General features: G+C 68.1%; 55 protein-coding genes (2 of these 55 running past the window's edge). 30 read left to right on the plus strand and 25 right to left on the minus strand.

Annotation, left to right across the window (positions count from 1 at the left end; genetic code table 11):
* The 8 genes in view from paaE to AC07PA_RS16105 are tightly spaced (at most 34 nt apart) and all read right to left on the minus strand, a layout consistent with a single transcriptional unit that may run on beyond the window.
* Nucleotides 1-370, minus strand: the 5' portion of a protein-coding gene (gene paaE, locus AC07PA_RS16070; RefSeq protein ID WP_145697153.1) for a 1,2-phenylacetyl-CoA epoxidase subunit PaaE. 716 nt of this gene lie to the left of the window's left edge; the window shows 370 of its 1086 coding nt (coding positions 1-370); the start codon lies at nucleotides 368-370; its stop codon lies off the left edge, out of view.
* Nucleotides 371-404: 34 nt separating this feature from the next.
* Complete coding sequence (gene paaD / locus AC07PA_RS16075) at nucleotides 405-959, minus strand: 1,2-phenylacetyl-CoA epoxidase subunit PaaD (protein WP_494606953.1); 555 nt, start codon at nucleotides 957-959, stop codon at nucleotides 405-407.
* Entirely contained in the window at nucleotides 959-1735 is a 777-nt protein-coding gene (gene paaC, locus AC07PA_RS16080) for a 1,2-phenylacetyl-CoA epoxidase subunit PaaC (RefSeq protein ID WP_494606951.1), read from the minus strand. The genes paaD and paaC overlap by 1 nt, the downstream gene beginning before the upstream one ends.
* A gap of 11 nt (nucleotides 1736-1746) precedes the next feature.
* Complete coding sequence (gene paaB, locus AC07PA_RS16085; protein ID WP_186457925.1) at nucleotides 1747-2076, minus strand: 1,2-phenylacetyl-CoA epoxidase subunit PaaB; 330 nt, start codon at nucleotides 2074-2076, stop codon at nucleotides 1747-1749.
* Nucleotides 2077-2101: 25 nt separating this feature from the next.
* Nucleotides 2102-3109, minus strand: coding sequence for a 1,2-phenylacetyl-CoA epoxidase subunit PaaA (gene paaA, locus AC07PA_RS16090; protein WP_494606949.1), 1008 nt, complete (start codon nucleotides 3107-3109; stop codon nucleotides 2102-2104).
* A 29-nt stretch (nucleotides 3110-3138) separates the two neighbouring features.
* Entirely contained in the window at nucleotides 3139-4446 is a 1308-nt protein-coding gene (paaK, locus tag AC07PA_RS16095; protein WP_494606947.1) for a phenylacetate--CoA ligase PaaK, read from the minus strand.
* Between the two features lie 30 nt (nucleotides 4447-4476).
* The gene (gene paaI / locus AC07PA_RS16100) at nucleotides 4477-4941 is read right to left on the minus strand and encodes a hydroxyphenylacetyl-CoA thioesterase PaaI (RefSeq protein ID WP_494606945.1); all 465 of its coding nucleotides are present in this window, start codon (nucleotides 4939-4941) and stop codon (nucleotides 4477-4479) included.
* 12 nt (nucleotides 4942-4953) lie between these two features.
* The gene (locus tag AC07PA_RS16105; protein WP_494606943.1) at nucleotides 4954-5757 is read right to left on the minus strand and encodes an enoyl-CoA hydratase-related protein; all 804 of its coding nucleotides are present in this window, start codon (nucleotides 5755-5757) and stop codon (nucleotides 4954-4956) included.
* 143 nt (nucleotides 5758-5900) lie between these two features.
* Here AC07PA_RS16105 and paaN point away from each other — a divergent pair, with 143 nt between their 5' ends.
* The gene (gene paaN / locus AC07PA_RS16110; RefSeq protein WP_494606941.1) at nucleotides 5901-7571 is read left to right on the plus strand and encodes a phenylacetic acid degradation protein PaaN; all 1671 of its coding nucleotides are present in this window, start codon (nucleotides 5901-5903) and stop codon (nucleotides 7569-7571) included.
* A gap of 9 nt (nucleotides 7572-7580) precedes the next feature.
* On the opposite strand, the gene AC07PA_RS16115 is transcribed toward paaN, so the two are convergent.
* Together AC07PA_RS16115 and AC07PA_RS16120 are read right to left on the minus strand one after the other, a co-directional pair.
* Nucleotides 7581-8912 (minus strand): sulfatase family protein, encoded by a 1332-nt coding sequence (locus AC07PA_RS16115; RefSeq protein WP_494606939.1) that lies wholly within the window; start codon nucleotides 8910-8912, stop codon nucleotides 7581-7583.
* A gap of 9 nt (nucleotides 8913-8921) precedes the next feature.
* Nucleotides 8922-9875, minus strand: a complete 954-nt coding sequence (locus AC07PA_RS16120; protein WP_494606937.1) for a Bug family tripartite tricarboxylate transporter substrate binding protein — start codon at nucleotides 9873-9875, stop codon at nucleotides 8922-8924.
* Nucleotides 9876-9953: 78 nt separating this feature from the next.
* On the opposite strand from AC07PA_RS16120, the gene AC07PA_RS16125 reads away from it, so the two are divergent.
* The 15 genes from AC07PA_RS16125 to gspD all read left to right on the plus strand — a co-directional run bounded on the left by AC07PA_RS16125 (nucleotide 9954) and on the right by gspD (nucleotide 27919).
* The gene (locus AC07PA_RS16125; protein ID WP_007852061.1) at nucleotides 9954-10499 is read left to right on the plus strand and encodes a MarR family winged helix-turn-helix transcriptional regulator; all 546 of its coding nucleotides are present in this window, start codon (nucleotides 9954-9956) and stop codon (nucleotides 10497-10499) included.
* A gap of 164 nt (nucleotides 10500-10663) precedes the next feature.
* A complete protein-coding gene (locus tag AC07PA_RS16130; RefSeq protein WP_007852057.1) occupies nucleotides 10664-12244 on the plus strand; it encodes an MFS transporter in 1581 nt (526 codons plus the stop codon).
* Between the two features lie 208 nt (nucleotides 12245-12452).
* Nucleotides 12453-13568, plus strand: a complete 1116-nt coding sequence (hemE, locus tag AC07PA_RS16135) for a uroporphyrinogen decarboxylase (protein ID WP_494606934.1) — start codon at nucleotides 12453-12455, stop codon at nucleotides 13566-13568.
* A gap of 447 nt (nucleotides 13569-14015) precedes the next feature.
* Nucleotides 14016-14504, plus strand: coding sequence for a hypothetical protein (locus AC07PA_RS16140; RefSeq protein ID WP_494606932.1), 489 nt, complete (start codon nucleotides 14016-14018; stop codon nucleotides 14502-14504).
* Nucleotides 14505-14989: 485 nt separating this feature from the next.
* The gene (priA, locus tag AC07PA_RS16145; protein ID WP_494606930.1) at nucleotides 14990-17119 is read left to right on the plus strand and encodes a replication restart helicase PriA; all 2130 of its coding nucleotides are present in this window, start codon (nucleotides 14990-14992) and stop codon (nucleotides 17117-17119) included.
* Nucleotides 17120-17359: 240 nt separating this feature from the next.
* Nucleotides 17360-18958: a GspE/PulE family protein gene (locus AC07PA_RS16150; RefSeq protein ID WP_052024349.1), complete on the plus strand. Its 1599-nt coding sequence runs from the start codon at nucleotides 17360-17362 to the stop codon at nucleotides 18956-18958.
* Nucleotides 18959-19023: 65 nt separating this feature from the next.
* Nucleotides 19024-20157, plus strand: coding sequence for a type II secretion system F family protein (locus AC07PA_RS16155; protein ID WP_494606928.1), 1134 nt, complete (start codon nucleotides 19024-19026; stop codon nucleotides 20155-20157).
* Between the two features lie 44 nt (nucleotides 20158-20201).
* Nucleotides 20202-20654: a type II secretion system major pseudopilin GspG gene (gspG, locus tag AC07PA_RS16160; protein WP_494606926.1), complete on the plus strand. Its 453-nt coding sequence runs from the start codon at nucleotides 20202-20204 to the stop codon at nucleotides 20652-20654.
* Nucleotides 20655-20681: 27 nt separating this feature from the next.
* Nucleotides 20682-21161: a prepilin-type N-terminal cleavage/methylation domain-containing protein gene (locus tag AC07PA_RS16165; protein WP_494606924.1), complete on the plus strand. Its 480-nt coding sequence runs from the start codon at nucleotides 20682-20684 to the stop codon at nucleotides 21159-21161.
* Between the two features lie 4 nt (nucleotides 21162-21165).
* Nucleotides 21166-21675, plus strand: coding sequence for a type IV pilus modification PilV family protein (locus AC07PA_RS16170; protein WP_494606922.1), 510 nt, complete (start codon nucleotides 21166-21168; stop codon nucleotides 21673-21675).
* Entirely contained in the window at nucleotides 21672-22316 is a 645-nt protein-coding gene (locus AC07PA_RS16175; protein WP_007852035.1) for a PulJ/GspJ family protein, read from the plus strand. Before AC07PA_RS16170 ends, AC07PA_RS16175 begins: the two co-directional genes overlap by 4 nt.
* Complete coding sequence (locus tag AC07PA_RS16180) at nucleotides 22313-23359, plus strand: hypothetical protein (protein WP_494606920.1); 1047 nt, start codon at nucleotides 22313-22315, stop codon at nucleotides 23357-23359. Before AC07PA_RS16175 ends, AC07PA_RS16180 begins: the two co-directional genes overlap by 4 nt.
* Nucleotides 23360-23434: 75 nt before the next feature.
* Entirely contained in the window at nucleotides 23435-24781 is a 1347-nt protein-coding gene (locus tag AC07PA_RS16185) for a hypothetical protein (RefSeq protein WP_494606918.1), read from the plus strand.
* The gene (locus tag AC07PA_RS16190; protein ID WP_007849733.1) at nucleotides 24778-25395 is read left to right on the plus strand and encodes a hypothetical protein; all 618 of its coding nucleotides are present in this window, start codon (nucleotides 24778-24780) and stop codon (nucleotides 25393-25395) included. The genes AC07PA_RS16185 and AC07PA_RS16190 overlap by 4 nt, the downstream gene beginning before the upstream one ends.
* Before the next feature lie 40 nt (nucleotides 25396-25435).
* Nucleotides 25436-27919, plus strand: coding sequence for a type II secretion system secretin GspD (gene gspD, locus AC07PA_RS16195; RefSeq protein ID WP_494606915.1), 2484 nt, complete (start codon nucleotides 25436-25438; stop codon nucleotides 27917-27919).
* Between the two features lie 60 nt (nucleotides 27920-27979).
* On the opposite strand, the gene AC07PA_RS16200 is transcribed toward gspD, so the two are convergent.
* From AC07PA_RS16200 to AC07PA_RS16225, 6 genes are all read right to left on the minus strand, one after another.
* A complete protein-coding gene (locus AC07PA_RS16200) occupies nucleotides 27980-28933 on the minus strand; it encodes an AEC family transporter (protein WP_494606914.1) in 954 nt (317 codons plus the stop codon).
* A gap of 104 nt (nucleotides 28934-29037) precedes the next feature.
* On the minus strand, nucleotides 29038-30201 hold the full coding sequence (locus AC07PA_RS16205) for an ABC transporter substrate-binding protein (protein WP_145697218.1): 1164 nt from the start codon (nucleotides 30199-30201) through the stop codon (nucleotides 29038-29040).
* Nucleotides 30202-30405: 204 nt separating this feature from the next.
* Complete coding sequence (locus AC07PA_RS16210; RefSeq protein ID WP_145697131.1) at nucleotides 30406-30765, minus strand: hypothetical protein; 360 nt, start codon at nucleotides 30763-30765, stop codon at nucleotides 30406-30408.
* Nucleotides 30766-30868: 103 nt separating this feature from the next.
* Complete coding sequence (locus AC07PA_RS16215) at nucleotides 30869-31267, minus strand: roadblock/LC7 domain-containing protein (protein WP_145697130.1); 399 nt, start codon at nucleotides 31265-31267, stop codon at nucleotides 30869-30871.
* The gene (locus AC07PA_RS16220; RefSeq protein WP_494606911.1) at nucleotides 31264-31818 is read right to left on the minus strand and encodes a GTP-binding protein; all 555 of its coding nucleotides are present in this window, start codon (nucleotides 31816-31818) and stop codon (nucleotides 31264-31266) included. Before AC07PA_RS16220 ends, AC07PA_RS16215 begins: the two co-directional genes overlap by 4 nt.
* Nucleotides 31819-31829: 11 nt before the next feature.
* On the minus strand, nucleotides 31830-32636 hold the full coding sequence (locus tag AC07PA_RS16225) for a hypothetical protein (RefSeq protein ID WP_007849719.1): 807 nt from the start codon (nucleotides 32634-32636) through the stop codon (nucleotides 31830-31832).
* A 235-nt stretch (nucleotides 32637-32871) separates the two neighbouring features.
* On the opposite strand from AC07PA_RS16225, the gene AC07PA_RS16230 reads away from it, so the two are divergent.
* The 3 genes from AC07PA_RS16230 (at nucleotide 32872) to AC07PA_RS16240 (ending at nucleotide 37057) form a co-directional block, all read left to right on the plus strand.
* Entirely contained in the window at nucleotides 32872-34944 is a 2073-nt protein-coding gene (locus tag AC07PA_RS16230; RefSeq protein ID WP_494606909.1) for an ATP-dependent helicase, read from the plus strand.
* A 211-nt stretch (nucleotides 34945-35155) separates the two neighbouring features.
* On the plus strand, nucleotides 35156-36328 hold the full coding sequence (locus tag AC07PA_RS16235) for a phospholipase A (RefSeq protein ID WP_494607012.1): 1173 nt from the start codon (nucleotides 35156-35158) through the stop codon (nucleotides 36326-36328).
* Between the two features lie 336 nt (nucleotides 36329-36664).
* Nucleotides 36665-37057, plus strand: coding sequence for a hypothetical protein (locus tag AC07PA_RS16240; RefSeq protein ID WP_007849707.1), 393 nt, complete (start codon nucleotides 36665-36667; stop codon nucleotides 37055-37057).
* 81 nt (nucleotides 37058-37138) lie between these two features.
* On the opposite strand, the gene AC07PA_RS16245 is transcribed toward AC07PA_RS16240, so the two are convergent.
* Nucleotides 37139-37633, minus strand: coding sequence for a universal stress protein (locus AC07PA_RS16245; protein ID WP_007849704.1), 495 nt, complete (start codon nucleotides 37631-37633; stop codon nucleotides 37139-37141).
* Nucleotides 37634-37771: 138 nt separating this feature from the next.
* On the opposite strand from AC07PA_RS16245, the gene tgt reads away from it, so the two are divergent.
* From tgt to AC07PA_RS16265, 4 genes are all read left to right on the plus strand, one after another.
* Nucleotides 37772-38944, plus strand: coding sequence for a tRNA guanosine(34) transglycosylase Tgt (tgt, locus tag AC07PA_RS16250; RefSeq protein WP_007849702.1), 1173 nt, complete (start codon nucleotides 37772-37774; stop codon nucleotides 38942-38944).
* A gap of 25 nt (nucleotides 38945-38969) precedes the next feature.
* On the plus strand, nucleotides 38970-39488 hold the full coding sequence (locus AC07PA_RS16255) for a hypothetical protein (RefSeq protein ID WP_238541795.1): 519 nt from the start codon (nucleotides 38970-38972) through the stop codon (nucleotides 39486-39488).
* 112 nt (nucleotides 39489-39600) lie between these two features.
* On the plus strand, nucleotides 39601-40752 hold the full coding sequence (locus tag AC07PA_RS16260) for a GGDEF domain-containing protein (protein WP_007849697.1): 1152 nt from the start codon (nucleotides 39601-39603) through the stop codon (nucleotides 40750-40752).
* A 136-nt stretch (nucleotides 40753-40888) separates the two neighbouring features.
* On the plus strand, nucleotides 40889-42343 hold the full coding sequence (locus tag AC07PA_RS16265; RefSeq protein ID WP_494606905.1) for a GGDEF domain-containing protein: 1455 nt from the start codon (nucleotides 40889-40891) through the stop codon (nucleotides 42341-42343).
* 2 nt (nucleotides 42344-42345) lie between these two features.
* On the opposite strand, the gene AC07PA_RS16270 is transcribed toward AC07PA_RS16265, so the two are convergent.
* The 4 genes from AC07PA_RS16270 to AC07PA_RS16285 all read right to left on the minus strand — a co-directional run bounded on the left by AC07PA_RS16270 (nucleotide 42346) and on the right by AC07PA_RS16285 (nucleotide 45396).
* Entirely contained in the window at nucleotides 42346-43464 is a 1119-nt protein-coding gene (locus AC07PA_RS16270; RefSeq protein WP_494606903.1) for a serine endopeptidase, read from the minus strand.
* 59 nt (nucleotides 43465-43523) lie between these two features.
* Nucleotides 43524-44354: a DUF2145 domain-containing protein gene (locus AC07PA_RS16275; protein ID WP_007849690.1), complete on the minus strand. Its 831-nt coding sequence runs from the start codon at nucleotides 44352-44354 to the stop codon at nucleotides 43524-43526.
* A 14-nt stretch (nucleotides 44355-44368) separates the two neighbouring features.
* Nucleotides 44369-44836, minus strand: coding sequence for a hypothetical protein (locus AC07PA_RS16280; protein WP_494606901.1), 468 nt, complete (start codon nucleotides 44834-44836; stop codon nucleotides 44369-44371).
* Between the two features lie 77 nt (nucleotides 44837-44913).
* The gene (locus tag AC07PA_RS16285) at nucleotides 44914-45396 is read right to left on the minus strand and encodes a YiaA/YiaB family inner membrane protein (RefSeq protein WP_035202208.1); all 483 of its coding nucleotides are present in this window, start codon (nucleotides 45394-45396) and stop codon (nucleotides 44914-44916) included.
* A 438-nt stretch (nucleotides 45397-45834) separates the two neighbouring features.
* Between AC07PA_RS16285 and AC07PA_RS16290 the strand changes: the two genes are divergently transcribed.
* Nucleotides 45835-47010, plus strand: a complete 1176-nt coding sequence (locus AC07PA_RS16290) for a saccharopine dehydrogenase family protein (RefSeq protein ID WP_494606899.1) — start codon at nucleotides 45835-45837, stop codon at nucleotides 47008-47010.
* A gap of 15 nt (nucleotides 47011-47025) precedes the next feature.
* On the opposite strand, the gene AC07PA_RS16295 is transcribed toward AC07PA_RS16290, so the two are convergent.
* Entirely contained in the window at nucleotides 47026-47544 is a 519-nt protein-coding gene (locus AC07PA_RS16295; RefSeq protein WP_007849681.1) for an Lrp/AsnC family transcriptional regulator, read from the minus strand.
* A gap of 182 nt (nucleotides 47545-47726) precedes the next feature.
* On the opposite strand from AC07PA_RS16295, the gene AC07PA_RS16300 reads away from it, so the two are divergent.
* On the plus strand, nucleotides 47727-48743 hold the full coding sequence (locus AC07PA_RS16300) for a 1-aminocyclopropane-1-carboxylate deaminase (protein ID WP_007849678.1): 1017 nt from the start codon (nucleotides 47727-47729) through the stop codon (nucleotides 48741-48743).
* 65 nt (nucleotides 48744-48808) lie between these two features.
* On the opposite strand, the gene AC07PA_RS16305 is transcribed toward AC07PA_RS16300, so the two are convergent.
* From AC07PA_RS16305 to AC07PA_RS16315, 3 genes are all read right to left on the minus strand, one after another.
* Nucleotides 48809-49201 (minus strand): DUF1801 domain-containing protein, encoded by a 393-nt coding sequence (locus AC07PA_RS16305; protein ID WP_494606896.1) that lies wholly within the window; start codon nucleotides 49199-49201, stop codon nucleotides 48809-48811.
* 64 nt (nucleotides 49202-49265) lie between these two features.
* Complete coding sequence (locus tag AC07PA_RS16310; RefSeq protein WP_007849672.1) at nucleotides 49266-51236, minus strand: MFS transporter; 1971 nt, start codon at nucleotides 51234-51236, stop codon at nucleotides 49266-49268.
* Nucleotides 51237-51282: 46 nt separating this feature from the next.
* Nucleotides 51283-52158 (minus strand): hypothetical protein, encoded by an 876-nt coding sequence (locus AC07PA_RS16315; protein WP_494606894.1) that lies wholly within the window; start codon nucleotides 52156-52158, stop codon nucleotides 51283-51285.
* Between the two features lie 118 nt (nucleotides 52159-52276).
* On the opposite strand from AC07PA_RS16315, the gene AC07PA_RS16320 reads away from it, so the two are divergent.
* The 5 genes from AC07PA_RS16320 to AC07PA_RS16340 all read left to right on the plus strand — a co-directional run.
* On the plus strand, nucleotides 52277-53008 hold the full coding sequence (locus AC07PA_RS16320; RefSeq protein WP_007849667.1) for a helix-turn-helix domain-containing protein: 732 nt from the start codon (nucleotides 52277-52279) through the stop codon (nucleotides 53006-53008).
* A gap of 118 nt (nucleotides 53009-53126) precedes the next feature.
* Nucleotides 53127-53969 (plus strand): TetR/AcrR family transcriptional regulator, encoded by an 843-nt coding sequence (locus AC07PA_RS16325; RefSeq protein WP_494606892.1) that lies wholly within the window; start codon nucleotides 53127-53129, stop codon nucleotides 53967-53969.
* The gene (locus AC07PA_RS16330; protein ID WP_494606891.1) at nucleotides 53966-54526 is read left to right on the plus strand and encodes a DUF2867 domain-containing protein; all 561 of its coding nucleotides are present in this window, start codon (nucleotides 53966-53968) and stop codon (nucleotides 54524-54526) included. Before AC07PA_RS16325 ends, AC07PA_RS16330 begins: the two co-directional genes overlap by 4 nt.
* Nucleotides 54523-55854 carry an ABC1 kinase family protein gene (locus tag AC07PA_RS16335; RefSeq protein WP_494606889.1) on the plus strand — a complete coding sequence of 444 codons (1332 nt, stop codon included), beginning with the start codon at nucleotides 54523-54525 and terminating at the stop codon, nucleotides 55852-55854. Before AC07PA_RS16330 ends, AC07PA_RS16335 begins: the two co-directional genes overlap by 4 nt.
* A gap of 35 nt (nucleotides 55855-55889) precedes the next feature.
* Nucleotides 55890-56079, plus strand: partial view of a DUF6463 family protein gene (locus AC07PA_RS16340; protein ID WP_494606887.1) — the 5' portion only. Its footprint extends 191 nt past the window's final position; 190 of the gene's 381 nt are visible here — the first part of the coding sequence; its start codon is at nucleotides 55890-55892; its stop codon lies beyond the right edge, outside the window.

Consider the following 56079-nt stretch of genomic DNA (forward strand, 5'->3'; position numbering starts at 1 on the left):
CGCTGCCGCCCGCGATCCCCAGGTAGTGGCGCTGCGCGGCGGCCTGGATCGGCACGAAGAAGCGGCCTTGCGGCGCCATGACCTGCAGCGTGTCGCCCACCTGCAGCTGCGCGTTGATCCAGTTGGAGAACACGCCGCCGTTGACCTTGCGCACGCCCACGCGCAGCTCGGCGTCGTCCACGCCGGCGCAGATGGAGTACGAGCGGCGCAGGTCCTGGCCGCCGATGTCGGTGCGCAGCGTGAGGTACTGGCCCTGGGTGAAGCCGAAGACTTCGCGCAGCTCGGGCGGCACGTCGAAGGAGACGATGACGGCCTCGGCCGTGTCGGGCTCGATGGCGCGCACGCGCAGGGGATGGAAGATGACGCTCATGTCGGTGTCTTGGGTGGGGGCGAAGAAGGGTGCTTCACAAGGGCTTGAAGTGCTCGAAGGGCTCGCGGCAGGCCATGCAGCGGTACAGCGCCTTGCAGGCCGTGGAGCCGAAGGCCGAGAGCCGCTCGGTCTGCAGGCTGCCGCAGCGCGGGCAGGCCAGCGCCGGAGTAGCCGCATGGGTGCGCGGCATGAAGCGCAGCGGCACCTCGGTGCCCGGCGGCAGCGGGCCCGGCGGCGCGATGCCGTAGGCCAGCAGGCGCGCGCGGCCGCGCGCGGTGATCCAGTCGGTGGTCCAGGCCGGGGCGCGCTGCAGCGTGGCGTGGGCCGGGCCGAGGCCGGCCGCCACGATGGCGGCGAGCACGTCGTGCTCGATCACCTCGGTGGCCGGGCAGCCCGAATAGGTGGGGGTGAGCACGATCTCCAGGCCATCGCCCGCCAGGCGCACGTCGCGCACGATACCCAGGTCGCACACGGAGACCGCGGGCACCTCGGGATCGGGCACGCCGTCGAGCACCTCCCACGCGCGCGCGATGCGTGCGTCGGCGAAGGTGTCCGCTGCGTCCGGGCGGTCGATGGCTTCGGCCACCATCACCACACGCCCCCGGGAAAGCTGCGCTGCAGGTGCTGCATCTCGGTCAGGATGTAGCCCATGTGCTCGCTGTGCACGCCCTGCTTGCCGGTGCTGCGAAACGCCGACTCCTGGGGCGTGGCCAGGCTGGCAGCGGCCAGGATCTGTGCCATCTCGCCGGTCCAGGCGTCCTTGAGGTCGGCCCAGCGCGGGCCCAGACCCGTGGCGTGGGCGGATTCGTCCACCGCATCGACCACGAACAGCTCGGGCGTGTAGCGCCACAGGGCCTTGAGGGCCGCTTCGGTGCGGCGGCGCGATTCGGCCGTGCCGTCGCCCAGGCGCACGACCCAGTCGGCCGCATGCTGCTGGTGGTAGCGCGCCTCCTTGACGGCCTTGCCGGCAATGGCGGCCAGCTCCGTGTCGCTGGAGCTGGCCAGGCGCTCCCACAGCAGCTTGAAGAGGGTGGCCACCATGGCATTGCGCACCATGGTGAAGGCGAAGTCGCCGCGCGGCAGCTCCACCAGGGTCAGGTTGACATAGTCACGCTCGTCGCGCAGGAAGGCCAGTTGGTCCTCGTCGTGGCCGCGGCCTTCGATCTGGCCGGCCCGGGTGAGCACGGCGCGCGCCTGGCCCACGAGGTCGAGCGCCATGTTGGACAGGGCGATGTCCTCTTCGAGCACGGGGCCGTGGCCGCACCATTCGGACAGGCGCTGGGCCAGGACGAGGCAGGTATCGCCGATGCGCAGCAGGTACTGCACGCCCGGGTCCTGGCTGATGTGGATGCTGGTGGCTTGCATGGCAGTGGCGCTCACATGTGGTCCACGGACTCGGGCAGCACGTAGAAGGTGGGGTGGCGGTAGACCTTGTCCTGCGCCGGGTCGAAGTACATGGATTTCTCGCCGGGGTCGCTGGCCACGATCTGGTCGGAGCGCACGACCCAGACGCTGGTGCCTTCCTGGCGCCGGGTGTAGACGTCGCGCGCCAGCTGGATGGCCATGCGCGGGTCGGCCGCATGCAGGCTGCCGCAGTGCTTGTGGTCCAGGCCGGCCTTGCTGCGCACGAAGACTTCCCACAGCGGCCATTCGGTGGCCATCGCGGGATCGGCGGCGGGGGTGGAGGGAGAGGATGGGGTCGTCATGGGGAAATCTCGGATCTCGGTGGAATCAGGCGGCAGCGCGCACCGGGGCGTGCTTGGCGGCATGGGCCAGGGCGGCTTCGCGCACCCAGGCGCCGTCGTCCCAGGCCTTGACGCGCGCGCCCAGGCGTTCTTCGTTGCAGGGGCCGTCGCCGCCGATCACGCGCCAGAACTCGCTCCAGTCGATGGCACCGTAGTCGTGCGCCTGGCGTTCTTCGTTCCACTTCAGGTCGGGGTCGGGCAGGGCCACGCCGAGCACGCGGGCCTGCTCGACCGTGGCGTCGATGAACTTCTGGCGCAGCGTGTCGTTGGAGATGCGCTTGATGCCCCAGCGCATGGACTGCGCGGAGTTGGGCGACTGGTCGTCGGGCGGGCCAAACATCATGATGGAGGGCCACCACCAGCGGTTCACCGCGTCCTGCACCATGGCGCGCTGGGCGTCGGTGCCCTGCTGCATCATGGTGAGCAGCGCGTCGTAGCCCTGGCGCTGGTGGAAGCTCTCTTCCCGGCAGATGCGCACCATGGCCCGTGCATACGGCGCGTAGGAGCAGCGGCAGATCGGCACCTGGTTCATGATGGCCGCGCCATCGACCAGCCAGCCGATGGTGCCCATGTCGGCCCAGGTCAGCGTGGGGTAGTTGAAGATGGAGCTGTACTTGGCGCGCCCGGTGTGCAGGGCATCCAGCATCTGGTCGCGCGAGGTCCCCAGGGTCTCGGCCGCGGCGTACAGGTACAGGCCATGGCCGCCCTCGTCCTGCACCTTGGCCAGCAGGATGGCCTTGCGCTTGAGCGTGGGGGCGCGCGATATCCAGTTGCCCTCGGGCAGCATGCCGACGATCTCCGAGTGCGCATGCTGGCTGATCTGGCGCAGCAGGGTCTTGCGGTAGTGGTCGGGCATCCAGTCCTTGGCCTCGATGAATTCACCGGCGTCGATGCGCGCATCGAACGCTTCCTGGCGCTGCATCTCCTCGGCGCTGCGCAGGGCCTTGGCGTCGCCGCCTTCCTTGCCCATGGTGTCCATGGCCTGGGTGTACATGGTGGTGTCCTTTCGTTCGGGGGGCTGCTTCAGCGCGCGCGCTGGTCGATCACGCGGCGGGCCTTGCCCACCAGCGTGCGTTCGATGGAATCGGTGGCCAGCACCTCGACCTGGCAGGTGATGCCCACCAGGGTCTTGATGCGCTGCTGCACCCAACCGGTGAGGTCCGGGCGCTCGCCATCGGCCACGCCGGGCTGCAGCTCGCAGCGCACGGTCACCTGGTCGAGGTTGCCGTCGCGCGCCACGAGGATCTGGTACTGGCCCGAGAGTTTTTCGTTCTGCAGCACGATCTCTTCGATCTGCGTAGGGAACACGTTCACGCCGCGGATGATGAGCATGTCGTCCGAGCGGCCCACGATCTTGCCCATGCGGCGGAAGGCGCGCGAGGTGGGCGGCAAGAGGCGCGTGAGGTCGCGCGTGCGGTAGCGGATCATGGGCAGCGCCTCCTTGCTCAGCGAGGTGAAGACGAGTTCGCCCTCCTGGCCGTCGGGCAGCACCTCGCCCGTCTCGGGGTCGATGATCTCGGGGTAGAAGTGGTCTTCCCAGACCACGGGGCCGTCCTTGCTCTCGATGCACTCGCTGGCCACGCCCGGACCCATCACTTCGGACAGGCCGTAGATGTCCACCGCGTCGATGCCGGCCTTGGTCTCGATCTCGCGGCGCATGGCCTCGGTCCAGGGCTCGGCGCCGAAGATGCCGACCTTGAGCGAGCTCTCGCGCGGGTCCAGCCCCTGGCGCACGAACTCCTCGTTGATGACCTGCATGTACGAGGGCGTGACCATGATGATGCTGGGCCCGAAGTCGCGGATCAGCTGCACCTGCTTTTCGGTCTGGCCGCCCGACATGGGGATCACCGTGCAGCCCGCGCGCTCGGCGCCGTAGTGCGCGCCCAGGCCGCCCGTGAACAGGCCGTAGCCATAGGCGATGTGGATCAGGTCGCCCGCGCGCCCGCCGGCCGCGCGGATGGACCGTGCCACCAGGTCGGCCCAGGTATCGATGTCCTTCAAGGTGTAGCCCACCACCGTGGGCTTGCCCGTGGTGCCCGAGGAGGCGTGGATACGGGCCACCTTTTCGCGCGGCACGGCGAACATGCCGAAGGGGTAGTTGTCGCGCAGGTCTTTCTTGACCGTGAAGGGGAACTTGGAGAGGTCGGACAGCTGCTTGAGGTCCGACGGGTGCACGCCCTTGGCATCGAAGGCGCGTTGGTAGTGCGGCACGTTGTCGTAGGCGTGCTGCAGCGTCCAGCGCAGGCGCTGCAGCTGCAGGGCCTGGACCTCGTCGCGGCTGGCGATTTCGATGGGCTCCAGGTCGCCTGGGGCAGGTTGGCGCACGGCCATGGATGTCTCCTGTGGGTTCTGGGTAGGGGGTCAGCGGGCGGCAGCGTCCAGCGGCACGGTGGGCTTGCCCTTCATGCAGTACGAGCGGCCGCGGAACACGGCGATGGCCTCGCCGCGCTGGTTGTGCACGTTCACGTCGTACACGCCGGTGCGGCCGGCCAGCGAGACCTCGGTGGCCACGGCCGTGAGGCGGTCGCCCTCGCGTGCGGGTGCCAGGAAGTCGATGGACAGGCCCGAGGCCACGGTCATCTCGTTGCGCGCATTGCACGAGAAGGCGAACGCCGAGTCGGCCAGCGTGGTGATGAAGCCGCCGTGGCAGATGGCAAAACCGTTGAGCATGTCGGCACGCACGGTCATCTCGAGCGTGGCCTGCCCTGGTGCGATGGCGGTGATGGCGATGCCCAGGCCCTGCGTGGCGCGGTCGTTGGCGAGCATGCCGGCGCGCACATGCTCGGCGATGGCCTGGGGGTCCATGGCGGTGGCAGAGGAATCCATGGGGCTACTCGATCAGCGGTCTTTGAAGACGGGGGCGCGCTTGCCGATGAAGGCCTCGACGCCCTCGCGGTAGTCGGCCGAGGCGCCCAGCGTGCGCTGCACGGCCGCCTCGCGGGCCAGGGCCTGGCCGTAGTCCATCTGCGCAGCGGCATCGATCGCATTGCGCGTGGCGACCAGCGCCTTCACGGGCATGGCGGCCAGCCGCTGGGCCAGGGCCCGCGCTTCGTCCTGCAGCGCCGCATCGTCCACGCAGCGCCAGATCAGGCCCAGGCGCTCGGCATCGGCCGCTGGCAGCTTGTCGCCCAGCAGCGCCAGGCCCAGAGCCTGGGCGCGGCCAACCAGGCGCGGCAGCAGCCAGGTGCCGCCGGTGTCGGGGACCAGGCCGATCTTGGTGAAGGCCTGGATGAAGCTGGCCGAGCGCGCAGCCAGCACCAGGTCACAACCCAGCGCCAGGTTGGCGCCCGCGCCGGCGGCCACACCGTTGACGGCGGCCACCACGGGGATGGGCATGCTGCGGATGCGCAGGCACAGGGGGCCGTACAGCTTGTCGATCACCTCGCCCAGGTCCTTGGGTGCGGCGCCCGGCGTGAGGTCGGGCGCCACGGCCGGGTCGGCCAGGTCCTGCCCCGCGCAGAAGGCCCGGCCCGAGCCCGTGAGCACCACGCAACGCACCTCGGCATTGGCTGCGGCCGCCTCCAGCGCAGTCAGCAACTGGGCATGCAGCTCGGCCGTGAAGCTGTTGAGCGCGGCGGGCCGGTTGAGCGCCAGCGTTTGCACGGCGCCCGACTGCGTCACGAGGACCAGGGGTTCAGACATGGATGCTCCTGCCTATCAAGGTGGGGAAATCTGGTGTTGAGCGATCGCAAACATTATTGACCGACCGTTCGGTAGAGAATAAACTTTCCCGAATCCTGATGCAAGTCAAACCCATCAGGGCAAACCCTAGCGGAGACAATTTGATGCCCTTGTTCGATACCCACCGTGCCCTCCTGGAGGGAGCCCTTGAAGCCCTGGCCACGCGCGGCCACTGGACGCCCTTCCCCGAATCGCCCTCGCCCAAGGTCTATGGCGAGACCGGCCAGGCCGACGGCCAGGCGGCCGTGAATGCCCTGCTGGGCAAGGACTTTGCGCTGCAGCAGCCCGGCGAGCAAGGCCGCCTGGCCACCGAGCGCTCGCCCTACGGCGTGGCGTTGGACGTGCGCTACCCCGATTGCGACGTGCATGCCCTATTGGATGCGGCCCAGGCGGCTGAACCCGCCTGGCAGGCACTGGGCGCGCAGGGCCGCACGGGCGTGCTGCTGGAGGCGCTGGTGCGCATACACCGCCGCAGCCATGAGATCGCGCACGCCGTGATGCTGACCACCGGCCAGGGCCCGATGATGGCCTTCCAGGCCGGCGGCCCGCATGCGCAGGACCGTGCACTCGAAGCCATCGCCTACGCCTGGAAGGCCATGGCCGACGTGCCAGGCCAGGCGCTGTGGGACAAGCCCCAGGGCAAGAACCCGTCGCTGGTGATGCAAAAGCATTACGAGATCGTAGGCCGCGGCGTCGCGCTGGTGGTGGGCTGCGCCACCTTCCCCACCTGGAACACCTACCCCGGCCTGTTCGCCGCGCTGGCCACGGGCAACCCGGTCATCGTCAAGCCGCACCCCAATGCCGTGCTGCCGGCCGCGATCTCGGTGAACATCCTGCGCGAGGTGCTGGCCGAGCAGGGGCTGGACCCGAACACCGTGACCCTGGCACTGAGCCCCCGTGCCGAAGACACCCAGGCCCTGGCCACGCACAGCGCGGTGGCCAGCATCGACTTCACGGGCAGCAACCAGTTCGGCCGCTGGCTCATCGACAACGCCCGCCAGGCGCGCGTGTATGCCGAGATGGCCGGCGTGAACACGGTGATCATCGAATCCACCGACCAGTACGCGGCCCTGCTGCGCAACCTGGCGTTCACGCTGTCGCTGTACAGCGGCCAGATGTGCACGACCACGCAGAACCTCCTGGTGCCGCGTAGCGGCATCGCCACCGACGAAGGGCACAAGAGCTTCGAGCAGGTGGGTGCGGACCTGGCCGCCGCCGTGACCGAACTGGCCTCGAACCCGCGCGTGGCCACCTCGGTGCTGGGCGCCGTGGGCTCGCCCGAGACCGTGGCCCGCATGCAGCAGGCCAGCGGCCAGGGCCGCCTGGTGCTGGCCTCGCGTGCCCTGCCCCACCCCGAGTTCGCGAACGCGCAGATCCACACGCCGGTGATCGTGGCGCTGGAGCAGGCCGACAGCGCCATCTACGGCCAGGAATGCTTCGGCCCCGTGTCCTACCTGGTGGCCACCGACTCGGGCGCCGCCAGCCTGCAGGTGGCCGAGGCCACGCTGCGCGCGCATGGCGCGCTGACGCTGGGCGTGTACTCCACCGACCGCGCCTACATCGACGCCGCCATCGCCCTGGGCCGGCGCACGCGCGTGGCCCTGTCCATCAACCTCACGCAGGGTGTGTTCGTGAACCAATCGGCGTCGTTCTCGGACTACCACGCCACGGGCGGCAACCCGGCCGCCAACGCCAGCTACACCAACCTGGCCTTCGTGGCCGACCGCTTCGTGATCGTGCAGCGGCGCGAACATGTGGCTGCGCCAACTGTCTAGTAGAGAGAGCTACCGCTGCGGCATGTCCTTGACTGAGTAACCAAGGCTGACCGTGGCGTCCTCCGGGATGGCCGGCATGGTGGCGTTCCACGCCTCCCATGCCGCGCGCATCGCGGCCAGGCGCTCGGGATCGACTCCGGCGCGGTTGGCGCGCTCGCGCTCGTCGTCGGCCAGGTGGAACAGGTAGTCGTTGCCATCCACGCGCAGGTACTTCCACTCGCCCAGGCGCATGGCGCGCTGGCCGCGGTGGTTCATGCGCCAGAACAGCGGGCGCTCGCAGTCCCACCCGGCATCGCGCAGCAACGGCATGAGCGAGACGCCATCGAGCGGGTAGTCGGCATCGGCCGGCACGCCGGCCGCATCGAGCATCGTTGCGGACCAGTCCATGGTCATGCAGCTGTGCACGCTCTCGCCCCCCGGCGCGATCACGGCGGGCCAATGGGCGATCCAGGGCACGCGGATGCCGCCCTCGGTCAGGTCCATCTTGCCGCCCACCAGGGGCCAGTTGTCCGAGAAGCGCTCGCCGCCGTTGTCGCTGGTGAAGACTACCAGCGTGTCGCGATCGATGCCATGGCGGGCGAGGGCGGCCATGATGCGGCCGATGCCCTCGTCCATGTGGTGGATCATGCGGCGGTAGGTCTCGATGTTGCCGCCGTGCAGGTGGAACAAATTCTGGCGCACCTCCTCGGCCAGCGCCGCGTCGTCGCGCGTCTCCCAGGGCCAGTGCGGTGCCGTGTAGTGCAGGCTCAGGAAGAAGGGCGTGCCGGCCTGAGCACCGGGCGCCATGCGCTCCACGAAATCGAGCGCGTGGTCGGTGATCAGGTCGGTGAGGTAGCCGTCCTCCTGCTGCTCGGTCTCGCCCAGGTACAGGTCGTGCTGGCCAGCGGAGCTGCAGTGCGTGAAATAGTCCACCCCGCCCGACATGGGGCCGAAGAACTCCTCGTAGCCCGACTGCAGCGGCCCGAAGGCCGGCGGGTAGCCCAGGTGCCACTTGCCCATGAGCGCCGTGCGGTAGCCGCCGGCACGCAGCAGCGAGGGCAGCGTGGGGTGCGAAGGCGGCAGGCCCAGCGTGCTGCTGCCCCGGCTCTTGCTGTTGATGGGCTCCTCGGCCGCGCCGCGCAGGCGGTACTGGTAGCGCGCCGTCATCAGCCCGAAGCGCGTGGGCGAGCACACCGGCGAGTTCGAGTAGCCCTGGGTGAGCTTGAGGCCCTGCGCGGCCAGACCGTCGAGCACGGGCGAGACGGGGCCGAACGCGGCCTCGCGCCCGCCGTAGCAGCCCAGGTCGGCATAACCCAGGTCGTCGGCGACGATGAAGACGATGTTGGGACGTGTATGGCTCATGAAGGCACCTCAGGGCTTGAAGCCGGAGCGCTGCACCACGGGTGCCCACTGGGCGCGGTAGGCCTTGAGCATGGCCTCGGTCTGGGCCATGGTGCTGGCCACGGGCTCCATCTTGGCGGCCTCGAACTTGCGGCGCGTGTCGGGGTCCTTCATCACTTCGTGGATCAGGCCGGCCAGGCGCTCGGCCTGGGCCTTGGGCATGCTCATGGGCGCAAAGAAGGTGTTCCAGCCGGTGGCGGCCAGGTCCAGGCCGCCTTCCTTGAAGGTGGGGATCTTGGGATCGAGCGGGCTGCGTTTGGCGCTGGACACTGCCAGGATGCGGACCTTGCCCGCCTCGTGCTGGGGCAGCAGCGTGTCGAAGGTGTCGAAGGCCACGGGCACCTGGCCGCCGATCAAATCGTTGAGCAGCGGGGCCGAGCCGCGGTAGCCGACCACCTCGGCGCTGACCTTGGCGGCATCGCCCACCATGAGCCCGAAGAAGTGCGGCAGGCTGCCCGTGGCGGGCACGCCGAAGTTGGCCTTGTCGGGGTTGGCGCGCAACCAGGCGATCAGGTGCGGCAGCTCGCGCACGGGCACGGCGGCGGAGACGGCCACGCCGAACTCGTAGCTGTTGACATGGCTCACCGGGCGGAAATCGCGCTCCGCGTCATAGCCCGCGTCGGGGAAAACCAGGGGCGCCACCAGCATCACGGCCGGGTTGGCCAGCAGCAGCGCAGGCTGGTTGGCCGGCGCACTCTTGACGGCCTGGGCCGACAGGCGCCCGCCGGCGCCGGTGCGGTTCTCCACGATCACGGGCGAGCCCAGCTTGGCCTGCAGCTTGTCGGCCACGATGCGGGCCACGCGGTCACTGGAGCCGCCGGGCGCATAGCCGACGACGATGCGCAGTGGTGCCTCCTGCGCCTGGGCCAGTGCGGCCGATAGCGCCAGCACGGCGGTGAACACGGAGGCGAGGGGTTTCCACATGGCAAGGCTCCCGAATGGATATCGATAGAAGGAATGGCGCACTTTAGAAGGGCCACAATCGATTGATCTAAACAATCCATGCCCGTGTTTACCCTGATGCCCGAACCCGATGACCCGCTGCGGCTGGCCGACCCCGAGGCGGCCCGGCACCTGCTGATGTACCGGCTCAACCGCCTGCTGGCCGTGGCCGGCAGCCTGGTGGTGCGCCTGTGCGAGGGCGGCTACGGCATCACGCGGCGCGAATGGGGCCTGTTGATGTGGCTGGCCGAGCGACCCGGCATGCCCCCGGCTGAACTGGCCGAGCGCCTGGGCCTGGACCGGGCCCGCACCTCGCGCGCCATCACCTCGCTCCTGGGCAAGAAGCTCATCACGCGCGAGGCCATGCCGGGGGACCGGCGCCAGGCGGTGCTCTCGCTCACCCCGGCTGGCCAGGCGGTGCACGACGCCCTGTTCCCGCAGATCAAGGCGCTCAACCAGGCCCTGCTCACCGGGCTGGATGCCCGTGCCCTCGACACACTCGATGCCAGCCTGGTCCACATGCAGCGCCAGGCCGAGGCCCTGGTGGCCACCCGCACCGACGTGCCGCGCACCTACCGGCTGCGCGGCGGGCGGCACCCGGAGTAGCGGTACGCCCACAGCCGGCCCCATTCCCACACTCCATTGGCCGCCGTACAGGAAAAACGGGCTTTGGCGCACCGCAATGCGTCGGCTGCCGCTATCCTGTGGCAAAGGGTCGCCACACGCCCTGTCTGTCTTCTCTATCTATAGAACCACGCCCCACGCCATCCATGTCCTCATCCACCTCGCTCTGGAGTCCGCTGCGCCAACCTGCTTTCCGGGGCCTGTGGATCTGCGGTGGGGTTTTCTTCATCGGCAGCGGCATGCAGACCATGGCGGCGGCCTGGCTGATGGTGGAGCTGTCGGGCTCGTCCTTCCTGGCCGCGCTGGTGCAGACAGCCGTGTTCATGCCCATGTTTTTGTTGGCGCTGCCGGCCGGTGTGCTGGCCGACACCACCGACCGGCGCCGGCTGATCTCCGGCGCCTTGATCGCGCAGATCGCCGCCTGCAGCCTGTTGGCGGTACTGGTGCTGGCGGGCAAGGGCGGGCCGGCCTCGGTGCTGTTCCTGGTGTTCGTCTGCGGCTGCTGCACGGCGGTGCTCACGCCGGCCTGGAACTCCTCGGTCATCGACCCGGTGCCGCGCGACGAGTGGCCGCAGGCCATCACGGCCGTGAGCATCGCCTACAACGCGGCGCGCGCCGTGGGACCCACGCTGGCCGGCCTGGTGTTCGCCCAGCTGGGCGCAGGCTGGGTGTTCGCCATCGCGGCCGTCACCACCATGGTGATGTGGGAGTCCATTCGCCGCTGGCCGCCGCGCCCGCATGCGCCCACCCGGCTGCCGGCCGAGCGCCTGTGGGGCGGCACCCTGAGCGGGCTGCGCTTTGCCTGGCATTCGCACATGATTTTGGCGCAGCTGGTGCGCGTGACGGCCTTCAGCGCGGCCGGCTCGGCCCTGTGGGCGCTGCTGCCGGTGATCGCCCAGCGCCAGCTGGGTGCAGGCGCCCAGGGCTTTGGCCTGCTCATGGGCTGCCTGGGCACGGGCGCCGTGGCCGTGGGCCTGGTCATTGGCAAGCTGCGCGCGCGCTTCGGGCTGGAAGTCATCGTCAACGTGGCCTGCGTGGTGTTCGCAGGCGCCATGCTGGTGGCCGCGTTCTCGCACACCGCCATCGTGGTCTATCTGGCGATGATGTTCGGCGGTGCGGCCTGGATGTCGGCGATGTCCACCTTCAACACCGCCACCCAGGCCAGCGCACCACCCTGGGTGCGCTCGCGCGCCGTGGCCATGCACATGGTGACGGCCCTGGGCGCCTTCGCCATGGGCTCGGCCATCTGGGGGGCTGCCTCGGACATCGTGGGCCTGGCGCCCACGCTGGTAGCCGCCGCGGCCTGCATGGCCGTGGGCCTGCTGCTCGCGCGCCCCATGCCGCTGCGCATGGGCGCCCTGCACGAGGTGACCCAGGCCACGCCCTGGGACGAACTCTTCATCGAGGCCGAACCCCTGCCCGAGGCAGGCCCGGTGGCCGTGGAGGTGAGCTACCGCATCGCCGAAGGCACGGACGCGGCCTTCCTGGACACCATCAGCCGCATGAAGGCCCCGCGCCGGCGCGATGGCGCCACCTTCTGGCGCGTCTACAAGGACCTGGGCGATCCCACCCGCTATGTGGAACGCTTCATCGTCGAATCCTGGGCCGACTACCTGCACCAGCGCGCCCGCGCCACCATGGCCGACCAGACGCTGGAGACCGAGGTGCGTGCCTTCCTCGCGCCGGGCGAGGTGGTGCGCATGTCCCACTACATCGCGGAGAGATAGCTCCCCCTGAGCCGCTGCGCGTCTTCCCCCTGAGGGGGACGCCTCCGGTGGACCGGCAAAGCCGGATCCACGGTGGCGCTGGCAGGGCCGCGGCCCTGCCCATGAAGGCCTTTGTTGCAGGCCTCCGCGACATCTGCGCAGGCAGCACACCCAACCCCATCTGCTCTGGCGATTCAGTCCAGTTTCCGGGCCCTGCGACAATCGGGGCATGAGCTTCGCCCCCCTTTCCAACGACACCTTCCTGCGCGCCTGCCGCCGCCAGGCCACCGACTACACCCCCCTGTGGCTGATGCGCCAGGCGGGCCGCTACCTGCCCGAGTACAAGGCCACGCGCGCCCAGGCCGGCAGCTTCATGGGCCTGGCCACCAATGTGGATTACGCGACCGAAGTGACGCTGCAGCCGTTGGAGCGCTTTCCGCTCGATGCGGCCATTCTGTTCAGCGACATCCTCACGGTGCCCGATGCCATGGGCCTGGGCCTGTCGTTCGCCGAGGGCGAGGGCCCGCGCTTTGCCAAGGTGGTACGCGACGAGGCCGCAGTGGCCGAACTGGCCGTGCCCGACATGGACAAGCTGCGCTATGTGTTCGACGCCGTGACCAGCATTCGAAAGGCATTGAACGGCCGGGTGCCGCTGATCGGCTTTTCGGGCAGCCCCTGGACGCTGGCCTGCTACATGGTGGAAGGCAAGGGCAGTGACGACTACCGCCTGGTCAAGAGCCTGATGTATGCGCGCCCGGACCTGATGCACCGCATCCTGGCCACCAATGCCGACGCCGTGGCCGCCTACCTGAACGCCCAGATCGACGCGGGCGCCCAGGCGGTGATGATTTTCGACAGCTGGGGCGGCGTGCTGGCCGACGGGGCCTTCCAGGAGTTCAGCCTGGCCTACACGGCGCGGGTGCTGGCCCAGCTCAAGCGCACCGGCGTGGACGGCACCGACGTACCGCGCCTGGTCTTCACCAAGGGCGGCGCCCTGTGGCTGGAAGACATGAAGCCCCTGGACTGCGAGGTGCTGGGCCTGGACTGGACCGCGAACCTGGCGCGCGCCCGGGCCCTGGTGGGTGGCGCCGTGGGCGGCCCGGGCAAGGCCCTGCAGGGCAATATCGACCCGAACGTGCTGTTTGCGCCGCCCGAGCAGATCGCAGCCCAGGCGCGCCGGGTGCTGGACAGCTTCGGCACGCCGCACACCGACCGCAGCACCACCGGCCCCACGCACATCTTCAACCTGGGCCACGGCATCAGCCAGTTCACGCCACCCGAGCATGTGGCGGCGCTGGTGGAAACCGTGCACAGCCATTCACGCAATCAGCGCAGCGCGGGTTGAAAAGCGCTCTCCCGGGCTGCGGGATAGCCTGGGTTGTGCACAGCAGTGGTGCATCTGCAAGAAAATCTATCGGGCCGTCCATTGGACGGCCCTTTTTTTCGGACCGCATGCAAGCCATTGATTTGTATAGGCATTCATGCGCTGCTCTTTTGCTGGGCAATCTACCAGAAGCACGGTTTTTCAAGGGCTGGCAGCCAGAACACAGGGGATATCAACAAAGTTATCCACAGAAATTCTGAACTTCATGAAAAAACTGTGACAGATCAAGCACTTGCGGCGTGAACTGCAAGAATCAGTGGACATCGTCCTACACCGCGGGCACGGAATGGCGGGCAATGTCCTCTTGACGAACCGCGCGAACTGCACTTATGCACACAAAAGGTGATGCGGCGCAGCAAAAGCCAATGCTGCGGCACTAGCACAAGAAGGGGCAGCAAAAACCCTCAGATGATTGATTCATATGGATTTTTTGACCCTGCCGTTTTGACAGGCATTCTGTTGCAGCCCAGCATCCATGCGGCCTGCGGCGCACTGGAGACAGGATGTCAACAAAGTTATCCACAGATTTCCGGGATGACTTGGCAGGGCGGGGCCGGAATCTCCGGCCAGGCGATCCATCGCACCCGTGCGCCAGCACCCGGGTGCGCTGGCCAAAAAAAGTCCAGCCATCTCGTCGGAGGGCATCGAGAGAGCCCCTCGAAGCCCTCCAGCAGGCGGGAAATAGCCGGAGTTGTGCACACTGGCGGCGCATCCTTGAAAAATTCAATCGCGCTGTTTCTGGGGCGCCACTTTATTTTCGCAGCGACGCAAGTGGTTGATTCATATGGAAATCCTTCGATTGCACTTTTGACGGGCAACCTACCGGAAGCACGGTTTTTCAAGGGCTGGCGGGCTGCGCGCAGGGGATATCAACAAAGTTATCCACAGAAATTCTGAACTTCTCGCAAAAGCCTTGCAAAATCAAGCACTTGCGGGCGACATCATAGAAAACACTGCATACCGACTCGATCGGCTAGCACAGAAATGGTGGCCATTCTCCCCTTGACGAACCGGGCAGGCTCGACTTATGCACACAAAGCGTGATGCGGCGCAGCAAAAATGCACCCACCAGCGGTTAACACAGAAAAGCCCTCCAAAAATCTTCAGATGATTGATTCATATGGATTTTTTCTCTCTGCTGGATTTACAGGCAGTTTGTTCCAGCCCAGTATCCATGCGGCCTGGGCCACGGTGAAGACAGGATGTCAACAAAGTTATCCACAGATTTGTGGGATGACTTGAAAAAAGCAGCACGATCAGCGACTTAGCGCTGACACCGCCACAGCACATGAAGTAGCACGCGCAAGCTCCCCACACCGCGGACAGCCCGAGCCCCCAGGAGGATTGGCGTACGATTCCAGGTTGCCCCTGAACCACCGACCTTGCCGCCTCCATCCACCACCACCGTCCATGTGGCCCTGCACGCCCCCTCGCACAGCGGCGTGGGCGATCTGCTGAGCTATGCCAGCCCCGATCCGCTGCCCCCCGGGACGCTGGTGCGGGTGCCCTTTGGCACCCGCGAGGTACTGGGCGTGGTCTGGGACGCGGAAGAGGCCACCGGCGAACTGCCCGAAGGCGCGACCATGCGCCCCATCACTGGGGTGCTGGCCGGCGTGGCGCCGCTCGACGCGCCCTGGCGCCGCCTGGTCGGGTTTGCGGCACGCTACTACCAGCGCGCGCTGGGCGAGGTGGCGCTGGCCGCCCTGCCGCCCCAGTTGCGCGACCTGGGCCCTGAGCAGTTGGCCCGGCGCCTGCGCCGCCCGGCATTGCCCGCCGGCGACACCGGCCAGACCCTGCCCAGCGTGGCCCTGACACCCGAGCAGGAAAGCGCGCGCGCGCAGATCGCCGCCGAAAAAGGCCCGTTCGTGCTGTTCGGCAGCACTGGCAGCGGCAAGACCGAGGTCTACCTGCGCTGCGCGCAGGAGGTGCTGGACGCCGATCCGAGCGCCCAGGCCCTGGTGATGGTGCCCGAGATCAACCTCACCCCCCAGCTCGAAGAGCGCTTCACCGCCCGCTTCGCGCCGCGTTTCGGCGCCCAGGCCGTGGTCTCGCTGCACAGCGGCATGACCAACCCGCAGCGCCTCAAGAGCTGGCTGGCCGCCCACAGCGGCGCGGCGCGCATCGTGCTGGGCACGCGCATGGCGGTGTTCGCCAGCATGCCGGGCCTGCGCCTGATCGTGGTGGACGAGGAACACGACCCCAGCTACAAGCAGCAGGAGGGCGCCCGCTACTCGGCGCGCGACCTGGCCGTGTGGCGCGGGCGCGAGCAGGGCGCCAAGGTGTTGCTGGGCTCGGCCACACCATCGCTGGAAAGCTGGCACGCCAGCCGCCCGCCCACGCCCGAGGACCCCGAGGGCGGCCGCTACCGGCGCCTGCACATGCCCAGCCGCATCGGCGCCGGGCAACTGCCGCGCGTGCGGCGGGTGGACATGAACCAGCAGCCCAAGCGCGCAGTGTTCACCGCGCCGCTGCTGGCCGCCATCACCGAGCGCGTGCAGCGCGGCGAGCAATGCATGGTGCTGCTCAACCGCCGCGGCTATGCCCCCGTGCTGCACTGCGCCGACTGCGGCTGGAAGAGCGACTGCCCCCACTGCAGCGCCCACCAGGTGTTCCACAAGACCGATCGCACCCTGCGCTGCCACCACTGCGGCTACACGGTGCGCGTGCCGCGCCACTGCCCCACCTGCGGCAGCCCCGACATCCTGTCCATGGGCCGGGGCACCGAGCAGCTCGAGGAGCAGCTCGAAGGCTTGCTGTCCGAGGTGCTGCGCCCCGACGGCTCGCCCGCGCGCATCGCGCGCATCGACGCGGACACCACCAAGGCCAAGGGCGCGCTGGAAAGCCAGCTGGCCCAGGTGCATTCGGGCGAGGTGGACGTGCTGGTCGGCACCCAGATGATCGCCAAGGGCCACGACTTTCGCCGCATCACCCTGGTGGCCGCCGTGCAGCCTGACGGGGCGCTGTTCTCCAGCGACTTCCGCGCGGCCGAGCGGCTCTTCGCCCTGCTCATGCAGGCCGGCGGGCGCGCCGGGCGCGATGCGGCCTACATGGCCGCCCAGGGCGGCGCGCCCTGCGAGATGTGGGTGCAGAGTTTCCACCCCACGCATGCCGTGTTCGAGGCCTTGCGCACGCACGACTACCCCGCCTTCGCGGCCCAGCAGCTCAAGGAGCGCCAGGAAGCAGGCATGCCGCCGTTTGCCTACCAGGCCCTGGTGCGCGCCGACGCCCGCACCCAGGAGGTGGCCCAGGCCTTCCTGACCGCAGCCAGCGCTGCCGCCCGGGAGCACGGCCTGCCGGGCGTGGACCATGTCACCCTGTACCCGCCCGTGCCGCTGACCATCCAGCGCATCGCCAATGTGGAGCGCGCCCAGATGCTGCTGGAGAGCGAGAGCCGCACGGCCCTGCAACGCTTTCTGGCCGCCTGGCAGCCGGTGATGCAGGCCACGCGCAGCGATCCGGCCCACAAGGGACTGATCCGCTGGCTGGTGGATGTCGACCCCCTCGCGATCTGACCCCCACGATCTGATCCCCATTAACACGCACTCATCTTTGTTACGCGCGCCGGCACAAGCCCACCCATGCAGGGGGTGCCCCGCGAAAGGCGAACAAACTACAATGCCGGGTGGTGCCTGAACGCCCCCGGCCTGTGGCTGCACGGGCCGTTCAGCGCCCATCCTGCAGGCCATGGGCCGCTGGCAAACCCCTTCCACCCCATGCCCCCCAGTGCCGAACCGGCCATTCCCACAGCAACTATGAGCAGTCTCCCCATCGGCACCGATGACGCCGGCAACCAGGAAGCCGAGCTTCTGGCCCAGTTCGCGCGCAACCTCAAGGTGCCGCTGCTCAACACCATGACGCATGCGCTGCAGGACGTGTCCCCGATCGAGGGCCTGTCGCCAGCCTTTTTGCGCACGAACTCGCTGCTGCCTTTTTCGGTCACGGACGAAGCGGTGCACATCGCCTCCAGCGTGCCCGTGCAGCTGGCCGCGCTCGATGCCCTGAAGCAGTTCTTTTCCGTGCCCACGCGCCTGCACCTGGCGCCGCGCATGTGGATCCACTCCGGCCTGGACCAGGTCTACCGCCCCGAGAACGCCAACCTCGCCGCCTTCGACGACGAGAACGCATCGGGCTCCGAGAACCAGGACGACGACCTCGAAACCCTCAAGGCCCTGGCCGAGGACGCCCCCGTGGTGCGCCTGGTGCAGTCGCTGCTGCTGCGCGCGGTGGAAAGCCGGGCGTCCGACCTGCACCTGGAGGTCAGCCAGCAGAAGTTCCGCGTGCGCTACCGCATCGACGGTGTGCTGTTCGACGCCGAATCGCCCCCGCGGCGCATGTACATGGCGTCCATCTCGCACCTGAAGCTGCGCGCCAAGATGAACATCGCCGAGCGCCGCCTGCCCCAGGACGGCCGCATGAAGATGGAAGTCGGTGGCCGCCAGATCGACATGCGCGTCTCCACCGTGCCCACGGTGTACGGCGAGAGCATGGTCATCCGCCTCCTGGACCAGGGCCCCGGCATGATGGGCATGGACTCGCTCGGCCTGAACGCCGAGGCGCTGGCCATGCTCGAGGCCGCCATCGTGCAGCCGCACGGCATGATCCTCGTGACCGGCCCCACCGGCAGCGGCAAGACCAGCACGCTGTACGCCTCGCTGGGCCAGGTGAATCTGCCGGGCAACAAGATCATCACCGTGGAAGACCCGGTCGAGTACCAGATCGACGGCATCAACCAGATCCAGGTCAAGTCGCAGATCGACCTGACCTTTGCGAGCGCGCTGCGCTCCATCGTGCGGCAGGACCCGGACATCATCATGGTCGGCGAAATCCGCGACCGTGAGACGGCCGAGATCTCCATCCAGTCCGCCCTCACGGGCCACCTGGTGTTCTCGACGCTGCACACCAACGACTCGTTCGGCGCGCCCCACCGGCTCATGGAGATGGGCGTGGAGAGCTACCTGATCGCCTCCTCGGTGGTGCTCATCGTGGCGCAGCGCCTGGTGCGCGTGATCTGCCCGCACTGCCGCGAAAGCACCACGCCCACCTCGGCCGACCTGCTGTTCCTGGCCGAAGAGGGTGTCGAGGCCCACCAGGTGACCGAGCTGTTCCACGGCAAGGGCTGCCACCACTGTGGCCAGTCGGGCTACATCGGCCGCACGGGCATCTACGAGATGCTGCCCATGACCACGGCCATCAAGGAAGCCATCATCCAGAAGATGCCGGCCGAAGGCGTGCGCCGCAAGGCCATCGAGCAGGGTGTGCGCACCATGCGCGCCGACGGCATCAGCAAGGTGCTGGCCGGTATCACCACCCTCGAAGAGCTGGCGCGCGTCACCCGCCAGGAGATGACGTGAGGCCGCGGCCGGGTAGCTCAGGTGCCGCCAGCCAGGGGATTGCAGCCGACGCTGGCAGCAGCCCTGTGCCAGCCGACACCGCCCAGCACCTGCCACTGGCGTCCGAGCAGCAGCCGGTCGCCTCCGGCATCCGCTGGACCGCCTCGCTCGGCGGCGGCAGCAAGCGCGTGGGCATCAAGCACGTGCTGGCCATGACCGAGCAGTTGCTGACCCTGCTGGACGCCGGCCTGCCGCTGGACCGGGCACTGCACATCTGCCAGAGCAGCATCGAGCAGCCCTTCTTTCGCGGCGTGATGCAGGCCGTGGTGGTGGACGTGGAAAAGGGCAATTCGCTGGGCGATGCCTTCATGCGCCACCCCTCGGTGTTCCCGCGCCTGTACGTGAACATGGTGCGCGCCGGCGAGGAAGGCGGCGTGCTGCCCGTGGTGATGCAGCGGCTGGTGGAGTTCTACACGCGCAGCATCGAGTTCCGCTCGTTCCTGGTCACTTCGTCGATCTACCCGGTGCTGCTGTTCTTCTTCGGCGTCAGCGCGCTGCTCGGGCTCACGGTGTTCGTGCTGCCCAAGTTCGGCCAGATCTTCACCGACATGCACCAGGAGCTGCCCACAGCGGCGGCCGTGCTGATCGGCACCGGCGAGTTCTTGAAGGCCTACGGCCTGTACATCCTGGGGGTGATCGCCGTGGCCCTCACCGGCTTCGTGATGGCCCTGCGCGACGACAAATGGCGCGAACGCTGGCAACTGCTGCTGCTGCGCATGCCCATCCTGGGGCCCCTGCTGCTCAAGATCCAGTTGGCCCATGTCTGCCGCACCTGGGGAACTCTATTGGCCAGCGGGGTTCCGATACTCACCGGCATGCGCATCGTGCGCGAGCTGACCGAGCACATCCCCTTGCGCAAGGCGCTGGACCGGCTGGTGCGCGCCGTGCAGGAAGGCAAAGGCGTGTCGGGCCCGGTGCGCGCCGACCCGTTCTTTCCCCGCCTGCTGGGCCAGTTGGCCGCGGTGGGGGAGGAGTCGGGCGCGCTCGATGCCATGCTCGTGAAGGTGGCCGACCAGTATGAGAAGGACATCCAGAAGGCCACCCGCAACCTGGTGGCGCTGTTCGAGCCCATGATGATCCTGCTGATGGGCGGGCTGATCGGCACCATCGTGGTGTCGATGCTGACCGCCATCTTCTCGATCAACGACATGCCCCTGTAAATGAACAAGTGACGTAGTAAGTAAGTAGGTTTTTTCCAATGCACATGCCCTTCAAGCTCCCCTCCCGCAAGCCCGCGCTGCGCCGCGCAGGCGGCTTCACGCTGATCGAACTGCTGATCGTCATGGTCATCCTGGGCCTGCTGGCCTCGCTGGTCGGCCCGCGCCTGTTCGGCCAGCTCGACGCCTCCAAGGTCAAGGCAGCGCGCACCCAGATCGAGATGCTGGGCGCTGCCATGGACACCTACCGCCTGGACATGTCGCGCTACCCGAGCACCGAGCAGGGCATTGCCGCCCTGTCGGACAAGCCCGCCGACGCGGCCGAAGCCGCCCGCTGGCGCGGCCCCTACCTCAAGAAGAAGGTGGACAAGGACCCCTGGGGCAACAGCTACGTCTACCGTGCACCGGGCGAGAAGAGCGACTACGAGCTCTCGTCCCTGGGCGCTGACGGCAAGGAAGGCGGCAGCGGGGACGACGCCGACATCCGCAGCTGGGAATAACGCCTTTGGGGCTCCGTGCGGTTGCGCATGAAAAAGACCGCCGGGTTCACGCTGCTTGAGCTGTTGCTGGTGCTGGTGCTGGTCGGCATCGGCACGGGCCTGGCCATGGTCTCGGTGGACCAGTTGGCCGGCCGCGCCGAGGAGCGCCGCTGGCTCGACCGCACGCAGCAGGAGCTCAAGCGCCTGCGCAACCGGGCCGTGCTCGGGGGGGCGCCGGTGGAAGCCACGGTGTACTTTGACTCGGGGCGCATCGCCACGGCGGCCGGCAATGTGCTGGAGTTGCCCGGCAACTACCGCCTCATTGCCAGCCCCGCGGACCGCCCGCGCACGCCGGCCACGGCCACCCGGCCCGAGGACGAAACCCTGCAGTTGCTCTTCTTCCCCGATGGCACCGTGCAGGAAGCGGCCTTTCTGGTGCGCACCCCCTCGGGCGTGCAGCAGCAGTTCCGCATGGCCCGCGTCAGCGGACGCATTGAAAGAAAAGATGCCGCGCCGACCGAACAGTAAGCCCGTGCCCGCCCGGCCGCGCGCCCTGCCGCAACACGGCTTCACGCTGCTGGAGGTGCTGGTGGCCATGGTGCTGATCGGCTTCGGCCTGGCGATCGCGTTCACCGCGATCTCGGGCACGGCGCGCCTGGACGACAAGATCAACGGCCACACCGCCGCCATGGCCCTGGCCCAGGCCAAGCTCGACGAAGCGCTGGCCAGCCCCACCTTCGCCGTGGCCGACGACGCCGTGGACCAGGGCTATGCCGGCACCGATTTCGGCTACCGCGTCCACCTGCGCCCCTTCGAGGCCCTGACCCGCGCGCAGCAGGAGCGGATTCCGGCCTTCCGGCAAAAGCTCGAAGAGGTGGAGGTCGAGGTCTTCTGGGGCCCCAAGGGCAACCAGCAGGTCTACCGCCTGAACAGTTACCGCCTGGCACCGCCCCCGCCGGGTGAGCGCACTGCGGGCGGCTCGGCAGCGCCCACCTCGTCGACCCCGGCGAATCCACAGAACCCCGTGCGGCCCTCGCCATGATGCGCCGCCACCCCACTTCGCACCCCGGCGCCCAGGGCGGCTTTACGCTGCTGGAGCTGATGGTGGCGCTCGCCATCTCGGCCGTGGTGGCGGTGATCGGCGCCTCGGCCATGTCCACGGCGCTCGATTTCTACGGCCGCAACAGCGACCGCGCCCGCTCGCGCGAGGAAGTGCGTGGTGCCGAACGCATCCTGCGCCACGAATGGACCACCCGCGGCATCTCCGTCAAGGGCAGTGCCACCACGCTGGAGTTCGACACCCTGCACCCGGTGATGGGCACGCCCGGTGCGGCCCCGGCCATTGCGCGCGTGGAATATGCGTGCGAAACCGCCGAAGGCAGCAACAGCCTGGCGCTGGTGCACCGCGTGAAAACGCTGCCCCCCGCCACCCCCACGAACACCGGCAACAGACCGACCCCGACCCTGCTCGACACCCAGGTGCTGGCCTCGGGCCTGCGCATGTGTGCCTTCTCGTACCTGACCCGCCTGCCCAACCGCGAAGGCAAGCCCATCCCTACCTGGCTGGCCAAGTGGGAGCAACTGCGCCAGCCGCCCGACCTGCTGCGCATGGGACTGTCGGGTGTGCGCGACGACATGCCAGCCCTGGTCTACAAGGCCCGCAGCGAGGCTGGCGCACCATGACCACCCGCACCCTGCTGCCCCCCCGGCCCCTGCAGCGCCGTGCCCGCCGGGCCGGTCGCGCTGGCGAGCGCGGCTACATCCTGCTGTTTGCGCTGGGCCTGATGGCCGTGGTGACCACGGTGGTGCTGGGCGTCTCGGTCTCGCTGCGCCTGGATGCGCAGTTGCTCGCCCGCGAAAAGGAGGCATTGCAGGAAGCCTATGTGCTGCAGTCTGCCGCCGCCTACACCGCCCTGCAGCTGGGCATCGCCTCGGCGGTGGCGGGTGCCAACCCACCCCTGCCCGAAGAGGTGCGCCGCAACTGGCCCCTGTGGCGCCTGCCGGAGCCCGGCGCTCCGCCCGCGACCGCCCCTGGCACCGCCCCCTCTGCCCGGGGGGTGGCCGCGGCGGCCGCCGCAGGCACCACGCCCACGGCACGCTACGAAGCCACGCTGGGCCGGCAGCCGTTCACCGCCGAGCTGCAGGACGCCAGCGGCCTGCCCGATGCCAACGACCTGACCGCCCAGGAATGGGAACGGCTGTTCGCCCTGCTGGGCACGGCCCCGCCGCGTGCGCGCGAGCTGGCGCTGCTGACCATGGAGTTCAAGAACCGGGTGATGGACGCGCGCGGAACGGCCGGATTTTCAAGCATGCGAGAATTGCTGGATTGGAACGAGATACCGCGCCCCCTGGTGCGGGGTGGCACCACCCAGGTTCCCGTGGGTTTGCAGGACCTGCTGGTGGTTGGCACCAGGAACCGCAAGGTGCGGCTGGACACCACCCCCATCGTGCTGCTGCGGACCCTGGGCAATCTCACGGACGACCACCTGCAGCGGCTGGCCACCATGCGCCGCTCAGGCACCCCCATCACGGCAGCGCTGGCCCAGCAATGGACCAACGGCACGGGGCTGATCGCGGCCGACATGGCGGGCCCGCCCACGGCCGTCACGGCGCGGTTGCGCCTGGGCGGACCTCGGCCCACCGGCGCAGCGCTGGTGGCAACCCTGGTCCAGCAGGGTGGAAAGTTCAGCGTGGTGGATTCCGTGGCCGATGTGAGCGCCCGCTGACAACCGCCAACCCTGTGACCGACACCCGAAGGCTGCCCCGAAAAGAACATCCCGATCAGATTGAAACCTCAACCGATGCGCAATTTCTCCCCCTCAGCCAGCTGGCGGCACCAGCTGGTGCTCTCCCTCTCACCGCACAGCCTGTGCATCCTGCATTTCTACCGCGGGCTGCTGGGCTGGAAGCGTGCGCATGAGCTCGTGGTGCCCCTGCCCGAGGGGGATGGTTTCTCGTCGCAGTTGCAGCAGCAGCTCGCCGACAATGTGGCGCGCTGGAAAATTCCGGCAGGCACGCGCGCGCACTGGGTGCTGGCCGGCGACATCCTGGGCATTGTTCCGCCCAATACCCAGGGGGCGGGCGCCCCCCCCTCGCTGCCCTTCCCGGCCAGCGACACGCGCACGCAGGTGGACGCCTTCGGCGGTGCCGAGGGCGCCTCGCTGATGTGGATGCACAAGGACTGGGTGACCGAGATCGAGCGCATCAGCAGCGCCTGCCGCCTGGCCCTGGTGGAGCTGTACGCCCGCGCACAGCTGTTCCAGCGCATCGCCGCCAGGCAACCCGCCTCGCTGCGCGCCGTGGTCGAGACCGATGCCTCCGACCAGTACCTGCATGTCTACGCGGCCAACGGCACCATGCTGCGCACCCGTGTGCTCGACGCGGCCGACACCCACGAACACCTGGCGCAGACCCTGCAGATGGAGCTGGCCGCGCTGGGCGCGCCCGCCGATACCGCCCCTGGCCGCCCGGTGCAGCTGACCACGCCCAAGGGCTACGCGGCCGAACCCCAGACCTGGGCCGACTACCAGCACCACGTGCTGCCAGCGGCGTCGCACGGCGACCTGCTCGAGAAGCTCTGGCGCTCGGACCAGGGTGGCATCATCGTGCGCCACACGCACAACGACATGGTGCAGGCGCTCAAGGTGTTCAGCCTCGGGCTGGGTGCCGTGGGCCTGGCGGGGCTGGCGCTCATGGTCTGGCACGATGGCCGGCTGGTGCGCCAGATCGAGGAGGGCCGCGACCGCGTGCGCAAGGACCTGCCCAAGGTGGAAGCCGCCAAGCTGCTCAAGGCCCGCACGCTGCGCATGGCCGACGCGGTGCAGGCGGTCAACACGGCGCGCGAGGCGCCTTCCGCGCTGGGCCCGTTCTCGCAATTGGTTGCGTATTTCCCACCGCCGCCCGCCACCTTGCAGTACTTCAGCTCTGACAATGGCGTCGTCGCACTGGCAGGCCAGGGCAACGAAGGCAGCGTGAAATGGCTGCAGGAGCGGCCGCTGGCCGGCTTCGGCGCCTGGACCGATTTCCCCGTGCCGGAGTACCTGGCCGCCAGCACCCCGCAGATCCACCTGCAGGCGCGCAAGGAAGCACCCAAACCCATTGTTCCAGCACCGGCCAAGCCACCCGCATCGGGGGCATCCCAACCATGATGAAGCGCGATCTCAAGCGGGTGCATGCCGCCCACGGCATCAAGTACTTTGCCTTTCCCGTCGTCGTGCTGCTGCTGATCGCGGCCCTGGTGGACCAGCGCCTCACGGGCTACCTGGAGCACCGCGAGCAGGCCAGCGACCTGCAGACGCTGCTGGAAAGCAACCAGAACACCCTCGACCTCGACAAGAAGGTCCAGGCCAACAGCGAGCAGGTGGGCGGCAGCTACACGCCCATCCAGGAGCAGCTGTTCGTGGCCAACGACATCACCGAGTCCGTCAACGCCATGCAGCAGCAGGTGACCAAGCTGCTGCAGGGGCTGTACTTCGACAACATCGACCTGTCGGAGTTCTCGGACGCGCCCAAGGGCAGCGTCTCGCGCATGTCGCTCACGGCGCGCTTCAACGGCGTGCCCCAGCAGCTGCCGCGCCTGCAGATCGCCCTGGCGCAGTCGCCCAAGCTGCTGGTCATGGACAAGGTCGAGATCAAGGTGGTGGACGACACCCAGCGCGGCGGCCAGCAACTGCACGTCGTGGCGCGCTTCTCGGGCCTGCACATGAAGCCGCTGCCCGAGGCCGCCGCCCCTGCTGCGCCTGCGGCAGCCGCCCGAAAATAAATCGAAACCCAGCCGAACTGCTGAATTTCAGAAGACTGCAATGAACAAATCCATTCCTCCCATGCTGCGCAAATTGACCGCTGTGAGCATTGCGCTCCTGCCCACGCTGACGGCAACGCACCTGGTGATGGCCCAGCAGCCACCGATCAACCCCTTCACGGGCCAGCCCATGCCCGCAGTGCCCAGCGGCGGCGGCACCCCCGTGCCCGGCGGCTTCAGCATGCCCGGCATCACGATCCAGGCACCGCAGGCAGGCGGCGCCGTGGCCGCTCCGGCCGCGTCACCAGCGGCACAGCCCACCCCACCCGGTACTGCAGCAGCGCCCACCATGCCCGCCCCCCTGGCCATGCCTGCACCCGGCGCTGTGGCAGCCACCACGCCCGCTGGCGGCAACCCCGGCGCGGTGCTGTCCAACACGCCCAACCCGGGTGTGACGCTCAAGTTCGACAATGCCGACATCTACGAGGTGATCCAGGTCGTGCTCGGCGAAGTGCTCAAGCTCGACTATGTGATCGACCCCACCGTGCAGGGCCGCGTCACGCTCAAGAGCACCGGCGCCATCAGCATGGCCGACATCTACAGCACGCTGGAGACGGCGCTCGCGGCGAGCAACATCTCCATCGTGCGCCAGGGCAAGCTCTACAAGGTGCTGCGCGACACCAACGCGGTGCGCGACGCCGGCCTGGGCCCGGGCGTGGGAGCGGCCTCGTCGGTGATGCAGATCATCCCGGTGCAGTTCGTGCAGGCCAACCAGCTGGCCAATACGCTGCGCGGCTTTGTCGGCTCGCAGGCGGCCATCACCAACGACCCCTCCAACCGCTACCTGATCGTGGTGGACAAGGCGGCCAACGTCGAGAAGATCGTCGAGATGGTCAAGACCCTGGACTCGGACTACGTGAGCCAGGTGCAGATCAAGCTGTTCCCGCTGGCGCACAGCGAGGCGGCCGACGTGGCCAAGGAGCTCGACGCGATCTTCAAGACCTCGGGCATCTTCAACAAGCCCGGCACCGACGCCACCAAGACCTACTTTCTGCCCGTGGCACGCATGAACGCGGTGATGGTGGCTGCGGCGAATCCGGCACTGCTGCAGACGGCGGAGCAGTGGATCAAGACGCTCGATGCCGAGCCGCGCAATGGGCTGGGTTCGTTCGTGCACGTATACCCGGTGGCCAATGGCAATGCGGCGAATCTGGCGGGCCTGGTGACGCAGATCTTTGGCGGGTCGGCGCCGACGCAGAACAATGCGAATTCGGGGGCGTCGGGGCTGCCGTCGGCAACGGGCACGGCGTTTGGTTCTGCGACGGGTGCCACGGGTACCAACACCGGAAGCCCCGGGGCTGCAACGGGCACCAACAATCAGAACAACAGTTCTGCTGCACGCACCATCGAACGGGGCAACACGCCTTCGCAAGGCACGACCGGAACAGCGCCAGGCTTGGGCGGCTCGGTCCAAGTGATTGCAGACTCCGAGAGCAATACGCTGATCGTAAGAGCATCTCCTCAGGACTACCAGCAAGTGCGCAAGGTACTTGAGCGCCTGGACACTGCGCCGCGGCAAGTCATGGTGCAGGTAATGGTTGCAGAAGTAGGACTCACCGACACACTGCAGTATGGTGTGGAGTGGTGGCTCAAATCCGCGCTCAGCACGGGTGGGAAAAGTTGGCCGGGTTTCCTCGGATTGGAAGGTCCGATCGCGCCGTCCACCTCCATCACCTCTGCGGGTACAGCAGGCCTGACGCCTGCGGTCACCGGAACTGGGAGCGGCCTCAACTACGCTGTATTCGGAAGCGCTGGACAGGTCATTGGCCTGTTGAACCTGCTTGGCAAGGACACCAGTGTGAATGTGCTTTCCGCACCGCACGTTCTGGCCAGCGATGGCAAAGTTGCCCGGATCGAGGTAGGGGCTGAAGTGCCCATCATCACGCAAACGGTGTCCACGCCGAGCAACAGCCTGCTCGGCAGCAATCAGTTCTCTACATCCAATTCGGTGCAGTACCGACCCACCGGGATTTTGCTGGAGGTCAAACCCAGCATCACGTCTACTGGTCGCCTTTCCTTGAGCATCTCGCAGGAGGTCAGTAGCGTTGGTGAACCGCTCACTGCAGGCGGAACGAGCTATCCCAGCTTCCTGAAACGCAAAGTCACCACGGACGCAACCATCGAAGATGGCAAGACCATCATGCTGGCAGGCCTGATCGAAGAACGCGGTACCGGTGACGTCAACGGCATTCCTGTGCTCAAAGATATCCCGGTGGTAGGCGGTCTTTTTGGCAACACGAAAAAATCCAAAACCAAGACCGAGCTGCTGATCACGATCACTCCCTACATCGTCAGCAACCGCGAAGAGGCCGATCGCCTCGCAGGCACCTTCCAGGAAAGCCTGCAAAAGCTGCGTGTCATGCTTCAGGACAAAGATACGACTGTGCCACCGAACCTGGGCCGCGACGCACCCGTCCGCAGCCAGCAAAAGCCTGCCGCTTTGAAAGCCCCGCAGATCCAGAACAGCGAAGCCTTCGTCAACTGATCTCGCCGGCCCGACAACCAAACAGCCCACCTCGGTGGGCTGTTTTGCTTTGTGGCGGACTCAGGTCAGCAGGGCCACAGCCCCCGAAAAGCTCAGAAACGCCAGCGCCGTCGACACCAGAATGATGCGCGCCACGCGCCCGTTGTTGGCGCCGAAGCGTTCGGCCAGCAGTGAGACATTGCTGGCGCTGGGCAAGGCCGCCACCAGCACCAGCACGGTGAGCGCGAACGGCGTGAGCGGCACACCGGCGGCCATGGCTGCCGTGCCTGCCGCCCAGACCAGCACCGGGTGCACCAGCAGCTTGGCCAATGCCACTGGCACGTACTCGCGCGTGGGTACCTGCTCGTGCTGGTTCATCTGCGAGCGCGCCAGCACCGCACCGATGGTGAACAGCGCCACGGGCGATGCCGCATCGGCCAGCATGGCCACGGTGCGGTCCACCGGGCCGGGGAGTTGGAAGCTCAACGCCGAGGCCAGCGCACCGAGCGCGATGGACCAGGGCATGGGGTTCGTGGCCATGCCCTTGAAGGCATTGCGCAGCGCCACGCCCACGCCGTGCGTGCCCGCGCCGTCCATGCGCGACAGGGCGATGCACAGCGAGCTGGTGACCAGCATGTCCACCGCGATGGTGACGATGGCAGGGCCTGCGGCCTGGGCGCCCAGCAGCGCCACGAGCAGCGGCACGCCCATGAAGCCTGTGTTGGGAAAGGCGGCCACCAGCGCGCCGAAGGCCGCGTCGTTCCAGCCGATGCGCCCGCGGCGCGTGAGCGCCACCGTGGCCGCCACCATGGTCAGCGCGCACAGCACGTAGACACCGGCCACGGCCGGGTCCAGCAGCTGCGCGATGGGCGTGCTGGCGCCGAAGCGGTACAGCATGCAGGGCAGCGCGAAGTACAGCACGAAGGCGTTGAGCCCCGGAATGGCAGGCTGCGGCAGCACGCCACGCCGGGCGGCCAGGTAACCGCACAGCACGAGGGCGAAGAAGGGGAAGGTGACGAGCAGGACGGAGAGCACGGGGATATTGTCGGGTGGCCTGCGCCGTGCAGGGCCGCACCGTCAGCGCAGAGTCAGGCGGGTGGCATCGCCAGCTGCGAAGCCGCCGGCCTGTTGCTTATTGCTTATTGCTTGCGCTGGATGATCAGGTTGCGCTTGGCATCTTCGGGGTAGGCAAAGGTGATGGCGCCGTTCTTCACCGCGCCGATCACCAGCATGTTGCGCGTGATGGCGTCCTTGTCGGACGTGCTGAACGGTTTGTCGTAGGTCGCGACCACGCCGTAGTAGGTCTTCATCTTGCCCTCCAGCGACTCCTTGAGCGCCGGGCCGTTGAGGTTGCCGTCGCGGATGCCGAGGAAGGAGTACATCAGCAAATAGGTGGCGTCGTAGGCATTGGCCGCTGCCATGGGCACGGCCAGCTTGCGCTGGAACTTGCGCGTGTAGCTCGACAGGAAGGAGGCACGGCGCTCGTTGCTGGGCTCGGCGATGAAGGTCTGCACCATGAGTGCGCCTTCGGCCGCATCGCGCGCGCCGTCGAGGAAGTACGGGAACGACAGCGTCCACGGCCCGACCTGCGGCACCTTCCAGCCCAGGGTCTTCTTGCCATTGGCGATGACGGCGTTCTCCTGCCCCACGGTGTAGCTGAAGACCACGTTGGCACCGGCACTGCGCGCGGCCGCCAGCTCGGCGGTGAGGTCCTTCACCCCGAGGTCGAAGCGCGCCACGTGCACGGGCTTCAGGTTCTTGGCGGCCAGGGCCGCCACCACGTCGTTGTAGCCGCCTTCGCCATAGCCGGTCTTGTCGGCGAAGATGGCCACCTTGTCCCAGCCGCGCTTGACGATGTCTTCCACCATGAAGGGGGCCTGCAGCGCGTCTCGCCCCTGCACACGGAAGATGTAGCTCTCGGCCGGCGGGTACTTGGCCGTGACGGCCGTGCCCGAGGAGCAGGGGACGATGAGCGGCGACCTGGCCTCCTGGAACAGGTCGATGGCCTTCATGGCCACGCCGGTGTTGCAAAAGCCGATGGTGGCGACGACTTTCTCGGCCAGCAGGTCCTGCGAGACCTTGCGCCCCTGGTCGGGGTTGGCGGCGTCGTCCTTGACCACCAGTTCCAGCGGCCGGCCCAGGTAGCCGCCACCGGCATTGATCTCATCCACCGCCATGCGGATGCCGTTGAGCATGGGCACGCCGAAGTCGGCCGAGGCACCGGTGAACGGCCCCACCACGCCGATGCGTACGGGCGCGGTGCTGCCTATCTGCGCGCGGGCGGGCAGCGCGGCCAGGGCCATTGCCGCCAGCGTGCCCAAAAGAAAAAGCGCCCCACCCCGGGCTGCGCGTTGCGGCGCGGCGGCGGTGGAGCGCGGTGGCGCGAGGCTCTTGGTTGGCATGGCACGGCCTTTCAGGCTTGTCTCGTTGGTCCGTGCAGTATCAAATTGCAAACAGACCTGGGACAGCGGGGTTTCCCGCAGGAAAGCGCGTGCCGGTGCGCCCCGTCAGAATTCGATCAGCTTCTCGACGTCCTGCACCTTGCGGCGGGCCAGGGCCAGGTTGGCGCGGGCCTTGTCCAGCACCACATAGATGAAGATGCCTTCCTTGGATGCCATTGGGCGGATGATGTGGTACTGCTTGCCCAGGGTGATCAGGATGTCGTCGATGGTGTCCTGCAGGCCCAGCGCCTGCATGGTCTTGTTCTTGGCGCGCACGACTTCGGTGTTGCCGGCGGCGGCCAGTTCCATGTCCACCCCCGTGCCGATGCTGCCCAGCAGCATGCCGCTGCTGCTGTCGACGATGGCGGCGCACAGTGCGCCTTCCACGGCCTGCAGTTGGTTCAGGGATTCATTGAGAGTCGCCATTTTTTGGGGTTCCTTGGGGTTCATTCGCACTGGCTGGAAGGGTGAGTGGGCGCAGGCTGCCAATGAAACGCCCGCGCCCGGAAATCGGTCGCAAGAGCGTTCGTCAGGCGCGGGACATCTCTTGCATCACTTCGCCCGCAGCCCACAGGGCGCGGCCGAGCAAGGCATCGCTGCCCAGCACCAGGCACAGGATGCACGGCACGGGCGCATCGATGGACTGGAAGACCACGGTGCTGCCCTCGGCCTCGAAGGTCAGGCGCTTGCACTGCGGGCTCTGGATCTCGCGGCCCACGGCGCGGGCCATGGCCATGAGCGAGCTGGCCATGGCCGACAGCCGGCTGGCCTGCAGCTCGCTGCGGTTGCGCAGGCAGGCGATCTCGAAACCGTCGGGAGTGGCCAGCAAGGCCAGCTGCAGGCCGCTGATGGGGGCCGCATGGGTTTCGAGGGCCCGCAGGGCCGTCTCGGCCAGGGCATCGGAAATCAGGGGGGCACTGCTTTTCATGGGGATTCACTGCGAAGGGACAACATCGACACCAGCACGCTCAGGGCCTGCAGCACATCGGCACGCTTTCGCACATCGACCTGGAGCACGGGCACCACGCCATGGCCGGCAGCCTGCAGGCCATCGGCGAAGGCCTGGGTGGCCGCGGTAGACGCCGGGCGGGCGCTCAGCACCAGGGCCAGGGGCGGGGTTTCGGCCGCTGCGGCCTCGGCCAGCAAAGCACCGGCTGCGTGTACGGCATCGGCCGCGTTCACGTCGACCATCACGAACACGCCCACCGAGGCGGACACCACCCATTGCCGCAGGAAGTCGAAGCGGTCCTGCCCCGGGCAGCCGCAGACCTGCACGAACTCGCCATCACCCAGGTCGATCTGACCGAACTCGGCGCCCACGGTGGTGAATTCCTTGGCGTGGGACTGGCGGTCCAGGTTGGGCACGTCGGATGCCACCATGTCGTCGCCGCACAGCGCGCGGATGGCCGTGGTCTTGCCCACGCCCATGGGCCCCATGAAGGCGATGCGCGGCATGGGGGAAGTGCTGGAATAGGTCATTGCAGGGGAGGTCATGGCCGGCTGGCACCACTGATCCAGTGGGAGAGGCGGCGCACCAGGCCTTTGTTCACTGGTGCCGGGCGGCGGGATTCGGCAGCAGTTGACGAGGGCGCCACCGGCTGCGCGGGCGCGATCACCTGCAGCACCTTGCGGCGCGCCAGCTCCTTGAGCAGCTCGGCCAGTTGCGCCGGGGCCAGGCCGCTGTGGACGTGCAATTGCTGCGCGGTCACGGGCTGGCGCGCGAGCAAGGCCAGTGCGCTGATGCAGCCGGAGCTGTCGAAAGGCGGCCCCAGGAACACCCAGGCCCCCAGCCGGTAGCGGCTGCCCTGGGCTGCGGCCATGGCGGCTGTGCCAGCGGCCGCAGGGGGTGTGGGCTGGATGGTGCTGTGGGCAAATGCACGCGACGGTGTCGATACAGGGACCACAGGAGGAATGGCCGCAGGTTGCGCCGCCACGGCGACCACGGCTGGCGCAGCGGGCCGGCGTGCCTTCCAGTCCAGCAGGAAGACGGCTGCGCGGTCCAGGATGTCGATCAGATCGGCCACGGTGTAGTCCTGCGGCAGGCGTCCCACCCAGGCGTCGGCAAAGCGCGCGGCGGCCTGCTCGCGCCCGATCCAGATCACGCAGGGCGGTAAAGGCTGCAGGCGCACCAGGTTCGACGACACGTCGAGCACCGCCACCTGGGCTTGCTCCAGCGGCGATTCGCGCCAGGCAAAGACGGATTTGCGGGCCGCGACCCCGAACAACTCGGAAAACCGGGTGCGCAATGCAGGGGCCAGCAGGCCGGTCGCCAGATCCCCCTTCAGATTGGTCTTCACGCAAAATACTCCGCAGTGCAGGGTGCAACTGGTCAGTTTAAGTGAGCACTCCATTCGCAACCAGTACAAAACCGTATCAGTCAGGTTTTGTGACAGTAGTTGACCTTTCTGTTGCCAATTGTTCACATCAGGGCCCGAGAGGTGCCCAAGGTATGATCTGCCACTCCCCTGCTGCAAACCACGCCGCGCGCCTTCGGCGCATGCGCGTCACCCCTCCCCGGTCGCTGCCTCCCCCATGTCTTTCGGTCTCAACCTCGCCCAGCTCCAGGCTGTCCACTACACCGACGGGCCCTGCCTCGTGCTGGCCGGTGCCGGTTCGGGCAAGACGCGGGTGATCACGCAGAAGATCGCGCACATGATCGAGCGAGGGCTCGATCCCAAGCGCATCGCGGCCATCACCTTCACGAACAAGGCGGCATCCGAAATGCGCGAGCGCGCCAAGAGCCTCATCGGGCGGCGTGCCAAGGATGTGCTGATCTGCACCTTCCACGCGCTGGGCGTGCGCATGGTGCGCGAGGACGGGTCGGTGCTCGGCCTCAAGCCCCAGTTCAGCATCCTCGACTCGGACGATGTGACCGGCATCCTCAAGGACGCCGCGGGCGGCACGGTCGACATGGCCACGGCGCGCCAGTGGCAGTGGACCATCAGCGCCTGGAAGAACAAGGGCCTGACCTCCGAGCAGGCGCTGGCCGAGGCTGCGGACGACAACGAGCGCAGCATCGCCGTGCTCATGACCCGCTACGAGGAGCGCCTGGCGGCCTACCAGAGCGTGGACTTCGACGACCTGATCGGCATGCCGCTGCGCCTGCTGCGCGATTTCCCCGAGGTGCGCGCCAAGTGGCAGGCCTTGCTCGGCCATGTGCTGGTCGACGAATACCAGGACACCAACGCCACGCAGTACGAGTTGCTCAAGCTGCTGGTGGGCGAGCGTGCCCGCTTCACGGCGGTGGGCGACGATGACCAGTCCATCTACGGCTGGCGCGGCGCCACGCTGGACAACCTGCGCAAGCTGCCCATCGACTTCCCGAGCCTGCAGGTCATCAAGCTCGAGCAGAACTACCGCTCCACCAGCGCCATCCTGCGTGCGGCCAACAACGTGATCGGCCCCAACCCCAAGCTGTTTCCCAAGACGCTGTTCAGCGAACTGGGCGAGGGCGAGCCGGTGCGCGTGATCGACGCGGACAGCGAGGAGCATGAGGCCGAGCGCGCCGTGGCGCGCATCCTGAGCCTGCGCGCCGCCACCAACCCGCAGCCGGACTGGAAGCAGTTCGCCATCCTGTACCGCGCCAACCACCAGGCAAAGCCCTTCGAGAAGGCGCTGCGCCGCGTGAACATCCCGTACAAGGTGTCGGGCGGCACGAGCTTCTTCGACCGCGCGGAGATCAAGGACCTGTGTGCCTGGTTCCGGCTGTGGATCAACAACGACGACGACCCGGCCTTCCTGCGCTGCATCACCAGCCCCAAGCGCGGCATCGGCCACACCACGCTGGGCTCGCTGGGGGCCTTCGCCACCCAGCACAAGCAGAGCATGTTCGCGGCGCTGTTCAACAACATGCTGCCGGCAGCGGTACCCAAGCGGGCGCTCGAAAGCCTGCACGAGTTCGGCCGCTACATCAACGACCTGGAGTACCGCGCCCGCCACACGCACGGCGCCGAAGCCTCGCGCGCCTTCCTGGGCGAGTGGCTCAAGGAGATCGGCTACGAGCAGCACCTGTACGACGGCGAGGACAGCGAGACCGTGGCCGCCGCGCGCTGGACCAACGTGCTCGAGTTCTGCGACTGGATGGCCCAGCGCGCGGGCGGCCAGATCGACGACACCTCGGGCACGCCCGTGGCCGCGGAGACCAAGAGCCTGCTCGAGGTCTCGCAGACCATTGCCCTGCTGTCCACCATTTCGGAGCGCGAAAAGGAGCAGGACATGGTCGTGCTTTCGACCCTGCATGCATCCAAGGGGCTGGAGTGGCCGCACGTGATCCTGGTCGGCGTGACCGAGGGCATGCTGCCTTTCAAGCTCGACGACGACGAGGGCCGCCAGAAGGTCGTGGCCGAGGACACGCAGCAGCGCCTGCAGGAAGAGCGCCGCCTGATGTACGTGGGCATCACCCGCGCGCAGCGCACCCTGGCCGTGAGCTGGACCAAGCGGCGCAAGAAGGGCCGCGAGATGGTGCAGGCCCGCCCCAGCCGCTTCATCGCCGAGATGGGCCTGGACCGCACCACCGTGCGCGAGGACCCACGCGAAAAGCTCAAGGCGCTGCGCGCGGAGTTCGCAGCGAAGGCCAAGGCCAGCAGCGACGCCGCATCCCCATGATGCGCACACACAACACCCGCATGTAGGTCAAGATCGCCAACGACATCCGGCGGCAGCCCGTCTCTGGAAAAATGGGCACCGGCAAGAAACCCAGCGACCTGGCCCAGCCAGATCGCCCACTGCCATCGCGGCAAGAAATACCAGGCACATGCAACAAGCTCACAGCACCTCTCTCCCCTTCCTTCGTCCTGCACAGGCGACTGCACCGGGCATGGCGGCGGCCCACCGCACGGTGGCGCTGGCGCTGGCGGTGCTGGCACCGGCCGGTGCAGCTTTCGCACAAGGGACCCCCACCCCGGCCATGGCCCCTGGCAGCACCTCCGCAGGCGACCAGGCCGCCTGGCGCCGCTGCGCCGCGCTGTCCGACGACAATCAGGCCCGCCTGGCCTGCTTCGACCAGTGGGCCGGCCAGCAGGCCTGGCAGTCACCTGCGGCCACGGCCGCGGCGGCCAATGCCGTGCCCACCCCGGTGGACACGACGCTGCCCGCCACCCGCATCATCGAAGTGGCGCGCACCGAAGGCTGCCGCGATCCGCAGTACAGTGACCTGTCGCGTTTCTGGGAACTGGAGTCGGGCAGCGATTGCGGCACCTTCAGCTTCCGTGGTTACCGCCCCATCACGGTGTCCGTGGCGGCCGGCAGCAACGTGAACCGCCAGCCCACCTCGGGCGCGGACGGCAATTCGGCCACCGAGTCCACGCCCTACCGCCGCACCGAGAACCGCATCCAGCTGTCGGTGCGCACCAAGGTGGCGCAGGGCCTGCTCACGCAGGGCCATCCCACGCTCAAGGATTCGGTGTGGTTCGGCTACACCCAGCAGTCGTACTGGCAGCTGTTCACGCCCGAGCTCTCGCGCCCCTTCCGCACGACCGACCATGAGCCGGAAGTCATGTACGTCTACCCCACCGATGCCAAGCTGCCCTTCGGCTGGCGCTGGCGCTACAGCGGCATCGGCCTGGTGCACCAGTCCAACGGCCAGAGCAAGCCGCTGTCGCGCAGCTGGAACCGTGCCTACCTGATGACGGGGCTGGAGCTGGGCAACGACATCAACGTGCGCGCGCGCCTGTGGAAGCGCATTCCCGAAAGCAGCGGCAGCGACGACAACCCGGGCATCAGCGACTACATGGGCCGTGCCGAGCTGGCCGCTTTCTGGAACTACGACAAGGACAACTCCGTGGGCGCGACGATGCGCCATTCGCTGGCCAACAGCGACCGCGGCTCGCTGCGCCTGGAGTGGCTGCAGACCCTGGGCGCGGGCTTTCTGGGCAGCAAGAGCAACTTGCGCCTGCACACCCAGCTGTTCAGCGGCTATGGCGACAGCATGATCGACTACAACCGCAAGCGCACCGTGTTTAGCCTGGGGCTGAGCCTGGTGGACTTCTAGGCTCCCCCCTGAGGCGCTTCGCGCCATCCCCCTGAGGGGGACGCCCCCGGTGCGGCGGGGCGGCCCTTGCACGGGGGCACTGGCTTTGGCCGCGCGCTTTTGACCATCAACAGGCCATCTCAGGTGCCGTTCAAGTGGCTTGCCTCTCCCCCTCACAAACCGTTACTCAATTGCGGTCAAGTTTCATTTGCACATGCCGAGGGGCCGCGCACAATGGCACGCGCACCGACTGGCATGCCAGCACGGATCACGCGCCGATAAGAGGCGTTTTCCGGCCCCATTCCCTGCGATTGCCCTGTGGTGCGCCCTCGACAATGCCCCCAGAGAGGAACCACCATGGACATGCAATACCAGCTCAAGGCCGGCAGCTACTACCTGTACGACATGCGCGAGGCGCCCAGCGCCGTGACCGGTGAGCGCAGGTTCAAGCTCAAGACCGATACCGTGGCCATCGCCTTCGATGCGCACACGGGCGAGGTGCACCAGCATGGCAGTCCTACCCGCATCCAGTCCTGGGCCAACAACACGCGCCGCCGCCTGCGCGCCGCCGGGGCGCAGGACATGGCCAACGACATCGTGGTGGTGTCCGGCCCGCTGCCCGTGGACGAACTCAACAAGTGCCTGTGGGTCAACGGCTATGTGCGGCGCATGTTCTCGCGCCTGGCCAGCCTGCCGCACGGCAAGCTGCAGCGCAGCGCGGCCGAGCAGCCCTTCCGCAAGGCGGCCTGAGCCGCCAGCAGCGAACGGGGGATGATGCCAAGGGGCCGCTCACGCGGCCCTTGTCGCATCTGCGCGGGGTGCAGCGCGCGGTCAGAGCGGGGCGTCCGCCGTCCCGTCTTCCGACTCTGGTTCGGGCTCCAGCTGCCGCGCCACGTCGACATGCTTGACGATGGTCACGGGCACGGGGCTGGCATGGGCCACTTCCTGGGACACCGAGCCCAGCAGGGCACTGCTGATGGCCCCCTGCCCGCGCGCACCGATGACGACCAGGTCGCAGCCGCTGCGCTCGATCATGTCCACCAGGGTGTGCGCCACGTCGCCCACGCCGATGTCGGTTTCGTAGGAGACACCGGCCGCATCGAGCAGGGCCCGGGCCGGGGCCATGAGGTGCTCGCCGGCTTCCAGGCTGGCAGCGGCGATCAGGTCGGCATCGCGCGCGGTGACCATCTCGTAGAGCGTGGCCGGCTCCTGCACGTTGGCCAGCACGATGCTGGCCGACAGCCCCTGGCGCACGAGGCCCAGGGCATGGTGCACACCGTCCAGCGAGAGGTCCGAGCCGTCCACGGCAATCAGGATCTTGAACATGGGGTTCTCCTTCCGTTTGTGTGCGACCCAGTGTACAGACTGCGGGGTGCGCCGCACCCCATGGCCTCACCCAGGGCCTGTCAATACCCATTTCGGGGCCGCGGGGGCCGTGGCGTGCGGTCTGGGACAATGTGGCCCATGCTGCAGTTCGACCTCCTCACCACCGACCCCACCAGCCATGCGCGGCGGGGCACGCTCACGCTCAACCACGGCGTGGTGCAAACACCGATCTTCATGCCCGTGGGCACCTATGGCACCGTCAAGGGCGTGATGCCGCAGAGCCTGCACGACATGGGTGCGCAGATCATCCTGGGCAACACCTTCCACCTGTGGATGCGCCCGGGCCTGGATGTGATGGAAAGCTTCGGCGGCCTGCACGGCTTCGAGCAGTGGAACAAGCCCATCCTCACCGATTCGGGAGGCTTCCAGGTCTGGAGCCTGGGCGCCATGCGCAAGATCACCGAAGAGGGCGTGACCTTCGCGAGCCCGGTCAACGGCGACAAGCTGTTCATGTCGCCCGAAGTGAGCATGCAGATCCAGACCACGCTCAACAGCGACATCGTGATGCAGCTCGACGAGTGCACGCCCTACGAGACCAAGGGCCACCTGACCACCGAGCGCGAGGCGCGCCAATCCATGGAGATGAGCCTGCGCTGGGCCAGGCGCAGCCAGGACGAGTTCCACCGCCTGAACAACCCCAACGCCCTGTTCGGCATCGTGCAGGGCGGCATGTACGAGAACCTGCGCGCCGAGTCGCTCGAGCGGCTGGTGGAGATGGACTTCCCCGGCTACGCCGTGGGCGGTGTCTCGGTGGGCGAGCCCAAGGACGAGATGCTGCGCATCATGGCGCACACCCCGCACCTGCTGCCGGCGCACAAGCCGCGCTACCTGATGGGCGTGGGAACGCCCGAGGACCTGGTCGAGGGGGTGGCCCAGGGCGTGGACATGTTCGACTGCGTGATGCCCACGCGCAATGCGCGCAACGGCACGATGTTCACGCGCTACGGCGACCTCAAGATCCGCAACGCGCGCCACAAGAGCGACCACCAGCCCCTGGACACCAGCTGCACCTGCCACGCCTGCGCGGGCAAGAGCGGTGTCTCGTGGGAAGCCGGCGGGCGCGAGGGCTTCAGCCGCGCCTACCAGCACCACCTGGACCGCTGCGGCGAGATGCTGGGCCCCATGCTCACCAGCATCCACAACCTGCACTACTACCTGAACCTGATGCGCGAAGTGCGCGAGGCGCTGGATGCGGGCACCTTCGCCCAGTTCCGCGCGAAGTTCAAGGCCGACCGGGCGCGCGGCGTCTGAGCCCCGGCCCCACAGCCCACACGCCGTGCCCCCCATCCTGCGCAAGCTGTTGCTGTGGCCGCTGCGGCTGATCGGCCACCTGGCCGGCTGGCTGCTGGCACTGGTCATCGTCTTCGAGGAATGGGGCTGGGAGCCGCTGCAGAAAATCCTGGCGCGCATCGGCCGCTGGCCCGGCTTGCGCTGGATCGAGGGCGCCGTGCGCGGCCTGCCGCCCTGGGCCGCGGTGCTGGTCTTTGCCCTGCCTTCGCTGATGCTGCTGCCCATCAAGCTGCTGGCGCTGTGGACCATCGGCCAGGGGCATGTGCTGCTGGGCATGCTCATCATCGTGGTGGCCAAGCTGGCAGGCACGGCGGTACTCGCCCGCCTGTTCACGCTGACCCAGCCGGCACTGCTGCAACTGCGCTGGTTCGCCTGGGTGTACACCCGCTGGATGCGCGCCAAGGCGGCGCTGCTCGAACGCGTGCGCGCTTCCTGGCCCTGGCGCGCGGGCCGGGTGCTCAAGCGCCGGTGGCGCCAGCGGTGGCAAGCCTGGCGCGCCAGGTAGCCAGAAGCCAGGTTCGGCCCGCCAGGCACCTGCCCGCGCTGAAAAGCGATTGCCAGGGCGGCGTCACAGAGCCCTTCGATAATCGGTGCGACATTTCTGCGCACAAGACTCCATGGACTTCCAGCTCGACCTGGCCACCGTTCTTCTTCTCTACAACACCTCCCTCATCGCCGGTGCCCTGAGCATCTTCCACATTCGCCGCCACTCATGCCGGCCGCAGGGCCTGGCATCGCTGGCTACGGCCTATCTGATGCTGGCGGTGGGTGCGATCCTGGCCTGGCGCGGCGAAAGCGCAGCCCTGCCGATGTGGATGTGGACCCATGGCAGCCTGCTCTTGGGCACTGGCGGGTACGCCCTTTTCTGGGCAGGAGTGCGCAGCTTCAGCGGGCGCAGGCGAGTGCCCTGGCGGGCCGTGGTGCTGCTGCCACTGGCATGCCTGGCGGCGGGCATCGCCACGGGTTTTCCCCTCCAGAACCTGCTGCGCGCAGGGGCCTTTCACGCCACGGCTACGCTGGTACTGGCCGCCTGCACGTTCGAGATACTGCGCGACTGTCGCACCGAACCCCTGCCTTCGCGCGCACTGATGGCCGCCTTTCTGGGATTGAGCGGCAGCATCTATGCGTTGCGGCTCGCCTACATCCTCGGTGGCACGGCAGGCTCCACCGGCTTCGCCTGGGCGTTCTCCGTGCAGATGTTCTGCCACTTCGGCATGGCACTCATGGTGGCGGCATTGTCCAATGAACGCGCCGAGATCCGGCTGGAGCAGGCGGCCCACACCGACCCGCTGACCGGCACTGGCAACCGACGCTGGCTGGAATCCCGGCTGCCCGCCCGGCTTGCGCCCCAGAGCGCCATCGCTCAGCTGGACCTGGATCGCTTCAAGCAGATCAACGACCGCTTTGGCCATGCTGTTGGTGACCGGGTGCTCGTGGAGTTTGCACGCTGCCTGCAAGGGCAGTTGCGCAGCTCGGATCTGCTGGCGCGCATGGGGGGCGAGGAATTCGTGGTCTACCTGCCGGCGGTGACACAGGCGGAGGCCCAGGCGATTGCCGAGCGGCTGTGCGCCAGCGTCTCCATGCTGCACATCGAAGCACAGGGCTCGCAGATTTCCGTCACGGTAAGCATCGGCCTGGCCTGGGTACATGACACGCCCGTCGCTGCGGACACCTTGTTCAAGAGAGCCGACGATGCCCTGTACCAGGCCAAGCAATCGGGGCGCAACCAGGTGGTTCTGGCGGCCGGCACTGCCGTGCAAGGGGCCTGAGTGCCTGGAAAAATGCCGCCCGGACACAATTTTCCACCGTTGCCGGCGGCGTCTGCGGTCAGACCCCGCTGGGGCGCTGAGGGGTTTCGCGGCTACAGTGGGTCCAAATCGCCCCGCGCCCCCTGAACTTCAACGCATGCCGTCTTTGCTTCGCCCCCCCTCCCCCGGCACCGCCGCCGGCCCGCTGAAGGGCTGGGGCCTGTGTGCGGCCATCGGACTGCTGGTCTTTGCCGCCTCCCTGCTGGGCATCGTGACCCGGCCCCTGGGTTTCATGGCCGCCTTCTGGCCCGCCAATGCGCTGCTGCTGGGCCTGCTGGTGCGCTACCCGCGCCTGGCCGCATCAGGCACCTGGGCGGCCGCCGCGGTGGGCTATGTGGCCGCGGACCTGGTGACCGGCACCGCGCCCCTGGCCACGCTGTGGCTGGCTACGGCCAACCTGAGCGGCGTGGCGCTGGGCTGGTGGCTGTTCGGCCAGGTGCCGGTGGCCACGCGCTTCCTCAAGCGGCAGATGTCGGTGGTGCTGATGTTCGGCATCTGCGTGGCCAGCAGTGTGCTGGCTGCGCTGGTCGGTTCGGGCACCGGCCCGCTGCTGTTCAACACCACCTGGCTGACGGCGCTGGGCATGTGGTTCTGCACGGAGCTGATCAACAGCGTGCTGATCCTGCCGGTCATGCTGAGCCTGCCGACCCCGCAGGAAGCGCGGCGCACGCTCAAGAAGCGCCGCTGGTCCCGGCGCCGCTGGAAATACGCGGCGCCCCTGCTCGCGCTGGCGGCCAGCGAGGCCGCGGCGATCGCCATCGGCGGCCCCGGGGCGCTGGCCTTTCCGGTTCCGGCGCTGCTGTGGTGTGCGCTCACTTATGGTGTGTTTGCCACCAGCCTGCTATCCATGCTGACCTGCTTTGGCCTGGCGATCGCGGCGGGTGCGGGCATGCTGGACCTGGCGTTCGCGCCCACCCATGCCTGGGCGGTGTTCTCGCTGCGCGTCGGGATCTCCTTGCTGGGCCTGGGCCCGCTCTCGGTGGCCACGGCCAAGGCGGCGAGTGTCGAGGCCATGCGCCGCCTGCACCGCGCGGCCAGCCATGACTTCCTGACCGATGCGCTGGCACGCCGCGCCTTCATGGCCCAGGGCAGCAAGCTGCTGGCCCGCCTGGCACGCGAGCGCAGCAGCGTGGCGGTGCTGATGCTGGACCTGGACCACTTCAAGCGCGTGAACGACACCTATGGCCATGCCCAGGGCGACAAGGTGCTGCATGGCTTTGCCACCACGGTCAGCGAGGCCCTGCGCCCCGGTGACCTGTTCGGCCGCCTCGGCGGCGAGGAATTCGCCGTGGTGCTGCCGCGCATCCGCCAGGCCGATGCCATGGCGGTGGCGCGCCGCCTGTGCAAGCAGGTGCGCAACCACCCCTTCGCCTTGCAGGGGCACCAGGCGCCGTTGCACGCGACCGTGAGCATCGGCCTGGTGGTGCGCACCGGCGTATCCACGCAGGATTCACTGGGTGCCCTGATGTCCGATGCCGACGCCGCGCTCTACGAAGCCAAGGCGGCGGGCCGCGACCGCATCCACCTGTACGAGCCCCGGCCCGCGCCCTGAGATCAGGGCACGCCGACAGGCGCCACCTGCCCTGGCGGTACCGGTGGCGTGGGCGGGATCACCGGCAGCACCTGGGGTGCTGGTGCACCCGCTGCTGCGGCACCGCAGGCATGGCAGAAGCGGGCAAAGGCGCTTTTGCGCGTGGTACACACGCCGCAGTGGTCGAACAGGCCGATGCCGCAGTGCGGGCAGAAGTCGATGGCCTCGTTCTTCAGGTCCACCGGCCGCTCGCAGCCGGGGCACACGCTCTTGGCCAGGCGCGCCAGGGCCACGTCGTAACTCAGCTCCTTGCGGCGCTCCTGGTCGGGCAGGGCCTCGGCCAGCTTCTGGCGCTCCAGGTAGCGGTTGAGCGCCACGATGGCATAGCGCCCGACCAGCACCGTGATGCCGATGCCCACGACGTAACGCACATAGCCGCCGTAGCTCGGCAGGTAGGGCACCAGCTCCACGAAGAAGGCGAACAGGGCAAAGAAGATGAAGCCCCAGAAGAAGGGCCAGTAGGTGCCCTTGCGCTTCTTGACGAACAGCCAGCCGGCGATGGCCAGGAGCGGCAGGGTGAGCGCCAGCCGGTACAGGAACACGCGCAGCTCCAGCTTGCGCTGCTCGACGGACATGCGGTCATAGCCCTCGCGCTCCATTTCGCTCTGGCGCTGCTGGGCAGCGCTGGCGGCCTGGTGGGCATCGAGCGCAGCCTGCTGCTGCGCCTCGACCGCCTGCTGGGTCTTGCGCTCGGCGAGCTTGAGCACGTCGAGCTTCTGGGTGCGGGCAATGACCTCGGGGTCCTGGTCAGCGCGTTGGGTGGCGCTGCGCGTGGCCAGCCAGTTGTTGAAGGTCTCGCGCTCGGCCGCGCTTTCGCTGCGCGTCTTGCTGCGCTGCAGCTGGGCCTGTTGCAGCGCGGTCTCGGCATCCTCTTCGGCCTTGCGCGAGGCGCGCACCTCCTCGCGCACCCGGTCGTAGGCCGCCTTGTCGACGAAGTCTTCGACCACCAGGCGCTTTTCCACCTGAGGCAGGTCGCCGACGATGGTGCCGCCCAGGCCGATCAGAAAACCCGCGAAGACGAAGGCCACCAGCCACAGGCCGCGGCGGAACCACTTCTCGGAAAGTCGCAAGGATTTGCTCATGGACAGTTCTCCCGGTTGCCGATCGCGCCCGGACCGGGTCGCCCAGGCGCATCGTCACGTCACTTCAGAACCAGCGTGGCGGGCGCCGCACCCAGCTGCGCGCGCTGCAGCCAGGCGAGCATCGAATCCACGGTCACCGTCTCGATGCGGTCGGAGTACCGCTTGTCGTTGGGGTGGTCGTCGAAGGCGATGTTGGCCGATCCCACGCGCCCGCCCATGCGGGTCAGTGGCCCGATCTTGAGCGTGGTGGGCTCATAGCCCTTGAACTTGAGCCAGGCCTGCGCCTGCTCGCGGCTGTTGACGGTGGCCGGCTCCATAGCGGCGGCCAGGGTCTCCAGCGCCCACTGGTTGGACTGCTGGTACTTGGTGCCCCAGACGTAGCTCACCATGCTGTAGGCGGGCTGGTTCATGGCCTTGGTGCGGCCCTTGTCCTGCAGCAGCGTGTACAGGCGCTGTTGCACCTCGGGCGTGGGCACGGCCCACACGGCCTCGTAGCGCCACAGGTCGTCGAGGAAGAATTCGCCCAGGCCCTGGCGGTAGACATGGCCCACGGCGGTGCCGCACTCGTTGAGCTTGTGCGCCACGCGCCAGGGGCCCTCGGGCGTCTTGTAGGCCCAGCCCAGGTGCGAGTAGCGTATGCCGTACTTGCCCAGGTCCTGGCCGGCGCGGCCCAGCATCACGACCTGGGCACCGGTCGCGTCCAGCGCCTGGGAGGTGCGCTCGGCCAGCTGCATGCCGCGCTCCACGCTCTTGGCGGGAGGCGGCTTGGCCGCCTCGCACGAGCGGCCGGCATGGGCCTGGGTGGCAGGCAGCAGGGCAGCGCCGGTCAGCAGCGCCGCGCCCAGGGCCCAGCGCAGGCCGGGCTGGTGCAAAGTGGTGGTGGTGTGCATGGCTGCGGCCTTCTTCACAGGCGCTCGTTGTGCAGCAGTGCCCGGCCGATGGCGTTGGGGACGAAGGCCAGGGCCTCGCCGGCCACCGACAGCACCACGCCCGAGCCGATCACGGTGCAGACCACCACCGTGCCCACGGCATGGGCCGAGGCACCGATGCCGCGGCCCAGCACCTCCACGCTGACGCGGGCGCCGTCCGAGGCACGTTCGAGCACGTACACGGTACCGACCGCCGACACCTCCACGGCGCGCACCGAGAGCACGGCGCCACCGACCGACAGGGCTGCGGGCACGGCCACGACGGCGCCGGCAGCGGTCGAGGCGACCGAGGCCGTGCCCACGACGGAGGCCACGGGCAGCAGGGACAGCGCGGCCGAGGCCTCGCTCTGTGCGCGGGCCGGCAGGCTGGCCAGGGCCGCGAGGAAACTGGCGGCCAGCAGGGTGCGGGCCAGGGTGCGTTGCAGGGTCTTGTTCATCGACATGGTGTCACTCCAGAGGGTTGGGTGCGCCTGGCGCACACAAGGCGCCAGGCAATGCATTCAGGAAAGGACTGCGCGGCTCAACCGTTGCTGCCGGACGCTGCCTGGGCCGCTTCGCGGCGGCCCTGGAGACGGGCTTCGGCCAGGTCGGCTTCATGGCGGTCGCGCAGCATCTTGGCCAGCGTGAACGCGGTGGTGATCAGGTACAGCCAGCTCACACCGAGGAAGGCCTTGTAGGTCTGGTTGACCTCCATGCTGAACAGGCCCCAGCCCGTCAGGCCCATCGCGACCGCAAAGCCACCCCACACCACCAGCTTCCACATGGGGGTGTCGCCAGCGCCGCGGCGGCCCGCACTTTCGTTGTCCCGCACGAACTTGGCCAGCACGAAGGCGGCCGAGAGGCAGAACACATACCCCATCACCATGAACGCGCGCTCCAGCTGCTCCCCGGGCAGCCAGGCCAGGCCGACTGCGCACAGGAACACGGCAATGCCGAACGAAATCCAGACCTGGAGCTGCCAGGCACGGGTATCACGCTGAACGACGAAGGAAGATGCTGACATACGGGTGGTGTGGCCCTGGGGCCGTTGTTGAACACGGAACGAATGGTCGCAAAGCGCCAGCCGGGTGTCCGCATTGAACCACCACAGTGGCATTGCGCCGGCTCTTCAGTATCGTTTTACGGTACTTGGTCACACTTTGACACCCTTATCCGACCCCACAGTTGCGCGCAAGCCACCACCAGTATCCCGAGTTGGAAATTCGTTGAATCAATCTACCGACAATCCCCGCCATGCGTCGTTGCAAATGCTCGCCATGCTCCCAGCATGGCTGTGCTTTGCGCCTAGCCTTGCAGCGATTTCGGCAGATTGCTTTCTTCAACGAACTTCCAACTCGGGACACTAGGAAGCGCATGGGCGACAGCCGATGCTGCCCGGGTCTTTCACAATCCCGGCGATTGCGGGGCCTGCCCGCCCTACCGAATCTCCCGGAGAACCGCCATGACCAAACCCTTTGACATCGTCGTCCACGGCGCCACCGGCTTCACCGGCCGCCTGGTGGTGGAGTACCTGCTGCAGCGTTACCCGGCCGGCAGCGGCCTGCGCTGGGCCATGGGCGGGCGCAGCGCCGAGAAGCTGGCCGCCGTGCGCGACGAGCTGGGCGCCCCTGCCGACACGCCCCTGGTGGTGACCGACAGCGCCAGCATGGAGAGCCTGCAGGCCCTGATGGCGCAAACCCGCCTGGTGCTGACCACGGTGGGGCCTTACCAGCTCTACGGCAACGAGCTCGTGGCCGCCTGCGCCGCCGCGGGCGTGGACTATGTGGATCTCTGCGGCGAGCCTGCCTGGATGCGCCACATGATCGATGCGCACGAGGCTGCGGCGAAGGCCAGCGGCGCGCGCATCGTGTTCTCGTGCGGCTTCGACTCCATCCCGTTCGACCTGGGCGTGTTCATGCTGCAGCGCGAGATGCAGGCGCGCTTCGGCCACCCTGCCAGCCGCGTGCGCGGCCGTGTGCGCAGGATGAAGGGCACCTTCTCGGGCGGCACGGCGGCCAGCCTGAAAGCCACCATGGCCGCATCGGCGGCCGACCCCAAGGTGCTGGAACTGCTCAAGAACCCGTTCTCGCTCACGCCCGGCTTCGAGGGCCCGCGCCAGCCCACGGGCCACAAGCCCATGGAGGACGAGGCCCTGGGCATGTGGGTCGCCCCCTTCGTGATGGCGGCCATCAACACGCGCAACGTACACCGCTCCAACTTCCTGCTGCAGCACGCCTATGGCACGGACTTCGTCTACGACGAGATGCTGGTGACCGGCCCTGGCGAGAAGGGCGAAGCCATCGCCAATGCGGTGGCGGGCGACAAGTCCATGGGCTCCAAGGAGGGTCCGAAGCCCGGCGAAGGCCCTTCGCGCGAGGAGCGCGAGGCCGGCTCCTACGACGTGCTCTTCCTTGGCGAGGACGGCCAGGGACACACCCTGCGCGTGGGCGTCAAGGGCGACCGCGACCCGGGCTACGGCTCGACCTCGAAGATGATCGCCGAGGCGGCGGTCTGCCTGCTGCAGGAAGCCGCTGCCACCCCGGGCGGCATCTGGACCCCGGCGCCTGCCATGGGCGAGCCGCTGATCGCGCGCCTGCAGGCCAACGCCGGTCTGGCGTTCGCGGTCGAGACGCCGTGAATCCTGGGCCGTTGGTCAGAGGGCCAACGGCAGCTCCGTGGTGGACAGCACGTTGCGCAGCACCATGAAGGAGCGCACCTGCCGCACGCCCGGCAGGTAGATCAGTTGCTCGGCGTGCAGGCGGTTGAAGCTGTCGCTGTCGCGCGTGCGCACCAGCATGAAATAGTCGAACTCGCCCGTCACCACGTGGCATTCCATGCAGCCCGAGATCTTCACGGCCGCCTTCTCGAAGGCCGCGAAGGACTCGGGCGTGGAGCGGTCGAGCACCACGCCGATCATCACCAGCATGCCAGCCCCCACGGCCTTGGGGTTGAGCAGCGCCACCACCCCGTCGATGAGCCCCAGGCGCTTGAGCCGATCCACGCGGCGCAGGCAGGCGGGCGGGCTCAGGTGCACCTTCTCAGCCAGGGCCACGTTGGACAGTGAGGCATCGCGCTGCAGCAGGCGCAGGATGGCCTTGTCGGTGCGGTCCAGGTCGTCGGTGATGCCTTCGGTGGCAGGCACGCTCTTGCCACGAACTTTTGTTGCGCACATTGTGTATTTTGTGAAATCAATGGAAATCCATTTCCATTCTTGCATACCAAACCACCAAATATCCACCCATTTTCACAACCACGTTAACCACGGCTTTTTCTACGATGGAGGCACTGCAGGCAAGGCGCCAACGAAGCGTTCCTGCACGTGATACCCCCTTCCATCGCACACGAGAGCCCACCATGAACCTGCAGAAATTCGCCCGCCATCCGCTGACCTTCGGCCCTTCGCCGATCACGCCCCTGAACCGCCTGTCGGCCCACCTGGGCGGCAAGGTGCACCTGTACGCCAAGCGCGAGGATTGCAACAGCGGCCTGGCCTTTGGCGGCAACAAGACGCGCAAGCTCGAGTACCTGATCCCCGAGGCGATTGCCGGCGGCTACGACACGCTGGTGTCCATCGGCGGCATCCAGTCCAACCAGACGCGCCAGGTGGCTGCCGTGGCCGCGCACCTGGGCATGAAGTGCGTGCTGGTGCAGGAGAACTGGGTCAACTACTCCGACGCGGTGTACGACCGCGTGGGCAACATCGAGATGTCGCGCATCATGGGTGCCGACGTGCGCCTGGATGCCGCGGGCTTCGACATCGGCATCCGCCCCAGCTGGGAGCAGGCCATGGACGACGTGAAGAAGGCCGGCGGCAAGCCCTTCCCCATCCCCGCGGGCTGTTCCGAGCACCCCTACGGTGGCCTGGGCTTCGTGGGCTTTGCCGAGGAAGTGCGCCAGCAGGAAAAGGAGTTGGGCTTTGCGTTCGACTACATCGTCGTCTGCTCGGTCACGGGCAGCACGCAGGCCGGCATGGTGGTGGGATTCGCGGCCGACGGACGGGCGCGCAAGGTGATCGGCATCGATGCCTCGGCCAAGCCCGCGCAGACGCATGCGCAGATCCTGCGCATCGCGCAGAACACCGCCCAGCTGGTGGAACTGGGCCAGGAGCTCACGGCCGAGGACGTGGTGCTGGACACGCGCTACGGCGGCCCCGAGTACGGCCTGCCCAGCGAGGGCACGCTCGAGGCCATCCGCCTGTGCGCACGCCAGGAGGGCATGCTCACCGACCCGGTGTACGAAGGCAAGTCCATGCACGGCATGATCGACATGGTGCGCAAGGGCGAATTCCCCGAAGGTTCCCGTGTCCTGTACGCGCACCTGGGAGGGGTGCCGGCGTTGAACGCCTACAGCTTTCTTTTTCGCAACGGCTGATCGCAGCGAGACCGAGGGCCAGCGCCTGGCCCAGCTGGCGGGGCTGTCGCTGATCTGAGCCGTGCCTAGCGCCGCAAGGCTGTGGGATCTCCCAAGGCGGCGTTGAGCGCCGTGGCATCGCGGACCAGGCGGACGAAGACCGCCTGGTCCAGCGGCGTGTCGTCAAGCAATACGAGCGTGGCCATCTCGTACTGGCCGCCGGCCTTGAGGCGGGGTTCCAGATGCTGCAGCCGCTGGCCACGCCAGAAGCCCAGCAGCACCCGCCGGGGCTCGGCGCGCACCAGCAGCACCGGGCCGTTAGAGAAAAAGACCAGATGACCCCACTTGAGCCGCTCCTGCAGCGCTGGCGACGCCGCCAGCGCGTGCGTGCGCAGGGCCTCGCAGTAGCTGCGCTGCCTGCCCTCGAGGCAGCCGATGTAGCCCTCGGGCGTGGTGGCAGAGGTCAGCACCATTTTCATGGCAGGCTCCCGTGGCGGTGCCCGGTGCGCCGCCAGGCCCGCTGGGCATCGGCATGGCGCATGCTCAGGTGGCCAGCAGATCGGCCACGCGTGAACGCAGCAGCGCGGGCTGCACGTCCGACGACGCCACGGCGTGCCCCACGTTCAGGCCGACGCGGCTGTAGAACCCGCGGCGGAACGGCCGCACCATGGCACCGCCCTGCTCGATGCGGCTGAAGTAGGAGCCCCAAAGGTTGGTCAGCGCCATGGGGATCACGGGGGCGTTGATGCCCTCTTCGCGCGCCCGGTCGATGATCTTCATGATGCCGCCCTTGAACTCCTGCAGTTGCCCGTCCTTGGTGATGCCGCCTTCCGGGAAGATGGCCAGCAGATCGCCCTCGCGCAGCACCTGGGCCGCACGCTCGAAGGCGGCTTCGTAGGTGGCGGGGTCTTCCTTGTAGGGCGCGATGGGGATGGCCTTGGCCAGGCGGAACAGCCAGCCGAGCACCGGCACGCGGAAGATGCGGTGGTCCATCACGAAGTAGATGGGCCGCGGGCTGGCCGCCATGAGCAGCACCGCATCGACGAAGCTCACGTGGTTGCAGGCCAGGATGGCCGCACCCGTGGTGGGCAGGTTTTCGTCGCCCTGCACCTTGAAGCGGTAGACGAAGCGCGAGGACACCCAGGCCACGAAGCGCAGCAGGTACTCGGGCACCAGCATGAAGATGTAGAACGCCACCACCGCGTTCGCCAGGCCGGTGAACAAAAAGATCTGCGGCACCGTGAAGCCCGCGCCCAGCAGCGCACCCGCGATCAGCGAGCTGGCGATCATGAACAGCGCGTTCAGGATGTTGTTGGCGGCGATGATGCGCGCGCGGTGCGTGGGCTGGCTGCGCATCTGGATCAGCGCGTACATGGGCACGCTGTACAGGCCGGCGAACAGGCTCAGCAGCGCCAGGTCGAGCATCACGCGCCAGTGCTGGCTCTGCGCGAGGAAGGCACCCAGGCCCATGATCTCCGACGGCGGCAGGCTGCGCGCGGCGAAGTACAGGTCGATGGAGAACACGCTCATGCCGATGGCGCCCAGCGGCACCAGGCCGATCTCGACATGGCGGCGCGAGAGCACCTCGCACAGCAGCGAACCGATGCCAATGCCCACCGAGAACACCACCAGCAGCAGCGAGGCCACCTGCTCGTTGCCGTGCAGCACCTCCTTGGCAAGGCTCGGGAATTGCGACAGGAACACCGCGCCGAAGAACCACATCCAGCTGATGCCCAGCAGCGAGCGGAAGACCACGATGTTGCCGTGCGCGAGCTTGAGGTTGCGCCAGGTCTCGGTGATCGGGTTCCAGTTGATGACCAGGCCCGGGTCGGTGGCCGGTGCCGAGGGAATGGCCTGCGCCACCAGGCGCCCGACCAGGGCCAGCGCCACGCAGGCGATGGCCACCGTGGTGTGGCCGATGCCCGGCAGCGCCACCAGCAGGCCGCCGGCCACGTTGCCCAGCAGGATGGCGACGAAAGTGCCCATCTCCACCATGCCGTTGCCGCCCGTGAGCTCGCGCTCGGTCAGCACCTGGGGCAGGTAGGCGAACTTCACCGGTCCGAACAGCGTGGAGTGCATGCCCATGAGGAAGGTGCACAGGAGCAGGATGGGCACGTTGCCGGCCACGAAGCCCACGGCCGCCACCAGCATGATGGCGATCTCCAGGTTCTTCACGAAGCGGATCATGCGCGTCTTGTCGTACTTGTCCGTGAGCTGGCCCGAGGTGGCCGAGAACAGCAGGAACGGCAGGATGAACAGCGCCCCGATCACCAGCCCGGCCATGGCCGGCGGCAGCCAGCCCACGCTGAGCTGGTAGGTCACCATCACCGTGAAGGCGAACTTGAACAGGTTGTCGTTGGCCGCGCCCGAGAACTGCGTCCAGAAGAAGGGGGCGAAACGGCGCTGGCGCAGCAGGGCGAACTGGTTGGGGTCTTCATGGCCGCCGTGGCCGCCCTGGACGCCAGGGCTGCCGTGCAGGGGGCTCGCGCCCGCAGAAGGGGTCTCGGTGGTCATGCGTCTCTCCTCGCTTGCTTGCGTCTTGGTGTGGTCGAACGGCATCTCAGGCACCCTGGCGGCGTGCGCTGCGCGCCGTGGCCGGCCCGCTGCCCGGCCGGTGCTGGCCGCCATTCTGCCCGGTTGCGGCGACAGCGCCATGGCCCTCGGTGCGTGGCAGCAACGCGGCCAATGCCGACAGCACCGGCAGGGCCGTGGCGGCGGCAGCCAGGTGCTTGAGGCTGTGGCCGGACACCCATTGGCCCGTGGCCTCCAGGATGGCATGGTCGGCGGCCTCGAACAGCTTGGCCACGCCATAGAAAGCGATCACCGCGCCCAGGTGCACGGCCAGGGCCCCTTCGCGCCGCGGCAGCGCGGCCAGGGCCAGCACCACCAGCATGCCGCCCAGTTGCACCACGGCCCAGGGCAGCACGTTGCCGGTCAGCGCCCACCACAGCACGGCCGATGTGCCGCCCAGCAGCACGGCGCCCGCCGTGGCGATGCCCGCACGCTGGCTGACGCGGCCCGCCGCCGCCAGCCCCAGCAGGCCCGCGAACGGCAGCACCATGCCCAGCCGGTCCCACATCAGGCCAAAGTCGCTGGGCCCCCAGTGGTAGAAGGCCGAGCCCACCGAGGTGAAGACCAGGCCGGCAAAGAACAGGCCGGCCAGCGCACGTGCAACGCCCTCCACTGCAGCCACCGGCACCTGGGCCAGCCACGCGAGGCCCAAGGCCCCGGCGATGGCGAAGGGAAGATTGCTCAGCACGTCGAGCGCGCAGGGAATGCCCAGCAGCGTGCGCTGGTCGGCAAAGCCGTGCTGGTGGGCGCTGTCCTGCAGCACCGGACCGAACACGGCCAGCGCCAGCAGCGCAAAGGCGCCGAGCAGCAGCACCACCTCGGGGCGGGAAGGGCCTGGGGCGGTCGACGGGAGTGGCAGCGGCATGGTTCGGGTTCCGGGAGTGGTTGATGGAGCGCAGTGTGGGAACGCCGAGGGCTCGATCGGTACCGAAATCTGTTCAAAGGGCTACCAAATGCACCAGAGGTACCGATAATCGATACCCATGAGCACCACCGCCGACCTCGTTACCGCCCTCAAGAAGGAACTCAAGACCGCGCAGATGACCTACGCCGACCTGGCCCAGCAGCTGGGCATGGCGGAGTCCAGCGTCAAGCGCATGCTGGCCAAGGGCGACATGCCGCTGTCGCGCATCGACGCCATTTGCCGCGCGCTGGCACTGGACTTCGCCGACCTGGCGCGCCGCGTGGCCGAAAGCCAGCCCCTGCTCAAGGAACTCACCCAGGAGCAGGAAAAGGCCGTGGTGGCCGACAAGCGGCTGCTGCTGATGGCCATCTGCGTGCTCAGCCAGTGGACGCTGGAGCAGGTGACCGGCACCTACCGCCTGTCGGAGGCCGAGGGCATCAAGTACCTGGCCCAGCTCGACCGCATCGGCATCATCGAGCTGCGCCCGCTCAATCGCTACCGGCTCAAGCTGGCCAAGACCTTCCGCTGGCGGCCCCATGGCCCGGTGATGAACTACTTTCGCGAGCATGCGCTGCTCGACTACTTCGCGGGTGGCTTCGACGGCGCGGGCGAAGGCGTGCTGCTGGTGCACGGCACCATCAGCCGCAGCCTGGCCCCGGCCTTCATGGAGCGCATGCAGCGCGTGGCCCAGGACTTCGCCCAGCAGCACCTGGCGGACCAGAAACTGCCACCGCGCGAACTCGAGGGCTACACCCTGCTGCTGGCGCTGCGCAGCTGGGAGTTCGAGGCCTTCACGGGCATGCGCCGCTAACCCCTGCCTCCTGTGGATTTGAGGGCGCTCACGCCAGGCGATTGCGTGCCTGCTTGACGCCACAATCAAAAATCACTATTCTTTAAATCATATATTTCACTGATTTAAGGATAGTCAATTGAAAACCACCCGCCAACAGCAGGACGCGACGCGCCGCCAGATCGTGGCCAGCGCGGTCGATCTGATGACGCGCCAGGGCTTCGACGGCACGACGATGAAGGACATCGCGCGTGCGGCCGGCATCGGCGATGCGACGATCTACAAGTACTTCCCGACCAAGGACCGCATCGTGCTGGGCTATGTGGACGAGGCGGTGCGCGCCGCGCTGGCCGATACGCTGGCCACGCCGGACCTGGCGGACTACGGCCTGCAGGAAAAGCTGCAGCGCCTGACCGATGCCGTGCTGGAGCGCCTGCTGCCCGACCGCGAGTTCGTCGCCGAGCTGCGCACACTGGCCCGGCGCTCCCCCCTGTCCATGCTGGCCGAGCCGCTGGCCGCACGCCAGGCCCTGCGCGAGGCCGTGGCCGGTTTCATCGAAGCGGCAGAAGCCAGCGGCGAGATCGAGCCCTGCGACTTCAAGGGCGTGGCCAGTGGTTTGTATGGCGACTACCTGGCGGGCGTGGTGGCCTACTGGCTGGCCGACGAATCGGACGAATTCGCAGAGACCACGCAGCTGGTGGACCTGTCGCTGGGCGTGGCGGTGCTGGCGCTGCGCGCGGGCCTGGTCAACCGTGTGCTGCAGCTGGGCGGCTTCATGCTGCGCAGCCAGATGGCGCGCTTCATGCAGCACGGCAGCGGCCTGGTGGGGGTGCTGCGCATGGCCAAGAACGCGCTGGGCGACACGATGGTGTCCCCGGTGGATACACCGCGCACGCCGCGTGCGCGCCCGCCGGCCCAGGCCCCCGTGGCCGATGCGCCCGAGCCCGCCCGCAAACCCCGCACCCGCAAGGCCGCCCCATGAGCCCCGCCCGCACTGTTCGAGCCACGGCCATCCCTTCGGGCAGCGTGATCGCCACGCAACTGCCAGGCGCCCAGTTTGCCGACTGCTTCGAGACCGCCGACCCCCTTTCCGACACCAGCGCACTGCAGACATGGCTGGACATGGTGATCCGCACGCCGGGCTGGACGCGTGCCCTCATGGCCCTGCGCAATCGCCTGGTGAGCATGGTCGGACTCAAGGGCGTGGGGCAACTGCACGACGGCACCCGCCGGAGCGCAGCAGGCTACCGGGTGGGCGACCAGGTGGGTTTCTTCGAAATCCGCCACCTGGGCGAACGCGAGGTGGTGATGGGCGTGGACGACCGCCACCTGAACGTGCTGGTATCGCTGCACAAGCGCATGCAGGACGGGCAGGCCGTCCTGGCCCTTTCCTCCGTGGTGCACATCCACAACGCGCTGGGCCACACCTACATGGCCACGATCGCACCGTTCCACCGGCTCATCGTGCGGACCCTGCTGGCGCGGTTGGATGCTGCCGCGCCGGCTTCTACCAGCCCCCAACGCCCGCCCCGCGCATGACAGGCGCCAAGCCACCCCGCACGGGCACGCTCGCGCGCGGCACCATCACCGGCATCACGGCCGCACGCCTGGGCCTGGCCCAACTGGGCCAGCGCATGCGGCCCGCCCACGCCGACGAAGTGGCACAGGCCGATGCCCAGGCCCGGCACGAGGCAACCCTGGGCCGCATCCTGTTCCAGGCCATGGGGCAGTTGCGCGGCACAGCGCTCAAGGTCTCGCAGATCCTGAGCATGGACAGCAGCTTCCTGCCCGAGGGCGTGCGGCGCGAGCTGGCGCGCGCCTGCCACCAGGCCACGCCGCTCAACCGCGCGCTGGTCGGCCGGGTGTTCCGCCAGGCCTTCGGGCAGGAGCCCGAGGCCTTGTTCACCCGCTTCGAGCCCCGGGCCTTTGCCGCCGCCAGCCTGGGCCAGGTGCACCGCGCCGAGCTGGCCGGGCACGGTGCCGTGGCGGTCAAGGTGCAGTACCCGGGCATTGCCACCACCATCGCCTCGGACATGCGCCTCTTGCGCACCACCTTGCGTGCCCTGGCGCACAGCGACCTGCCCCTGCCCGGCGATGTGGTGGTGGAGCGCGTGATGCAGGAGATCGAGCGCACGCTGCAGCGCGAGGTGGACTACCTGCACGAGGCCCGGCAACTGCAGTGGTTTGCCGAGCATGCGGCGCTGCCGGGCATCGTGCTGCCACAGCCCATTGCCTCGCACACGCGTGCGCAGGTGCTCACCCAGCAGTATCTGCCGGGCCTGCACCTGGCGGACTGGCTGGGCACCGAGCCCACGCAGGCCGCGCGCAACCAGGCCGGCCAGCTGCTCTGGGACTGGTTCATGCACTGCACCTTCGGCCTCGGCCACATGCATGCCGACCTGCACCCGGGCAACTTTCTGTTCCTGCCGGACGGGCAGCTCGGGGTGCTCGATTTCGGCTGCACGCGCGAGCTGTCGCCCGCGTTCCGCAGCGGGGTGCTGCAGGCCTGGCGCGCACTGCTGCAACCTGCATCGACGAACCATGCCCAGGGCGTGCTGCAGGCCTACGTGGCGCTGGGGCTGGTCCATGCTTCGATGGACCTCGCCACCTTCACCAACGAGCTGATGCCCGCCCTGTCGATCATGCAGGCCTGGCAGACCGAGCCCTTCACGGAGCCGGTCTTCGACTTCGCAGGCAAGAGCCGCCCGCCCGCCCCCGTGGCGGCGCAGCAGAAGGTGCTGGCCAGGCACCTGGCCGGCGTGCCGCCCGAACTGCCGGCTTTCGAGCGCGCCTGGCTCGGGCTCATGCACCTGCTGACCGAAATCCGGGCGCAGGTCCACACGCAGGCCGATCGCTGGATCGGCTGACCCCTCCCCATTCCCCGTACGACAAGGAGCCTTCCGTGCACAGCCTTCTCTGGTCCCTCTCCACCCTTGCGGCCCGCCCCTGGAAGGGCCTCTGGCTGCTGGCCGTGGCCCTGCTGCACACGCTGGCGGCGGTCGTCCTGTTCGCCCCCCAGTGGCAGATCCTGTGGCAGCGTGGCGTGTTCAACGCCGTGGCAGACGACATGCACCTGGGCGCCGCCGTCTGGT

This window comes from Acidovorax sp. GW821-FHT09B03, assembly GCF_059418305.1.

Coding starts and splice junctions, on each gene's coding strand:
- paaD (WP_494606953.1), bottom strand. CDS start 959: ATGGTGGCCGAAGCCATCGACCGCCCGGACGCAGCGGACACCTTCGCC.
- paaC (WP_494606951.1), bottom strand. CDS start 1,735: ATGCAAGCCACCAGCATCCACATCAGCCAGGACCCGGGCGTGCAGTAC.
- paaB (WP_186457925.1), bottom strand. CDS start 2,076: ATGACGACCCCATCCTCTCCCTCCACCCCCGCCGCCGATCCCGCGATG.
- paaA (WP_494606949.1), bottom strand. CDS start 3,109: ATGTACACCCAGGCCATGGACACCATGGGCAAGGAAGGCGGCGACGCC.
- paaK (WP_494606947.1), bottom strand. CDS start 4,446: ATGGCCGTGCGCCAACCTGCCCCAGGCGACCTGGAGCCCATCGAAATC.
- paaI (WP_494606945.1), bottom strand. CDS start 4,941: ATGGATTCCTCTGCCACCGCCATGGACCCCCAGGCCATCGCCGAGCAT.
- AC07PA_RS16105 (WP_494606943.1), bottom strand. CDS start 5,757: ATGTCTGAACCCCTGGTCCTCGTGACGCAGTCGGGCGCCGTGCAAACG.
- paaN (WP_494606941.1), top strand. CDS start 5,901: ATGCCCTTGTTCGATACCCACCGTGCCCTCCTGGAGGGAGCCCTTGAA.
- AC07PA_RS16115 (WP_494606939.1), bottom strand. CDS start 8,912: ATGAGCCATACACGTCCCAACATCGTCTTCATCGTCGCCGACGACCTG.
- AC07PA_RS16120 (WP_494606937.1), bottom strand. CDS start 9,875: ATGTGGAAACCCCTCGCCTCCGTGTTCACCGCCGTGCTGGCGCTATCG.
- AC07PA_RS16125 (WP_007852061.1), top strand. CDS start 9,954: ATGCCCGTGTTTACCCTGATGCCCGAACCCGATGACCCGCTGCGGCTG.
- AC07PA_RS16130 (WP_007852057.1), top strand. CDS start 10,664: ATGTCCTCATCCACCTCGCTCTGGAGTCCGCTGCGCCAACCTGCTTTC.
- hemE (WP_494606934.1), top strand. CDS start 12,453: ATGAGCTTCGCCCCCCTTTCCAACGACACCTTCCTGCGCGCCTGCCGC.
- AC07PA_RS16140 (WP_494606932.1), top strand. CDS start 14,016: ATGATTGATTCATATGGATTTTTTGACCCTGCCGTTTTGACAGGCATT.
- AC07PA_RS16150 (WP_052024349.1), top strand. CDS start 17,360: ATGAGCAGTCTCCCCATCGGCACCGATGACGCCGGCAACCAGGAAGCC.
- gspG (WP_494606926.1), top strand. CDS start 20,202: ATGCCCTTCAAGCTCCCCTCCCGCAAGCCCGCGCTGCGCCGCGCAGGC.
- AC07PA_RS16165 (WP_494606924.1), top strand. CDS start 20,682: ATGAAAAAGACCGCCGGGTTCACGCTGCTTGAGCTGTTGCTGGTGCTG.
- AC07PA_RS16175 (WP_007852035.1), top strand. CDS start 21,672: ATGATGCGCCGCCACCCCACTTCGCACCCCGGCGCCCAGGGCGGCTTT.
- AC07PA_RS16180 (WP_494606920.1), top strand. CDS start 22,313: ATGACCACCCGCACCCTGCTGCCCCCCCGGCCCCTGCAGCGCCGTGCC.
- AC07PA_RS16185 (WP_494606918.1), top strand. CDS start 23,435: ATGCGCAATTTCTCCCCCTCAGCCAGCTGGCGGCACCAGCTGGTGCTC.
- AC07PA_RS16190 (WP_007849733.1), top strand. CDS start 24,778: ATGATGAAGCGCGATCTCAAGCGGGTGCATGCCGCCCACGGCATCAAG.
- gspD (WP_494606915.1), top strand. CDS start 25,436: ATGAACAAATCCATTCCTCCCATGCTGCGCAAATTGACCGCTGTGAGC.
- AC07PA_RS16205 (WP_145697218.1), bottom strand. CDS start 30,201: ATGGCCCTGGCCGCGCTGCCCGCCCGCGCGCAGATAGGCAGCACCGCG.
- AC07PA_RS16210 (WP_145697131.1), bottom strand. CDS start 30,765: ATGGCGACTCTCAATGAATCCCTGAACCAACTGCAGGCCGTGGAAGGC.
- AC07PA_RS16215 (WP_145697130.1), bottom strand. CDS start 31,267: ATGAAAAGCAGTGCCCCCCTGATTTCCGATGCCCTGGCCGAGACGGCC.
- AC07PA_RS16220 (WP_494606911.1), bottom strand. CDS start 31,818: ATGACCTATTCCAGCACTTCCCCCATGCCGCGCATCGCCTTCATGGGG.
- AC07PA_RS16230 (WP_494606909.1), top strand. CDS start 32,872: ATGTCTTTCGGTCTCAACCTCGCCCAGCTCCAGGCTGTCCACTACACC.
- AC07PA_RS16235 (WP_494607012.1), top strand. CDS start 35,156: ATGGCGGCGGCCCACCGCACGGTGGCGCTGGCGCTGGCGGTGCTGGCA.
- AC07PA_RS16240 (WP_007849707.1), top strand. CDS start 36,665: ATGGACATGCAATACCAGCTCAAGGCCGGCAGCTACTACCTGTACGAC.
- AC07PA_RS16245 (WP_007849704.1), bottom strand. CDS start 37,633: ATGTTCAAGATCCTGATTGCCGTGGACGGCTCGGACCTCTCGCTGGAC.
- tgt (WP_007849702.1), top strand. CDS start 37,772: ATGCTGCAGTTCGACCTCCTCACCACCGACCCCACCAGCCATGCGCGG.
- AC07PA_RS16260 (WP_007849697.1), top strand. CDS start 39,601: ATGGACTTCCAGCTCGACCTGGCCACCGTTCTTCTTCTCTACAACACC.
- AC07PA_RS16265 (WP_494606905.1), top strand. CDS start 40,889: ATGCCGTCTTTGCTTCGCCCCCCCTCCCCCGGCACCGCCGCCGGCCCG.
- AC07PA_RS16270 (WP_494606903.1), bottom strand. CDS start 43,464: ATGAGCAAATCCTTGCGACTTTCCGAGAAGTGGTTCCGCCGCGGCCTG.
- AC07PA_RS16275 (WP_007849690.1), bottom strand. CDS start 44,354: ATGCACACCACCACCACTTTGCACCAGCCCGGCCTGCGCTGGGCCCTG.
- AC07PA_RS16280 (WP_494606901.1), bottom strand. CDS start 44,836: ATGTCGATGAACAAGACCCTGCAACGCACCCTGGCCCGCACCCTGCTG.
- AC07PA_RS16285 (WP_035202208.1), bottom strand. CDS start 45,396: ATGTCAGCATCTTCCTTCGTCGTTCAGCGTGATACCCGTGCCTGGCAG.
- AC07PA_RS16290 (WP_494606899.1), top strand. CDS start 45,835: ATGACCAAACCCTTTGACATCGTCGTCCACGGCGCCACCGGCTTCACC.
- AC07PA_RS16295 (WP_007849681.1), bottom strand. CDS start 47,544: ATGTGCGCAACAAAAGTTCGTGGCAAGAGCGTGCCTGCCACCGAAGGC.
- AC07PA_RS16300 (WP_007849678.1), top strand. CDS start 47,727: ATGAACCTGCAGAAATTCGCCCGCCATCCGCTGACCTTCGGCCCTTCG.
- AC07PA_RS16305 (WP_494606896.1), bottom strand. CDS start 49,201: ATGAAAATGGTGCTGACCTCTGCCACCACGCCCGAGGGCTACATCGGC.
- AC07PA_RS16310 (WP_007849672.1), bottom strand. CDS start 51,236: ATGACCACCGAGACCCCTTCTGCGGGCGCGAGCCCCCTGCACGGCAGC.
- AC07PA_RS16315 (WP_494606894.1), bottom strand. CDS start 52,158: ATGCCGCTGCCACTCCCGTCGACCGCCCCAGGCCCTTCCCGCCCCGAG.
- AC07PA_RS16320 (WP_007849667.1), top strand. CDS start 52,277: ATGAGCACCACCGCCGACCTCGTTACCGCCCTCAAGAAGGAACTCAAG.
- AC07PA_RS16330 (WP_494606891.1), top strand. CDS start 53,966: ATGAGCCCCGCCCGCACTGTTCGAGCCACGGCCATCCCTTCGGGCAGC.
- AC07PA_RS16335 (WP_494606889.1), top strand. CDS start 54,523: ATGACAGGCGCCAAGCCACCCCGCACGGGCACGCTCGCGCGCGGCACC.